This is a genomic window from Salinigranum sp., assembly GCF_041641895.1.
Classification (GTDB): Archaea; Halobacteriota; Halobacteria; order Halobacteriales; family Haloferacaceae; genus Salinigranum.
In genome coordinates this window covers 1-46,576 of record NZ_JBEPXO010000017.1, presented here as the reverse complement: position 1 = coordinate 46,576, position 46,576 = coordinate 1, and the positions used below count along the sequence as shown (strand labels likewise).

At 67.0% G+C, this 46,576-nt stretch carries 47 protein-coding genes and 1 pseudogene; 35 read left to right on the top strand and 13 right to left on the bottom strand.

What is annotated here, in order from left to right:
- From ACESK5_RS05635 to ACESK5_RS05625, 3 genes are all read right to left on the bottom strand, one after another.
- Positions 1-369: hypothetical protein (locus ACESK5_RS05635; protein WP_372910571.1), on the bottom strand; the 369-nt coding region annotated here is incomplete at its 3' end.
- A 4-nt stretch (positions 370-373) separates the two neighbouring features.
- Positions 374-808 carry an NAD(P)-binding oxidoreductase gene (locus tag ACESK5_RS05630; protein WP_372910572.1) on the bottom strand — a complete coding sequence of 145 codons (435 nt, stop codon included), beginning with the start codon at positions 806-808 and terminating at the stop codon, positions 374-376.
- Between the two features lie 5 nt (positions 809-813).
- Positions 814-1,113 carry an NAD(P)H-binding protein gene (locus ACESK5_RS05625; RefSeq protein ID WP_372910570.1) on the bottom strand — a complete coding sequence of 100 codons (300 nt, stop codon included), beginning with the start codon at positions 1,111-1,113 and terminating at the stop codon, positions 814-816.
- A gap of 232 nt (positions 1,114-1,345) precedes the next feature.
- Here ACESK5_RS05625 and ACESK5_RS05620 point away from each other — a divergent pair, with 232 nt between their 5' ends.
- Entirely contained in the window at positions 1,346-1,717 is a 372-nt protein-coding gene (locus tag ACESK5_RS05620) for a winged helix-turn-helix transcriptional regulator (RefSeq protein WP_372910569.1), read from the top strand.
- 206 nt (positions 1,718-1,923) lie between these two features.
- Positions 1,924-2,349: a low molecular weight phosphatase family protein gene (locus tag ACESK5_RS05615; RefSeq protein ID WP_372910568.1), complete on the top strand. Its 426-nt coding sequence runs from the start codon at positions 1,924-1,926 to the stop codon at positions 2,347-2,349.
- Between the two features lie 237 nt (positions 2,350-2,586).
- Here ACESK5_RS05615 and ACESK5_RS05610 read toward each other — a convergent pair whose 3' ends face one another.
- The gene (locus ACESK5_RS05610; protein ID WP_372910567.1) at positions 2,587-3,525 is read right to left on the bottom strand and encodes an NAD(P)H-binding protein; all 939 of its coding nucleotides are present in this window, start codon (positions 3,523-3,525) and stop codon (positions 2,587-2,589) included.
- A 238-nt stretch (positions 3,526-3,763) separates the two neighbouring features.
- Between ACESK5_RS05610 and ACESK5_RS05605 the strand changes: the two genes are divergently transcribed.
- The 4 genes from ACESK5_RS05605 (at position 3,764) to ACESK5_RS05590 (ending at position 7,690) form a co-directional block, all read left to right on the top strand.
- Positions 3,764-5,659 (top strand): PAS domain-containing protein, encoded by a 1,896-nt coding sequence (locus tag ACESK5_RS05605; RefSeq protein WP_372910566.1) that lies wholly within the window; start codon positions 3,764-3,766, stop codon positions 5,657-5,659.
- A 254-nt stretch (positions 5,660-5,913) separates the two neighbouring features.
- On the top strand, positions 5,914-6,360 hold the full coding sequence (locus tag ACESK5_RS05600) for a hypothetical protein (protein ID WP_372910565.1): 447 nt from the start codon (positions 5,914-5,916) through the stop codon (positions 6,358-6,360).
- 133 nt (positions 6,361-6,493) lie between these two features.
- Entirely contained in the window at positions 6,494-7,051 is a 558-nt protein-coding gene (locus tag ACESK5_RS05595; RefSeq protein WP_372910564.1) for a class I SAM-dependent methyltransferase, read from the top strand.
- A 462-nt stretch (positions 7,052-7,513) separates the two neighbouring features.
- Positions 7,514-7,690, top strand: a complete 177-nt coding sequence (locus ACESK5_RS05590) for a hypothetical protein (protein ID WP_372910563.1) — start codon at positions 7,514-7,516, stop codon at positions 7,688-7,690.
- Between the two features lie 241 nt (positions 7,691-7,931).
- On the opposite strand, the gene ACESK5_RS05585 is transcribed toward ACESK5_RS05590, so the two are convergent.
- From ACESK5_RS05585 to ACESK5_RS05575, 3 genes are all read right to left on the bottom strand, one after another.
- Positions 7,932-8,597: a helix-turn-helix domain-containing protein gene (locus tag ACESK5_RS05585; RefSeq protein ID WP_372910562.1), complete on the bottom strand. Its 666-nt coding sequence runs from the start codon at positions 8,595-8,597 to the stop codon at positions 7,932-7,934.
- 270 nt (positions 8,598-8,867) lie between these two features.
- A complete protein-coding gene (locus ACESK5_RS05580; RefSeq protein WP_372910561.1) occupies positions 8,868-9,005 on the bottom strand; it encodes a hypothetical protein in 138 nt (45 codons plus the stop codon).
- Positions 9,006-9,207: 202 nt separating this feature from the next.
- Positions 9,208-9,870, bottom strand: coding sequence for a hypothetical protein (locus tag ACESK5_RS05575; RefSeq protein WP_372910560.1), 663 nt, complete (start codon positions 9,868-9,870; stop codon positions 9,208-9,210).
- Between the two features lie 142 nt (positions 9,871-10,012).
- On the opposite strand from ACESK5_RS05575, the gene ACESK5_RS05570 reads away from it, so the two are divergent.
- Positions 10,013-10,822: an aldo/keto reductase gene (locus tag ACESK5_RS05570; RefSeq protein ID WP_372910559.1), complete on the top strand. Its 810-nt coding sequence runs from the start codon at positions 10,013-10,015 to the stop codon at positions 10,820-10,822.
- 74 nt (positions 10,823-10,896) lie between these two features.
- On the opposite strand, the gene ACESK5_RS05565 is transcribed toward ACESK5_RS05570, so the two are convergent.
- On the bottom strand, positions 10,897-11,211 hold the full coding sequence (locus ACESK5_RS05565; protein WP_372910558.1) for a hypothetical protein: 315 nt from the start codon (positions 11,209-11,211) through the stop codon (positions 10,897-10,899).
- A 121-nt stretch (positions 11,212-11,332) separates the two neighbouring features.
- Positions 11,333-11,908, bottom strand: coding sequence for a hypothetical protein (locus ACESK5_RS05560; protein ID WP_372910557.1), 576 nt, complete (start codon positions 11,906-11,908; stop codon positions 11,333-11,335).
- Positions 11,909-12,374: 466 nt separating this feature from the next.
- Between ACESK5_RS05560 and ACESK5_RS05555 the strand changes: the two genes are divergently transcribed.
- Positions 12,375-13,370: a HEAT repeat domain-containing protein gene (locus tag ACESK5_RS05555; RefSeq protein ID WP_372910556.1), complete on the top strand. Its 996-nt coding sequence runs from the start codon at positions 12,375-12,377 to the stop codon at positions 13,368-13,370.
- A gap of 87 nt (positions 13,371-13,457) precedes the next feature.
- On the opposite strand, the gene ACESK5_RS05550 is transcribed toward ACESK5_RS05555, so the two are convergent.
- Positions 13,458-13,784 carry a NifU family protein gene (locus ACESK5_RS05550; protein ID WP_372910555.1) on the bottom strand — a complete coding sequence of 109 codons (327 nt, stop codon included), beginning with the start codon at positions 13,782-13,784 and terminating at the stop codon, positions 13,458-13,460.
- A gap of 241 nt (positions 13,785-14,025) precedes the next feature.
- Between ACESK5_RS05550 and ACESK5_RS05545 the strand changes: the two genes are divergently transcribed.
- The 24 genes and pseudogenes from ACESK5_RS05545 (at position 14,026) to ACESK5_RS05430 (ending at position 39,758) form a co-directional block, all read left to right on the top strand.
- Entirely contained in the window at positions 14,026-14,250 is a 225-nt protein-coding gene (locus ACESK5_RS05545; RefSeq protein WP_372910554.1) for a hypothetical protein, read from the top strand.
- Position 14,251: 1 nt separating this feature from the next.
- Positions 14,252-15,472, top strand: a complete 1,221-nt coding sequence (locus ACESK5_RS05540) for an ABC transporter substrate-binding protein (RefSeq protein ID WP_372910553.1) — start codon at positions 14,252-14,254, stop codon at positions 15,470-15,472.
- Positions 15,473-15,474: 2 nt separating this feature from the next.
- Entirely contained in the window at positions 15,475-16,710 is a 1,236-nt protein-coding gene (locus tag ACESK5_RS05535) for an ABC transporter substrate-binding protein (RefSeq protein ID WP_372910552.1), read from the top strand.
- A 1-nt stretch (position 16,711) separates the two neighbouring features.
- Positions 16,712-17,698 carry an NAD(P)/FAD-dependent oxidoreductase gene (locus ACESK5_RS05530; RefSeq protein WP_372910551.1) on the top strand — a complete coding sequence of 329 codons (987 nt, stop codon included), beginning with the start codon at positions 16,712-16,714 and terminating at the stop codon, positions 17,696-17,698.
- A 2-nt stretch (positions 17,699-17,700) separates the two neighbouring features.
- Positions 17,701-18,816 carry a FecCD family ABC transporter permease gene (locus ACESK5_RS05525; protein WP_372910550.1) on the top strand — a complete coding sequence of 372 codons (1,116 nt, stop codon included), beginning with the start codon at positions 17,701-17,703 and terminating at the stop codon, positions 18,814-18,816.
- Complete coding sequence (locus tag ACESK5_RS05520) at positions 18,816-19,754, top strand: ABC transporter ATP-binding protein (RefSeq protein ID WP_372910549.1); 939 nt, start codon at positions 18,816-18,818, stop codon at positions 19,752-19,754. The genes ACESK5_RS05525 and ACESK5_RS05520 overlap by 1 nt, the downstream gene beginning before the upstream one ends.
- Positions 19,751-21,682 carry an ABC transporter ATP-binding protein gene (locus ACESK5_RS05515; RefSeq protein ID WP_372910548.1) on the top strand — a complete coding sequence of 644 codons (1,932 nt, stop codon included), beginning with the start codon at positions 19,751-19,753 and terminating at the stop codon, positions 21,680-21,682. Before ACESK5_RS05520 ends, ACESK5_RS05515 begins: the two co-directional genes overlap by 4 nt.
- A gap of 57 nt (positions 21,683-21,739) precedes the next feature.
- Positions 21,740-22,975, top strand: coding sequence for an ABC transporter substrate-binding protein (locus ACESK5_RS05510; protein WP_372910547.1), 1,236 nt, complete (start codon positions 21,740-21,742; stop codon positions 22,973-22,975).
- A 3-nt stretch (positions 22,976-22,978) separates the two neighbouring features.
- Positions 22,979-24,238, top strand: coding sequence for an ABC transporter substrate-binding protein (locus ACESK5_RS05505; protein WP_372910546.1), 1,260 nt, complete (start codon positions 22,979-22,981; stop codon positions 24,236-24,238).
- A 2-nt stretch (positions 24,239-24,240) separates the two neighbouring features.
- Positions 24,241-24,439 (top strand): annotated as a pseudogene (locus ACESK5_RS05500) (thioredoxin reductase); the annotation flags it as partial.
- 342 nt (positions 24,440-24,781) lie between these two features.
- Positions 24,782-26,026 carry an ABC transporter substrate-binding protein gene (locus ACESK5_RS05495; RefSeq protein ID WP_372910545.1) on the top strand — a complete coding sequence of 415 codons (1,245 nt, stop codon included), beginning with the start codon at positions 24,782-24,784 and terminating at the stop codon, positions 26,024-26,026.
- A gap of 3 nt (positions 26,027-26,029) precedes the next feature.
- Complete coding sequence (locus tag ACESK5_RS05490; RefSeq protein ID WP_372910544.1) at positions 26,030-26,773, top strand: FAD-dependent oxidoreductase; 744 nt, start codon at positions 26,030-26,032, stop codon at positions 26,771-26,773.
- A 189-nt stretch (positions 26,774-26,962) separates the two neighbouring features.
- On the top strand, positions 26,963-27,901 hold the full coding sequence (locus ACESK5_RS05485) for a winged helix-turn-helix domain-containing protein (protein WP_372910543.1): 939 nt from the start codon (positions 26,963-26,965) through the stop codon (positions 27,899-27,901).
- Positions 27,902-28,019: 118 nt separating this feature from the next.
- Complete coding sequence (locus tag ACESK5_RS05480; RefSeq protein WP_372910542.1) at positions 28,020-28,235, top strand: PLDc N-terminal domain-containing protein; 216 nt, start codon at positions 28,020-28,022, stop codon at positions 28,233-28,235.
- 728 nt (positions 28,236-28,963) lie between these two features.
- Positions 28,964-29,935: a type II CAAX prenyl endopeptidase Rce1 family protein gene (locus ACESK5_RS05475; RefSeq protein ID WP_372910541.1), complete on the top strand. Its 972-nt coding sequence runs from the start codon at positions 28,964-28,966 to the stop codon at positions 29,933-29,935.
- Positions 29,936-30,666: 731 nt separating this feature from the next.
- Complete coding sequence (locus tag ACESK5_RS05470) at positions 30,667-31,068, top strand: acyl-CoA thioesterase (protein ID WP_372910540.1); 402 nt, start codon at positions 30,667-30,669, stop codon at positions 31,066-31,068.
- An 86-nt stretch (positions 31,069-31,154) separates the two neighbouring features.
- A complete protein-coding gene (locus tag ACESK5_RS05465; protein WP_372910539.1) occupies positions 31,155-31,475 on the top strand; it encodes a hypothetical protein in 321 nt (106 codons plus the stop codon).
- Positions 31,476-31,593: 118 nt separating this feature from the next.
- Positions 31,594-32,820 carry an FAD-dependent monooxygenase gene (locus tag ACESK5_RS05460; protein WP_372910538.1) on the top strand — a complete coding sequence of 409 codons (1,227 nt, stop codon included), beginning with the start codon at positions 31,594-31,596 and terminating at the stop codon, positions 32,818-32,820.
- 733 nt (positions 32,821-33,553) lie between these two features.
- On the top strand, positions 33,554-34,324 hold the full coding sequence (locus ACESK5_RS05455; protein WP_372910537.1) for an IclR family transcriptional regulator: 771 nt from the start codon (positions 33,554-33,556) through the stop codon (positions 34,322-34,324).
- Positions 34,325-34,447: 123 nt separating this feature from the next.
- Entirely contained in the window at positions 34,448-36,022 is a 1,575-nt protein-coding gene (locus tag ACESK5_RS05450; protein ID WP_372910536.1) for a class I adenylate-forming enzyme family protein, read from the top strand.
- 238 nt (positions 36,023-36,260) lie between these two features.
- Positions 36,261-37,622 (top strand): CoA-binding protein, encoded by a 1,362-nt coding sequence (locus ACESK5_RS05445; RefSeq protein ID WP_372910535.1) that lies wholly within the window; start codon positions 36,261-36,263, stop codon positions 37,620-37,622.
- The gene (locus ACESK5_RS05440) at positions 37,615-38,337 is read left to right on the top strand and encodes an acetate--CoA ligase family protein (protein ID WP_372910534.1); all 723 of its coding nucleotides are present in this window, start codon (positions 37,615-37,617) and stop codon (positions 38,335-38,337) included. The genes ACESK5_RS05445 and ACESK5_RS05440 overlap by 8 nt, the downstream gene beginning before the upstream one ends.
- An 89-nt stretch (positions 38,338-38,426) precedes the next feature.
- Positions 38,427-38,597 carry a hypothetical protein gene (locus tag ACESK5_RS05435; protein WP_372910533.1) on the top strand — a complete coding sequence of 57 codons (171 nt, stop codon included), beginning with the start codon at positions 38,427-38,429 and terminating at the stop codon, positions 38,595-38,597.
- 75 nt (positions 38,598-38,672) lie between these two features.
- The gene (locus ACESK5_RS05430; RefSeq protein ID WP_372910532.1) at positions 38,673-39,758 is read left to right on the top strand and encodes a cupin domain-containing protein; all 1,086 of its coding nucleotides are present in this window, start codon (positions 38,673-38,675) and stop codon (positions 39,756-39,758) included.
- Between the two features lie 129 nt (positions 39,759-39,887).
- On the opposite strand, the gene ACESK5_RS05425 is transcribed toward ACESK5_RS05430, so the two are convergent.
- Together ACESK5_RS05425 and ACESK5_RS05420 are read right to left on the bottom strand one after the other, a co-directional pair.
- Positions 39,888-40,766 (bottom strand): fumarylacetoacetate hydrolase family protein, encoded by an 879-nt coding sequence (locus tag ACESK5_RS05425; protein WP_372910531.1) that lies wholly within the window; start codon positions 40,764-40,766, stop codon positions 39,888-39,890.
- A gap of 149 nt (positions 40,767-40,915) precedes the next feature.
- On the bottom strand, positions 40,916-42,418 hold the full coding sequence (locus ACESK5_RS05420) for an aldehyde dehydrogenase family protein (protein ID WP_372910530.1): 1,503 nt from the start codon (positions 42,416-42,418) through the stop codon (positions 40,916-40,918).
- Positions 42,419-42,816: 398 nt separating this feature from the next.
- On the opposite strand from ACESK5_RS05420, the gene ACESK5_RS05415 reads away from it, so the two are divergent.
- From ACESK5_RS05415 to ACESK5_RS05405, 3 genes are all read left to right on the top strand, one after another.
- Positions 42,817-43,851, top strand: coding sequence for a sodium:calcium antiporter (locus ACESK5_RS05415; protein WP_372910529.1), 1,035 nt, complete (start codon positions 42,817-42,819; stop codon positions 43,849-43,851).
- 76 nt (positions 43,852-43,927) lie between these two features.
- Positions 43,928-44,584 carry an HAD family hydrolase gene (locus ACESK5_RS05410; RefSeq protein ID WP_372910528.1) on the top strand — a complete coding sequence of 219 codons (657 nt, stop codon included), beginning with the start codon at positions 43,928-43,930 and terminating at the stop codon, positions 44,582-44,584.
- 82 nt (positions 44,585-44,666) lie between these two features.
- Positions 44,667-45,155: a hypothetical protein gene (locus tag ACESK5_RS05405; protein WP_372910527.1), complete on the top strand. Its 489-nt coding sequence runs from the start codon at positions 44,667-44,669 to the stop codon at positions 45,153-45,155.
- Positions 45,156-45,204: 49 nt separating this feature from the next.
- On the opposite strand, the gene ACESK5_RS05400 is transcribed toward ACESK5_RS05405, so the two are convergent.
- Entirely contained in the window at positions 45,205-46,377 is a 1,173-nt protein-coding gene (locus ACESK5_RS05400; protein ID WP_372910526.1) for an ABC transporter permease, read from the bottom strand.
- Between the last annotated feature and the right edge of the window lie 199 nt (positions 46,378-46,576).

Sequence of the window (46,576 nt, the reverse complement as noted above, 5' to 3'; positions counted from 1 at the left end):
GTTCGTTGGAATGTGGACCCCGGCCGTGACGAGGAACGTTCCGGTGAGGTAGACGACGATTCCTGCGAGATACAGCTGTCCGTACAGCGTCTGCCAGTGACCATGGAACAGGACGACAGCCGCGCCACCGAGGGAGACCACGGCAGCACCGAAGAACACGACACCGAACGACACGTTCAGCACCTTCTCGTTTATCTCTTGCATCACCTTCGTGTACTCCGGTGCCGAGAGGGTCTGCAGCGCCAGTACGACACTCACCGAGTAGGCGAAGAAGAACCCGGCCATGAGCCCACCGAGGACGGCTGAAACCGCGAGTAGGAAGACGAACGGCACTCCGAAGAGGGAGCTCGTCTGGAGCAGCGCGAACACCGACTTACGCCTCCAGAGACGTGTCCGCCGAACTGCTCGGTTGGGCCCAACTGTCGTCGACGAGGGACGGTGGGGTGACGCCCTTCGCGGCGTGCCGAGCGACGACTTCGAACGTGCGACCGAGAGCTTCCGGCGCGTTCAGAGAAGCGACCATGAGACGGGCGACGTCCGCTCTCGGAATCGAACCCGTCATCGTTCTCGACCCCTCACCGACGAGAAGGTCTCCCGTCGCCACCTCGTCGTTCATCCAGCCGGGGCGGACAATCACGTAACGGAGCCCCGAGTCGACGAGTGCGCGCTCAGCACGCGCTTTCTCTCTGACCGCCCAGCGAAGGACGAACAGTCTCGCCCAGAGCGGCATCCCCTTCCGGGAGGTACCGACGCCGATGGAACTCTGGAGGACGAAGGTCTCGACGCTTCCTTCGACGGCCGCCTCGATGAGATTCAGACGCCGTCTCCGTCGACGACACGGCTGGGTCGGGTGAGGCCGGTGGCGAGACTCGACCCCGCAGCGAACAGGACGGCGTCGCAGTCTTCGACGGCTCTCTGAGCGTCTGCGAGGTTCAACAGGTCGCCGACGACGACCTCGTCAGCTCCGTTCGCCACGAGTGATTCGTGGTTCTCGGCCGACCGAGTCATCGCACGGACCGCGACCGACCGGTCGGCCAGTTCGCGGAGGATCTCACGACCGGTTCTACCGCTCGCACCAGCGACGAGCACTTTCGAGGGGTGTTGTGAGTTCATACGTCTCGAACGGTGTACGCGGGACGCGACCAAATAGTGTCCAGTTTCTTATACGAAAGCAGCTATCCCTGCGGAAAGCGACCGTTCCGGGGTCGATTATCTCTCTCACCCCGCACGGCATCTATATCTCGTCATCGGCTGTACGACTGCCATGAGGTCACTCGACGAGGCGGGACGTCACTCTGCTCGGTCAGAACACACGGGCTCGTCTGTACGACCGGATTCGGAGACGGTGGTCAAGGAGTACCTGTATCTGCTCGACGGGGTACCACCTATCGACGAGACGCCCGAGAAGTTGAACGAGACGGTCAGCACGCTCCTCGGGTTGCTCACCAGCGCACACGCGATGTCGATACTCTACTCTCTCTTCTGCGAGCAGCGACCGCTCCGGTTCACAGAACTCGAGGAGGCGACCGGTGCATCACCGAAAGTCCTCTCACTGTGGCTGAAGCAGTTCGTCGAAGCGGGGCTCGTTTCCCGTCGGTCATACGACGAGAGTCCTCCGCACGTCGAGTACGAACCGACGACCATGGCGAAAGAACTCGACCCTGCGTTTCAGTTCCTCTACGCGTGGGCAGCGCGCTACAGTCGGTTCCCGAGGTAGTCGCACGGCGCCGGAGGCTGCAAGGTGTCAGCGAGAGAGCGACGAATCGGTCGGAATCGGTCCGAGACAGCGCCCGCCCGAGCGACGCGTACCGTCGAGGGGTTCTCCCCGACGGCGTTCACGACTGGCGTCCGGTACCGAGTGCACGGTATCGCTCAATAGTAGTCATAGGAACTCACTTTGAACACCTCGCTGTTCGACCGAACATGCGTACTGAACACGTGAGGTTCGGATTCGTCTGCGTCCAGAACGCCGGTCGGAGTCAGATGTCGACGGCCTTCGCGGAACGAGAGCGTGACGAACGTGGCCTGTCGGACAGCGTAGACGTGCTCACGGGGGGGACGCACCCGGCGGACGAGGTGCACCCGGAAGTCGTCGAGGCGATGCAGGAAGTCGGCATCGACCTCTCCGACCGGACCCCGCGGGACGTCTCGACCGAGGAGTTGAGCGAGTGCGACGTCGTCGTCACGATGGGCTGTTCGACGCTCGAACTCGACGCAGACGTCGACGTTCGTGACTGGGCGCTCGACGACCCACACGGCCAGTCCATCGAACGGGTCCGAGAGATCAGAGACGACATCGAGGAGCGGGTTTCGGCCCTGTTCGACGAGTTCACCGGCGAGCGCGAGTGAGCGCACGACAGGAGCGGACAGCGCCGACACCTCGGGCAGAGGCGGCCGAGAAGCGTCGGGTCAGTGGGTCCGGGGACGGCGTCCACGGTGGTGCGTGCCCGAAGCGCCGCCGAGCGAGGCGAGGGCGAAGCCGACGGCCGGCCGCCGACTCACGGCGACCGTCCGCGTGACACCGACGGACCTCACACGTAACGGGCACGACGGCCGGACAGGGCGGGAGACTCCAGCGACGGGTCGCTACTGGGGAGTCGTCCCGTCGAGTTTCGTAGACACACGCGTCCCCACCGTCTCGGTGCGGTCGCCGTCGAGCGCGCGGTCGATGGCGGCGTCGTACCCCGTCAGTTCGATAGGCAGGAGGCTCCGAATGGGACGGTCCTCCGCCGTGACTTCGTTCCTGAGGCCGTCGACGAGTGGTCGAATGATGTCGTTGGAGACGTCGGTCGTGAGTTGCACCCAGTACGTGGAGAGTCGTGGCGTCAACACCGGGACCGGGACGATCACCGACGGCCGGCCCGCCACACTCGCCGTCCGGTCGAGGAAGTCTTCGTAAGTGAGTACCTCCGGCCCGCCGACCTCGTAGGTGGCGCCGGCGGTCTCCGGTGTCTCGGCCACCCCGACGAGATAGGCGACGATGTCGTCGACTGCGATCGGTTGGCAGTCGTTGCGGACCCAGCGGGGGGTGACCATCAGGGGCAAGCGTCTCGCGAGTTGGCTGACGATTCGGAAGCTGTCGTTGCCGTCGCCGATGATGATCGCGGCTCGCAGCACCGTCAGGTCGAACGCTCCCTCGGAGAGAATCTCCTCGACCTCGCGACGGGACTGCAGATGCTTCGAGAGGTCGTCGTCCTCCTCGCCGAGACCACTGAGATAGACCACTCGCTCGACGTCGGCTTCGTCGGCGGCCTCCCGGAAGTTTCGAGCGCCGCGCCGGTCTCGTTCGGCGAAGTCGTCGCTGCTCCCCATCGAGTGGATCAGGTAGTACGCCGTGTCGACGTCGGTCAACGCCTGTTCGAAGCTCCCGCTGTCGAGGACGTCGCCCTCGTAGACGGTGTCGGCGACGCCGTCGTAGCTGTCGGCGTCGCGCGTCAACACCGCGACGTCGTGGTCTCGGGCGGCGAGTGCTGGGGTGAGCCGGCTTCCGATGAATCCCGTGGCACCGGTGACGAGAATCCGCATACGTCCGCTCGGCAGTGGAGTCGATTACGTCTCGTGGCTGCACTCGCAACCACGGCTCACGACGCACGACGCCCGGGCCGCGAAGTGGCATCGGGTGGCGCCCCTGGCGGCGTGCCACTGGCTTCGAGTGCCGGCGGGACGCGACGGTGCCGAACACGCGTCCGAGAGGAGCCCGAATACAGAAACAGATATTTGGAGTGCTGGATATTTGTACTGACTCGCCTCACAGACGAACTATATGCAGGACAGTTCGAACGGTGATACCGACACCGGGGAGACTCCGGGGGCCGGTGGCGAGTTGGTCGACGTGTACGAGACGGTCTTCCGTGAGATGGAGGACGCCGCCTTCCTCGTCGACGTCGTGCAGGCGGACGACGGCTCGACCTTCACGTTCCGACGGAGCAACGCCGCACACCAGCGTCGGACTGGCCTCTCGGCGGACGAACTGCGCGGACAGACCCCTCGTGAACTTCTCGGCGACGAGCAGGGCGCGACGGTCACCGCGAACTACCGCCGCTGTGTCGAACAGGTGGACACGGTCGAGTACGAGGAGAGCCTCACCTTCCCGGGCGGGACGAGTCACTGGCAGACGAAACTCACCCCGATCACCGAGAACGGACAGGTGACGCGAATCGTCGGGGTCGCGCGTGACATCACCGAGCACAGACGACGAGAACGGAAGCTACAGCGCACTCACCGACGGTTCGAGACGGTGATGGGGACCATGTCCGCGGCGGTGTTTCTGAAGGATACCGACGGCCGGTACCTCATGATGAACCAGGCGTGCCGTGAACTGTTCAACATAGAGAACGACGACGTCGTCGGGTTGACGAACGACGACCTCGTCCCCCCGGAAGTCGTCGAAGCGACCAGAGCTGACGACCGGCGGGTCGTCGAGAACGGCGAGACGATCGAGATAGAAGAGACGATTCCGACGGCGACGGGGAACACCGTCCGGCTAACACGAAAGTCGCCCGTCTACGACGACGACGGCGAGGTCTCCGCCCTCTGCGGTGTTTCGACCGACATCACCGAACAGAAACGACGCGAGCGGGACGTCCAGCGGCTCAAAGAACGGTTCGAACTCGCGGTCGAAGGTGCCGATCTCGGCGTCTGGGACTGGAACATGACCACCGACGAGGTAGAGTTCAACGAGCAGTGGGCCCGGATGCTCGGGTTCTCGCTCGACGAAATCGAGCCCCACCTCGAGGAGTGGGAACGTCGCGTTCACCCCGACGACCTGCCACGGGTCGAAGACGCCCTGGACGCCCACATCGCGTGCGAGACCGACCTTTACGATACGGAACACCGGATGCGGACCGCCGACGGGGCCTGGAAGTGGATCCGCGACATCGGTAAGATCGCCGAACGCGACGAGGACGGCGAACCGGTTCGGGCGGTCGGTATCCACCTCGACATCGACGACCGAAAACGGACCGAACAGACCATCGAGCGCCAGCGTGACAACTTGGAGGTGCTCAACCAGGTCGTCCGTCACGACGTCCGCAACGCTCTCCAGCTCGTGATCGCGTACGGCGACATTCTGCAGAACCACGTCGAGGACGACAGCGAGGCGTATCTCCGACAGATGTTGAAGGGGGGGCGCAAAGCCGTAGACATCACGCGAACCGCCGGCGACGTGACGAAAGTGTTGCTTCGCTCGGAAGCCGACCGGACGCCGATGCACGTCCGGTCCGTGCTCGAGGACCAGGTCGACGACGTGCGTACGAGTCACGAACGCGCCATCGTCTCGACCGAAGCGGTGATTCCGGACGTCACGGTGCTGGCCGACGATATGCTGGAGTCGGTGTTCCGGAACGTGTTGAACAACGCCGTCGTCCACAACGACGAGGAACTCCCCGAGGTCAGTGTCACGGCAACGGCTGACGACGAGGTCGTTCGGGTTCGGGTCGCGGACAACGGACCGGGGATTCCCGACGAGCAGAAGAGACGAATCTTCGAGGAGGGGGAGAAAGGCCTCGACAGCGACGGGACCGGACTGGGGCTGTACCTCGTCCAGACGCTCGTCGAGCGTTACGGTGGTGCGGTCTGGGTCGAGGACAACGACCCCAAAGGGAGTGTGCTCGTCGTGGAGTTGCGCCGATGTGAAGAGTCTACCACGGTCTACAGCTGATTCCCTGAAGGGGTGGCCGGTCGCGATGCTCACCCGTGGCTCGTCGTCGGAGACGGGGTATCGCCCCCGAGAGGCGGGGCGAGACTCGGTCGCTGGCGTCCGGTCGGCGTGACCGGGGCGCTCGACCCCCGCCAGTGACGGTGTACCACACGAGCCTCCGGTCGCACGGTGCTTCCGACGTCCGACCGGGTACTCTCTGGACGCGGCCGTCGTCCGCAGGAATCGTATGTGTACGGAGACCATGGAGAGGTCGTATGCAATCGCTCCAGCAGCGAGTCCGTCGGCTCGACGACCGGATCCTCCGGACGCTCGAACGGCACGGGCACCGCCTGCACAGGCGCTCGCTCGGGGTACTGTTCGTCTGGCTCGGACTGTTGAAACCACTAGGACACGAGACTGCGACGTCCCTCCTCGCCCACACGGTCTACTGGGGCTCTCCGGAGTCGATGGTACTCGTCCTGGGGTGGTGGGAAGTCGCCATCGGCGGTTCGATGCTGTACAAGCCGTTCGTCCGAGTCGCACTCGTCTTGCTTCTCGTCCGGATACCCGGGACGATTCTCGCGTTCGTCCTCCTGCCCGACGTGACGTTCATCCAGTTCCCGTTCGTGCCGACCCCGGAAGGGCAGTACCTGCTGAAAGACCTCGTGCTGTTCTTCGCGGCCATGGCCATCGGCGGGTCGCTCCGACACGAGGGCTCGTAGCTGGATGCGGTTTCGGCCTCGCGTCGGCCACGGCGTTCCTCCCAGAACACGGGCGGTTCGCGGCGGGTGCTGCTGAACTGACAGCGCGAGTCGGACAGGAGAGGTACTGGGTCCAGCAGAGCGACGGTGGTGGGTGGTACCACACCTCCGGGGCTTCTTTTTCGTATCACCCGTGCGAGGGTGTATGGGTCTCTCAACCGTAATCGACGACATCGACGAGGCTCCCCACCGTCCACGAAGTTTCTACGAGTATCCGGAGCTGTACGACTTCTTTCATTCACGAGTCCTCGACCGGGAGGGTCAGGTCAGCCTGTTGAACGAGTTCGCGCCAGACGGCTCGAGTCGGGTCCTCGAGTTCGGGTGCGGAACGGGCCCTCTGCTCGTCCGAATCGAAGACGAGTACGACGTGGTTCTGGGCGTCGATAGTAACGAAGCGATGCTCGAATCGGCACGCGAGAAAGTCACTGAGGCGGAGGTGCTCCAAGCGGATTTCACCACCTGGTCGGCTGTCGAGGAGGGAGTGACGTTCGACGTGGCCGTTCTGATGGGTGGCTTACTGCATCGCACCGACGACCACGACACTGCAGCGTTTGCCGAGAACGTCTACCGGAGTCTTCGAGCGGGAGGCGTCTTCGTCACCTTCTTCCAACCACTCGATAGCGATGTGGAGAACGGGAGTTACGACGTCTAATCCGCCGAATCAGACCGATTTTCTGTCGAGCGCCACTCCGTCAGCGCGCTCACCTCCGACGAGGGCCACTACACGACGACCTACCTGTTCGTCATCCGCGACGATGATCGGGAGACGGAAGCACGGATGGGGACGGTGTTCCGAGGTCGGTTCCACGACCCTGAGAGACTCAGAGCGACCTTCTCCGACGTGGGATTCACCAGCGTCGACCTGGGAGACAGGAGTGGACCGACCATCCTTCGCGCCGAGAAGTAAACGGTGCCTCCGTGCTGAACGCGGCCTCCCTGTGTAGCACGCCACTTCTGACAGAGGACGGGACGGCGCTCTCCCGGCGCGGGTCTCCGAGCGCGTACTTCTGAGTCCGGGAGTCGCTCTCGATACGACCTCGGTGTCCCGCGCAGCACCCGGCCTGCCTGCAGTGGCAACCCGACGCCCTATCCCCTCGAGACGGGTACCGACTGTGTGACGTATCAGACGACCGTCGGCTGGTCACTGCTCACGTCGGGAATCGTAACACTGATTCTGTACGTACTGCCCGGCGATTCGCTCTGGTGGGGCGTCGGCCTGCTGATCGCAGGGTTGATCATCCTCTACGTCCGGCGTGACGACGTGTCCGACGCGGTGGGAGCAGTGACCTGAGCGGACGCGAGAATCGAATCGTTCCGGAGCCAACAGACTCGTCCACTGGCGTTTCGAGGACGAACTCGACGTTCGCTCGACACGATGGCGTACGTCTGCGAGTCGCATCCGCCGGCTGGAGAGGCATCCGGGAGCCTTCGGAACGCTCACTCGCAGCTCTCCCGTTCCTCGCCTCTCGTCCCGTACTCGTACCGACGGGGGCTGTCGGGATGTCGTCGTCACGGAACGGAGTCGCCGTCGGTCAGCCCGACTGGTCCCGGTCGTCCATCAGGGACGACACGATGAGTCGCTTGATTCCACGTCGAAGGAGGCCGCTCGCTGCGGGTTGAGAGATGTCCAGTTCGGCGGCGACCTCGCCGAGCGTCGCGTCCCGCGGTTCTTCGAAGTAGCCTGCTTCGAACGCGAGGAGGAGTGCCTCTCGTTGGCTATCGGTCAACCCGGCGTCCGTACTACCGAGACTGGCGTACTCGTTCACCCGGAGTAGGTCGATGTCGATATCGTTCTGTCGAGCGTAGTCCCACAGGTCGACCAGGTCCGCTCGCTCGGACATCCAGACGGTGAGGATCCAGGCGCTGCCGTCGTTCTCCATGTCGAGGATGACACCGTTCGCGGCCGAAACGACGGGCGAGAGAATCTTCGCTTCGTCCGTGTACTCGAAGCTGTAGATGGCCTTCTGGTCTCTGGCTTCGATGACGCGTTCGAACGCGCCGATGGTACGGTCGTTCCGGAGTCCGTCCTCGAACCGCCGGAAGTCATCCGACTCGATGTGATAGAAGAACTTCCCCGACGACGGGTCGGTCCCCGCCTCTGACACCGACTTGACTTTCGAAGTTCGGTCGTACGCGACCGTCTCCGTGAGCACGATGTCGGGGTGCTCGACGCGGACGACCGCTTTGATGTCGGACATCGTGCTGTAGGTCAGGTTCGGGACGCTAAATAGTACAGCCGTTCGGTCTGCAGACACGTATCGAGAGGCTCCGCTGCGATACTCGTCGCTGGAGTCGTCTCAGTGTCGCGTGAGGGGTAACTGAGTCGGTCGGTCTCTCCGAACGCGGAGCGTCCAGCCCGCCGACACACGTCACCAGTGTCACTCGGGGCGACGTCCGGTGAGAGGACCGGCAGAATCTTCCTCGGAGTCGACTGGTTCAGAACCTTTGCTCGTCGCGACGACGGCGTTTCAGACGCGGTGGTCGAACAGCGCCGCCCAGACTCGCTTCAACCGACCGGGTTCGTACGACGTGTTGACACCGACCGGAAGGTAGAACTTCGATTCGGTCGTCCTGTCCCGACTCTCGGTGTGGTTTCGCGCTTGCATACAACTAGATGTAACGGTCCCAATCGCATCCGTCTGTAGCTTAACGGTATAATCCATTTATATCGGGGCCGGCGAACGTCGCTCGTTCCGACCCGTTCCGAGCCACGGTATCGTCTCGCCGGACGGGGGCTTTCGGTCGTCCGTGGAGGAGACGCTCGGCCGGAGAGAGCGGGGTCCGTTCGCCGGACCCGTCGCTCGTGGACTACCGCTTCGAGGGAACGAGTACCGCCTCCGACGGCCGAGCGTCCGCCAGCAGTCGTCGCAACCACGCGACGTACCCGAGAGACTGCTCGGTGGAGAGGGCGACCGGAGACCCCGCTCCGAACAGTGCCGACCCCGCCGCCCGGAACGCGTCAGCCAGCGCCCCCGGTGGGCCGGCGGCCTCGATGCCACAGGTCCACGCCCGCTCGGACGCGGCCGAAACCGCCGTCACTTCGGCGTGCACCGACACGTCAGCGGCCGGAATCCCGTCATCGAGCGCCCGCAGGTCGGCCTCGTCGAACGTGTAGAGCATCCGCGTCTTCGTCACGGGGAGCCACAGACCAGTCCGGTCCGCGGTCCAGGGGGCCGGTGTGTGGTCGAGCGAGAAGCTCCACTTGTACCACTGTTCGACGTTCCCCTCGACGTCGGGTCCGAACGTGTGGACGGTCGGGTCGGCGAGTCGCCGTTTGAGTTCGACGAACTCGCCGCCCTCGCTCCGTAGTTTGAGGTTGAACGCCGGACCCGGCGGCGGGAAGTACAGGTCCGTCCGCGTCGACGTGTCGACTGCGCCCAGCCCCGAAATCCACTCGTCGACCGCTCGCGGCGTCGACCCCGTCTCGAACCAGCGAACCTCCAGCGAGTTCGTCTCTGTCGTCTGTCCCATGAGAGACGACCACGTGGTCGGCGCATCAATCTTCGGCCGCCCGTCGCTCTCAGCCTCCTGCCTCGGGCCTGACGACACGCCAGTCGCGCCGTGGCGGCGCGCCGAGTCGTATCTTCTTGGCTCGGCACCGCCACTAGCCCGTATGGAGTACGTCACCGCCGCAGGTGTGGACGTGCCGGCACTCGGCTTCGGGACGTGGCCGATGACGGGAACGACCTGTCGGTCAGCCGTCCAGCACGCCCTACAGACCGGGTATCGACACGTCGACACGGCACAGATGTACGACAACGAGGCCGCCGTCGGAGCGGCGATCGCCGACTCGGAGGTGCCGCGAGCGGACGTGTTCCTCGTCACGAAGGTTCGTCGGCAGAACCTGGCTCGCGACGACGTCCTGCGTTCCGTCGAGGAGAGCGCACGGGAGCTGGGAACCGGCATCGACCTGCTCTTGATCCACGCCCCGAGTCGGAGCGTGCCCATCGAGGAGTCCGTCGGTGCGATGAACGAACTCCAAGAACGCGGCGTCGTCGAACACATCGGCGTCAGCAACTTCTCGGTCGACCAACTGCGCCGCGCCATCGCTGCGTCCGAGACGCCCGTGTTGACGAACCAGGTGGAGTACCACCCGTTCGAGTCGCGGCCGGACCTCCTCGAGTGCTGTATCGAGAACGGGGTCGTGCTGACCGCGTACAGCCCGCTGGCACAGGGGAAGGTCGTCGGCAACGAGGTCCTCGCGGAAATCGGAGCGACGTACGGGAAGACCGCCGCACAGGTCGCCCTCCGCTGGCTGATTCAGCAGGAGCTGGTCGCCGCGATTCCGAAGGCGTCGAGTCGGAGCCACATCGAGGAGAACGTCGACGTCTTCGACTTCGAACTCGACGACGAGGAGATGGAACGGGTCTTCGAGATGGGGGGCGGACTCCGCTCCCGCCTCCGTTCGCTGCTCGGCCTCTGAGCGGCGCTCGGGTCGCATCGGAGGCGCGCCCGTGAGACTGTACTGGCCCGCTGGCCCCTCGACACTCACGTGACTCAGGAGTCGTCACCCGCCGGGCCCTCGTACTTCGACTTCACCTTGTCACCCTCCCGCCACTGCCAGTAGTAGTAGCGGTTGTCGTTGATTTCCTTGACGGTGAGTGTCGCCTTGGCAGGCACGCTCTCCGGGCGGTCACCGCCGGCGGCGGGACTGTCGTCACGCTCTCTGGACTCGTCCGTCTGCTCTCTGTGGGTGGCGAGTGCCTCGGCGTAGGAGGCGACGGCGCGGAGCAGAGTGGGCGAGTAGTCGTCGAGGGCGTCGACGAGGGCCGGGGGGAGGTCGTCTGGGGGGGCCGGTCGTCGGTCGGACATGGGCGTGCGTTAACCAACAGCGCGGGGGCGGGATAGAACTGTTGGTTAACGCGCTCGACGAGAGCCGACCGACCCGAGTCGTCGACGGTGAACCGGTCAGAAAGAGTCCGCGACCGTTCGCTCAGCCGAGGAACCAGCGGAGCCAGCGGTTGTTCTCGACGACCGCCAGTTTCTCCAGGCGAGCGTCGACGCCGAGGATGCGGCCCGCCCCGATGGCCCCGAGGCCGAACAGGAGGAACGCGTAGACGAGGTGGTCGTCGACGACCCAGCCGTGAGCGAGCGGGAGGCCCGCCATGATGCCACCCTCCAGGGCCGCCGCCCAGAAGAACAGCATCATCACGGCGCCCCAGAACGCGTTCCAGCGCACCAGCGCCCCGAGTATCAACCCGAGGCCGGTGAGGGTGAGCCCCCACATGACGAGGGCGTCGATGAGGGGTGAGCCAGCCATCGCGCCCCACATCCCCACGAACGGGTTCCCCTCGGGGATGGCGTTCATGAGGTAGCCCGCCGCCGTCCAGTTGTTCTCGGGGTTCGCGTCGAGGTAGGTGACGAGTTTCGTGACCCCTCCTTGGAGGAGGACCCAGCCCATCGTCACCCGCATCGCGATGATGGCGTAGCCGAGCCAGTGTTCCGAGTACTCGAAGTGTGTCTCGTGGCCGAACAGTTCCGCGTCCAGGGTGCGTGTACGAGTTGACATCGTCGGTTTCCTCTGTCTCAGCAGAGCCACCGGATGTGTATATATCGGGAGCGCGCTTCTCAGATTCCAATAATCGTGAGGCTGAGTCGCTCACTCAGCGACCGCTCGTTCGATGTTCACCCGCGATAATCGACAACCGAGCGGCGAGCAGGTGGGCAGTCGAACGACCCGGCGAGGAGGTGCCGACGACGAGCGTCTCGAAGGACTGCTCGTGACCGCGACGACGACGGACGCTGAACACGGACCCGGCAGAGGACACAGAGCGGCGTGTTCGACCCTCTGGACGGCGGGACCGGCCGAGTCTGGACCGACGACGGCGGTTCACCGTCGCTCTCACCTCGACCACGGCCCTCGGGGAAGGACCAGTCGAACGCTCGTTCGGTTGGTGGGTCCCGTCCGGTCTGGTCCGGTCGCAGGGGCGCTTATCTGTGACGCGTGCGATACACTCACCCGAGTACCCAGGCACATGGACGACCCCCCCGCTCTGCCGTCGACCGACCGCATCGTCGCCCTCCTGGAACAGAACGCTCGGGACGACATCGTGGAGTTGCTCGGCCGGGTCGAAACCGCTCCTGCGAACGACCGGAAGGCGCTGCTCCGGTCGCTCCGGACCGTCGCCGACGACCGCACATCACAGTTTGCTCCGCTGCTGCCGGCTCTCGAACCGTTCCTCGAGGACGAGGAGCGGTCCGTTCGGCTGACGACAGCCAAGCTCGTCGCCCGCGTCGCGAAGGCACGTCCCGGGGCTGCCGTCCCGCTCGTCGCGTCACTGTCGGACCGACTCGGTGACGACGACGAGTTCTACTACGTTCGCGCCCGCACGGCCGAGGCCCTCGGCTACGTCGCTCTCGAACACCCAGAGACGGTCGCCACTCCCGAACTCCTCGCCGACCTCAGCGTCGGCCTCTCGTTCGACGAACCGGAAGTCAGAGAGAAACTGGCCAAAGCACTCGAGTGCGTCGCGCTCGGGAACCCACGGCGACTCCGACATCAGGTGCCGAAACTGGTCGACCACCTCGACGACGAGAACGACCTCGTCCGGTACCACCTCTACACGGTGTTAGTCGCGGTCGGCACCGGGGTCCCGGAGCGACTCGCCGACGCGAACGACGCGCTCGTGGCTGGGTTGACCGACGAGACGTCGCACGTGCGCGGGCGGGCCGCAGAGGCGCTCGGGCTACTGGCGCGGGCGGACCACGAGGAGGTCACCGTTCCCGAGGCCGCGCTCAGAGCGATGCAGGCGGACGACGACGAGGACGCGTTCGTCGTCGACCGGGTCAGGTTCGCCCTCGGCGCGGAAACGCCCGACGACGTCGGGACCACACGGGGCGTTCGCGAGACGACGGACGAAGCCACCGAAACGGTTCAGACACCCGACGCCGCCGGCGACTGTCCACACTGCGGGCTCGCGCTTCCGGCGGACGGTCCACCGATGTGTCCGCGGTGTGGAGCGCCGCGGTGACCGCACCTCGCTGTCTCTACGGACCGCCGGCGTCCGACACCGTCATGTCGGCCGGGAGCCCGGGGAGTCGTTCCCGGCGGTGACCGTTCAGAACACTGGGTCGTAGTTCTCGTACTCTTCCATCTCTTCCATCTCGTCGATCTTCGACGGCATCACCGCGGCCCGGGGGCCGTTCGCCCGGACGACCTCGACCTCGGTGACCTCCTCGACGTTCTCCGGGAGACGGTGTTCGATGGCTTGCATCGTCATCGGGGCGATGCCGCACCCGGAGCACGCACCGCCGATGGCGACCGTCACCCGTCCGGCCTCCTCGTCGACGTCGCGAATCTCGAAGTGGCCACCGTGCTGTTGAATCTGTGGAACGTTGTTGCTGAGGTAGTTCCGCGTTCGTCGTTCGAGGCCTTGAGCGCTCATCGCAGTCGACAGTTGGGACTAATATATCAAAAATCTGTCTTTTTAGGTAGGTCTAAATCTGTGTACTGTGGCTCCCAGAACGCCATATCTGCTCGTTCACTCTTAAATCGTACTTCTGTTCTGGTAGTTTTTCGCACGGCTAAAACCCACACACACTCGCGCGAAGTTCTGTCAACCGAGAACGTTTTAGGTGTACCTAAAATGCGAAAGTGTTTTCATCGATTAGGCGAGCCTAAATCGCGTGTCGCGAGAGACGACCCCCCGACAGCACACCGCCTTCGCGTCGACGCCCCCGATGCAGCGAGACCCCTCTCGTCGGCGGGCAGCTCGTCGTCGGGACTGCAGCGCTCCACGCGCCGTCGACCCGATGGGCGGGGAGGAGCAGGTCGCGCCGACGGGACGTTCCGAGAACGAACTGGAACCCGACGACCGGCGGACCACGTACGGACTCGACGAATCCACCTGATATGAGTGACGAGACCACGGAAGACGGACCGACGCGTAGGGCGTATCTCAAATACGGCGCCGCACTCGGCGGCGGACTGTTCGCCGGCTGTACCGCGGACCCGACGTCCGACAGTGCAGGGACGGAGGAACCGCCAGCTGGGACGTCGACCGAGACAGAGGCGACGGCCACGAAGACCACGACGGCCGGAAGCGAGCCGTACACGGTCTCGATGGCACCGATGGGTGAGGTCACGTTCGACGCGGTCCCCGAGCGGTGGGTGGCGTACTTCAGCACGTACGGCGACATGGCCATCGCGCTGGGGCAACTCGACGGGCTGGCGGGCCTCGTCTTCACCGAGAACTGGCCGCTCGCCTTCTACGAGCAGCTCCCTGGGGTCGACGTCGCCTTCGGCGACGTCACCCAGCTCATGGGTGAGAGCGGCATCGACAAGGAGGTCTTCTACGAGATGGACGCCGACGTCCACCTGCTGGACCCGAACTTCATCGGTCTGCTCGACGACGACTGGGAGCAGGCGGACTTCGAGGAAATCTCGACCGGTGTCGGACCTATTGTCGGTAACTCCATCCGGCGGCGGAACGAAGACTGGCACGGCTACCGCTACTACTCGCTGTACGAGGCGTTCGAGAAGGTCGCACAGGTCTTCCAGCAGCGCGAGCGGTACGAGGCCCTTCGCGCGGTTCACGACGACCTGCTCTCGGACGTCCGGTCGGACCTGCCCCCGGAGGAGGACCGACCGACCGTCGGTCTCCTCTCCATCAACTCGAACTTCGAGGACGGCGCGTTCTACGCGTACCCCGTCCACGGCGGGAACGGCCACAAGCAGTACCGCGACCTCCGGATGCGCGGGGCGTTCGACGACGTCATCCAGGGGAGTTACGCGGAGTGGGACTACGAGCAGATACTCGAGGTCGACCCCGACGCCCTGCTGTTCCAGTACGGCTTCTCGCACGTCGCCACGGAGGAGTTCGAGCGCCGGATGGACGCGATGCGCGAGGACCCGGTCGGACGACGGCTGAGCGCCGTCCGGAACGACCGACTCTACCGGGGAGGCACCTCGTACCAAGGGCCGCTGATCAACCTGTTCCAGACCGAAGCGGCCGCCAAGCAGTTCTACCCGGAGACGTTCGGCGAGTGGGACGGGCTCGAAACCCTCGCCGACGAGGCGGACCGCCTCTTCGACTACCAGCGGGTCGCAGACATCATCGACGGAGACTTCTGACCATGCACGACGACACCACGAGCGACGGACGGACGCGCAGAGACTACCTCAAGTACGGCAGTGCGCTTCTCACCGGTGGCCTGGTCGCCGGCTGTACGGGCGACGCCGACTCCGGTTCGGGGGCGACGGCGTCGACCAGTGCCACGGGGTCGGCCTCCACGAGCACACCCGGCGGGACGACACAGGCGGACGCGACGACGCAGACAGAGACGGCAGCCACCTCTGGGGACTCGTACACGGTCGAGATGGCTCCCGTCGGGACGGTCGAGTTCGAGGCCGTGCCCGAGACGTGGGAGTCGTACTTCCCGGGGTACGCCGACATGGGGGTGGCACTCGGTCAGGCCGACGGCCTCTCCGCAGTCGGGGTCACCTCACGGTACCACACGGACTACTACGAGGAACTCGACGGGGTGTCGGTCGACGAGAGCAGCGTCACACAGCTGTACGACGAGGGGATCGACAAGGAGCTCTACTACGAACTCGACAACGACGTCCACCTCACCGACCCGCGGTGGCTCACCGAGAACTCCTTCTTCGGCCTCGAAGAGGCCGACGTCGAGGAACTGCGGTCGAACGTCGCGCCGTTCGTCGGGAACACCATCTTCCGCCGGACGGACGCGTGGCACACCTACCCGTACTACACGATGTACGAGGCGTTCGAGAAGGTCGCACAGGTGTTCCAGCAGGAGGAGCGGTACGCGGCGTTCGAGTCGCTCCACGAGGCGTTCCTCGGGCGAATCGGAGAGTCACTCCCGCCAGCCGACGAGCGCCCGGCCGGCCTGCTCTGTTTCGCCGCCTCGGACGAACCCGAGAAGTTCTCCCCGTACCGACTCGCGGACGAGGGGACGAACAAGAAGCAGTTCCGTGACCTCGGCGTCTCAGACGCGCTCGCGGGCACGGGCGTCAAGGGCCTCTCGACCGACGACCGGGGACAGATCGACTACGAGACGATGCTGGAGGTCGACCCCGAGGCGCTGTTCGTCCGCGGCCACGAGTCGAAGAGTCGCGAGGAGTTCCGCGAGACGGTCGTCGCGTTCATGAGAGGACACAGCGTCGCGAGCGAGCTCACCGCTGTGAAGAACGACGCCGTCTATCGCGGCGGGCCGATCTATCAGGGACCGATCCAGAACCTCTTCGTCACGGAGCGGTTCGCGAAACTCCTCTACCCCGACGCGTACACCGACGAGGAGCTGTTCGACCGGGGGCGGGTCTCCGACATCGTCGGCGGTACTGCCTGAGATGACACACACGGACACGATGGAACGCCGCTACTCGACGCACGACCACGACGTCGTCATCGTCGGCGGCGGCCCTGCAGGCTGTTCGGCGGGGGTCTTCACCGCCCGCGCGGGGCTCGACACGGTCATCTTCGACCGGGGCCGGTCCTCGATCAGTCGGTGCGCCCATCTGGAGAACTACTTGGGGTTCCCCGGAGGAATCGACATCGAGACGATGTACGAGTTGATGCACGACCACGCGAGGACCGCCGGGTGTGCGTTCGTCCCCGACCTGGTCGAATCGGTCGGTCGTCGCGACGACGGTGTGGGGTTCGTCGTCCAGCCACAGGAGGGAGAGCCGGTGACCGCACGACGAGTCGTCGCGGCGACACGCTACGACGGGGAGTACCTCCGCGGGCTGGACGAGGACGCGGCGATGTTCGAGACGGACGAGCACGACGGCGAGGAGCGCGAACCGTTCGACGGAACGGACGCCGACCACGACGGTGTGACGCCCGTCGAGGGACTCTACGTGGCGTCGCCATCCGACGAGGCAGACCTGCAGGCCATCGTCGCGGCCGGTCGGGGTGGGCGTGTCGCGCGTCGGGTGGTCGCCGACGCCCGCATCGACGCTGGCTGGTGGGAGGCGGCCGCGACGCGGCCAGACTGGGTCCGACGCCGGGCGGAGCTGGACGACGAGTGGGCCGACCGCGAGACCTGGGTCGAGTGGTTCGACGAGTATCTCGGCGAGGACGCACCGGTGGACCCGTCGTCAGAGCGATACCGACGCGTCCGCGAGGCCGCAATCGACGACGCGCGCGACTCGTACGTCGCGCCGGCGGAAATCGAGAGGCGAAGTGGGGAGGGCCGCCGGACGCTCGCCGGCCACCTCGGCGCAGAGGCGGTCGTCGAGGCGTTCGACGACGAGACGCTCCTCGAGGCGATGGACGACGACGTGATCCGAGCGTACGTCGCAGCCGAACACCAGTCACCGGAGGCGTCCGACTGACCATGGCGGGAGAGACCACCCGGAGCACCGAGGCGACGACCCGTCGTCAGAGGTGGTTCGAGCGGTTCGACGGCTCACTGTTCACGCTCTGCCTCGGCAGTCTCGCGGTGGTCGTCGCGGGCGGACTCGTCCAGGTGAGTTTCGGCGCGTTCTCGATGACCATCGTCGAGGCGTGGCAGGCCGTGTTCGATCCCGAAGTGGTTCTCAATCGGCGAGCGTGGGAGGCGTTCCTGCTCGGCGGCGAAGTACCCGAGATGAGCAAGCAGAGCCTCATCGTCTGGAACATCCGCCTGCCGCGGGTGTTCGTCGGCGTGCTCGTCGGCATGAACCTCGCCGTCTCGGGCGCGATCTTCCAGGCCGTCACCCGGAACGAACTCGCCAGTCCGTTCATCCTCGGCGTCTCCTCGGGGGCGGGGCTGATGATCCTGCTGACGCTCGTGGTGTTCTCGGGGCTGTCGGCGTTCCTACCGCTGATCGCCTCCGTCGGCGGGGCCATCGCGTTCCTGATCGTCTACGCCATCGCCTGGAAGAACGGCACCTCGCCCGTGCGGCTCGTCCTCGCGGGTGTCATCGTCGGGACGGTGTTCGGCAGCCTCCAGACGGCGCTGTTCTTCTTCGCCGACGACATCGGCGTCGTCCAGAGCGCGATCGCGTGGACCACCGGCTCGCTGACCGGCACCGACTGGGAGCAGGTCCGGATGGCGCTGCCGTGGACGGCCGTCGCGATGCTGCTCGCGCTGGTCAGTTCGCGGCAGTTGAACGTCCTCCTGCTCGGCGAGAGCACGGCGAAGTCGCTCGGGATGAGCGTCGAGAAGGTCCGGTTCGCCCTCTCCGGCGTGGCGGTGCTGGCGGCCGCCGCGAGCATCGCCGTCGCGGGCATCGTCGGGTTCGTGGGGCTGATCGTCCCGCACATGGTCCGTAACGTCGTCGGCAGCGACTACAGGAAGCTCGTCGTCGGCTGTGTCTTCGCCGGGCCGGCGCTGATGGTCGCTGCCGACGTCGGCGCCCGGCTCGCGTTGAACCCCGTCCAGATCCCGGTCGGAATCGTCACCGGGCTCGTTGGGGGACCGTACTTCCTCTACCTGATGCGCAAGCAGGACGAGATGGGTGAGATCTGATGAGCGACGACCACGCACCCGAGGCGGACGGCGGCGTCGGGACGACTGTCGACCGGACGGACCCGCGCCAGAACGGGCACCGGTCGAACGACAGGTCCGAGACGGCTGCCAGCGAGTTCCGCGGCGAGGAACTAGTCATCAGCTACCCGTCGACCGACGAGCCGGTCATCGACGGCGAGTCGCTCCGCGTCCCCCCGGGCGAGGTGACCGCACTGGTCGGGCCGAACGGGAGCGGCAAGAGCACGCTCCTGAAGGGACTCGCCGACCAGCTCGGACTCGACGCCGGTATCGTCGAACTCGACGGCGCTGACATCCAGACGCTCGGGACGAAAGAGTTGGCCCGGAAGCTCGGGCTGCTCTCCCAGGAGAACACCTCCCCGGGGAGCATCTCCGTCGAGAAGCTGGTCGAGCACGGCCGCTACCCGCATCGCGGGTTCTTCGACGGACTCACCGAGGCCGACCGCGAGGCGGTCGACCGGGCCATCTCGCTGGCCGGCATCGAACACCTCCGCGACCGGGAGGTCGGAAGTCTCAGCGGTGGGCAGAAACAGCTGGTGTGGGTCGCGATGGTGCTCGCACAGGAGACCGACGTCCTCCTCCTGGACGAGCCGACGACGTTCCTCGACCTCCACCACCAGTTGGAGGTGATGGAGATCGTCGAGACGCTGCGGGACGACAGCGACATCACGGTCGTGCTCGTCCTCCACGACATCGACCAGGCGGCCCGATACGCCGATCACATGGTCGCACTCAAGGACGGCGTGATTCACGCTCGCGGCCCGCCCGAGGAGGTCGTCACCGAAGAGCTCCTCGCGGAGGTGTTCGCGATCGACGCCGAGGTCGAACACACCGACCGGGGGCCGCGGGTCGTCCCGCTCCGTCCCCGCCACGTCGACGAGACGGGGGCGGGAGGTGATGGTCCGGGAGCCGGACAGTGACCGACGAGCCGTTCGAGACGGAACTCGACGTCTACCGGGACCGGGTCTCGAAGCCGCTGTTCCGCCTCTTCGGTACGTACGGTCTCGGGGAGAAGTGGTGGCTCGTGCTCGGGCTGGTGACCAGCGTCCTCGCGTACGGGACGGTGCTCGTGACCCCCATCGTCCTGGGGACGACCATCGACGCCGTCTTCACCGGCGAGAGCGCGTACACGCTGCCGCTCGTTCCGACCGCGTGGCTGCCGACCGAGGCGACCGCACAGTTCTGGCTCTCGGCGGCTGTCGTCGGTGGCGCACTCCTCGGCGGGGCGCTCCTGCAGTGGGTCCGCGGGGTGTCGATGAACTTCTTCGCGCACGGCGTGATGTACGCCATCCGGGTCGACGCCTACGAGAAGATGCAGCGCCTGGACATGACCTTCTTCGACAACAAGGAGACGGGCGAGATCATCTCCATCCTCAACAACGACGCGGGCAACCTCGAAATCCTGTTCGACAACGCCCTCGGCGACAGCGTCCGCATCGGCGTCATCGTCCTCGGCGTCACCGTGGCACTGATGTACACGAACTGGCAGCTCGCGCTGGTGACACTCGGAGCGGTCCCACTCTTGATCGGGTTCACCTGGTGGTTCATGCGGGTGATCGAACCCCGGTACACCCGCCAGCGCGAGACCGTCGGCGACTTGAACACCCGCATCGAGAACGGGCTGAGCGGCATCGAACTGGTCAAGACCACGAGTACGGAAGAGTACGAGAACGAGCGCGTGCGAGGCGTCTCCCGGGACGTCTTCGACGCGCAGATGGACGTCCTGAAGCTGAGTTACTTCTACCGCCCGGGGATGGAACTCGTCACGGGGTCGGTGTTGCTCGCGACGTTCGTTCTCGGAGGACTCTGGGTGTTCTCGGGGCCGCCGCTGTTCTTCTCGGGGGAACTCACCACCGGGGACTTCGTCGTGTTCATGCTGTTGACCCAGCGACTGACCGATCCGCTGGCGCAGTCGGCGAGTATCGTCGACTGGTACCAGAACGCGAAGGCGTCGGGCAAACGCATCTGCGGGCTGATGGACGTCCCCGTCCGGATCCAGGACGCCCCCAACGCGATCGCCCTCGACGACGTCGACGGACGCGTCGAGTACGACGACGTGACCTTCGCCTACGAGACCGGCGAGGGAGGCGGAACCAGTACTGAACGACCGGTGCTCGATGGTGTCGACGTCAGGGTCGCCCCGGGTGAGACGGTCGCCATCGTCGGTCCGACGGGCGCGGGGAAGTCGACGGTCGCCAAACTGCTCCTGCGGTTGTACGACGTGAGCGAGGGCGCGGTGCGGGTCGACGGCCACGACGTCCGGGACGTCCGACTCGCGGACCTGCGCTCTGCGATTGGCTATGTGAGCCAGGAGACGTTCCTCTTCGACGGGACGGTCGCGGAGAACATCCGGTACGGACGCTTCGACGCCGACCGGGAAGCCGTGGTCGCGGCTGCGCAGGCGGCGGAAGCACACGGGTTCATCGAAGGGCTGTCGGAGGGCTACGACACTCGCGTCGGTGAGCGGGGCGTGAAGCTCTCGGGCGGGCAGCGCCAGCGCATCGCCATCGCTCGGACGGTGTTACAGGACCCCGAAATTCTCCTGTTGGACGAGGCGACCTCCGCCGTCGACACGGAGACGGAGTATCTGATCCAGCGGTCGCTGGACCGGTTGGCCGCCGACCGGACGACGCTGGTCATCGCCCACCGGCTGTCGACGGTCAAAGGTGCCGACCGGATCGTCGTCCTCGACGAGGGACAGGTGGTCGAGCGCGGGACGCACGAGGAGTTGCTCGCCGCGGACGGCCTGTACGCGAACCTCTGGGGGGTGCAGGCCGGCGAGGTCGAGTCGCTCCCCGAGGAGTTCCTGACACGTGCCACCGAGCGGCCAGCGAACCGCCGGGACTGAATTTTTGGCTGGCCTAAAAATCGGAACGGTTATGTATTTTTAGGTGAGCCTAAACCTATGTCGAGAGACGACACGGCGCACGACGCGCCGACGCGCAGAGGGTATCTGAAGTACGGTGGGGCCGCCGTCGGTGGTGGACTGTTAGCCGGCTGTACGAGCCAGTCGAATTCCGGGTCGACGCCGACCGAGACGACCACCGATACATCGACCGCAACAGAAACGGAGGTCAAGACGGCGACACCCGAAAACGAGCGCTACTCGGTGACGATGGCGCCGATGGGCGAGGTCGAGTTCGAGTCGGTTCCCGAACGAGTCGTTATCTACGATTCGCAGTGGGCGGACCACCTGGTCGCGCTCGGGCAGCAAGAACGAATCGTCTCGCTCGGCTGGCCCGACAGCTACTACACGGGGTATTACGACGAACTCCCGGGTGTCTCGTTCGACACCGGCGGCCTCCCAGGGATGTGGGACGGCGGACTCGACAAGGAACAGTTCTACGAACTCGACGCCGACGTCCACCACGTCGACCCGTGTCGGTTCACCTCGTTCGACTCCGGGCTGGACCGGGCGGATTTCGAAGAGCTGGAAGAGAACGTCGGTCCGTTCTTCGCCAACCGGTTCAGTCGGGCACACGGCGAACCGCCCGAGTGGTGTCGAGAGTCGTACCAGTACTACACGCTGTGGGAACTTCTCGACAAGTTCGCACAGGTGTATAAGGTCGAGAGCCGGAGTCAGGCGCTCACACGGGTGCGCGACGAGATGCTCGATTCGGTCTACGCCGAACTCCCTCCGGAGGAAGAGCGTCCAGCGGTCGGGCTGGTCGTCTACGACCACGAGGAGGAGTCGTTCTCGCCGTACAAACTGAACGCGCCTGGCTTCGGAAAGGCCCACACACGGCCGCTGCGGGCGCGGGACGCGTTCGCGGACAGCGACAAGACGTACGCCGAGAACTACGAGGCCGCGTACGACTTCGAGGGGATGCTGGCGGTCGACCCCGACGTGCTCCTTCACAACTTCGACTGGACGAACCCCAGAGAGCGAACGAAAGCGTTCCTCGCGCTCGACGAACACCCGGTCGGGAGCGAACTGACCGCAGTCGAGAACGGTCGTCTCTACGCGACCGGCTCGGCGCTGCAGGGGCCGATCATGAACCTCTTCCAGCTCGAACTCACGGCGAAGCAAATCTACCCCGAGCTGTTCGGTCAGCCGCCGGAGCCGGGAGCGTCGGTACCCGAGGGCGAACAGCTGTTCGACCGCCAGCGGGTCGCGGACATCGTCGACGGAGACGTCTGAACCATGAACAACGACGACGGTACGACGGAGGCACCGACACGGCGCGACTACATGAAGTACGGCGGCGCAGTCATCGGCGGCGGACTGCTCGCCGGCTGTTCGAGGCAGACTGATGCCGGAGCGACGGCGACGTCGACAGGCACCGAGACCACGACTGCCGCCGAGACGGAAACGTCGCCCGGCGAGGAGAGCTACACCGTCGAGATGTTTCCCGTCGGCGAGGTGGAGTTCGAGTCCGTCCCGGAGTCGGTGACGACGTACGCCATGGCGTGGGCGGACATGGTCGTCTCACTCGGGCAGGCGGACAAGCTCCAGACGAACCGCCTGAGCGGACCCACCCTCTTCTACGACCCGTTGGGCATCGACTACGACAACGACTGGCCACCACTGTGGCAGGACGGCGGAATGCCCAAGGAGGTGTTCTACGAGCACGACCCGGACGTGTTCTTCGTCGACCCGAACCTGATTCGGGCGTGGGACGACAACTGGGACGACTCGGACATCGAAGAGGTCGAGTCGAACGTCGCGCCGTTCTTCGGCTGTCTCAACCGTCGCTTCCGTGCCGAGTGGCAGCAGGAGATGGGGTACTCCGAGCAGGCCCCGTCGATGCTGGAGGCGTTCGAGAAGGTCGGAACAGTGTTGGACGAACGGGCCCGGGTGGAGGCGTGGCTCGACCTTCACAAGGACCTCCAGTCCGAACTGCAGTCCCGGACTCCGGACGACCCCGAGCCACCGTCCATCGGGCTGATAAACAGTGGCTCTGTCCCCGAGAACGGCGAGTTCTACGTGCTCTATCTCGAGGAGAGCGGGTACGAGATGAAGCCCTACCGCGACCTGGGGCTGGTCGAAGCGGACGCCTTCGCCGGCGTCGAGACCGGACAGTACGGATTGACCGACTACGAGACGCTGCTGGAGGTGGATCCGGACCTCGTTCTCGTCCACTGGGGCATCACCACGGGGTCGGTGACCTTCGGCGGCGACGGCGCGTTCGACGCCGAACAGTTCCACGAGAAGTTCGTCGCCCCGATGGAGAACGACGACGTCGGCAGCCAACTCACCGCGGTCCAGGAGGGTCGCGTCCTCCCCGGGCCGACGGCGGAGCAGGGACCGCTCGTCAACGCCTTCCAGACGGAACTCACCGCGCGGCTGTTCTATCCCGAGGAGTTCGGCGAACTCGACTTCGACGCACCGCTCGACGTGCCCGAAGAGAGTCGGCTGTTCGACCGTCAGCGCGTCCGTGACATCATCGACGGAGAGGTCTGACCGTGACCGATACAGGACCCGCGCCGACACACAGGGACGACCACGACGTGGTCGTCGTCGGTGGCGGGCCGGCTGCTCGGCAGGGTGTGCTGGGCCCGCGAGGGGCTCGACACGGTGGTCTTCGACCCCGGGTACTCGTCGGTCCAGCGGTGCGCCTGTCTGGAGAACGACCCCGGCTTCCCCGCGGGCATCGACATCGAAAGACCGACTCCGAGTGGTTCCAGCGCGTCCGCGAGGCGCCATCGACGGCGTACTGTCCTCGTACGTGTCATCCGAGGATGTCGGTACCCGGGCGAGCGCCGAGCAGGAAACACTGGCGGCACAGCTGGACGTGGAACGTATCCTCGCCGGCGTGGGGTGCCGAAACGCTGCTCGACCACCTCGACGACCAGCGGGTCGTCGCTCGCAGCCGGGAACTACGGGCGGAACGGCAACAGCCAGACGGCTGACCGGGGGTGGGTATCCGGTCGGCTCTCGGACCCGACCGACGTCGCGGATGCGAGAACCGGAATTACTATGTTGTTTTAGGTGGGCCTAAAGCGCGTGACCAACGAGTCCAGAGAGCGCGAGACACCGACACGGCGCGACTGTATCAAGTACGGCGGAGCCGTCGTCGGCGGCGGCCTGCTCGCGGGGTGTACGGCCGAGAGCGACGACGGGTCGACGTCGACGCCAACGACGACGGCGACGACCGCATCGACCACTCCGAGCGCCGCCACCAAGGAGTCCTCGACCGAGTCGGACAGTTCGTTCGAGGTGTGCATGGAGCCGAACGGCTGTCACACGTTCGACGCCGTCCCCGAGGAGTTCGTCGTCTACCACCAGGGGCCGGTGGACATGATGATCTCGCTGGGGCAGTTCGACGGGCTGGTCGCGTCGGCGTTCCCCTCGACGTTCCCGACGCAGTACTTCGACCAGCTCCCCGGCGTCTCGGTCGACATGGCGGACGTCACCGCGCTGAGCGAGGACGGAACTCCCGACAAGGAGCTGTTCTACGAACTCGACGTGGACGCTCACCTTATCGGACACCACCCCGCGATGGAGTACTTCGAGTTCGAGGAGTCGGACGTCGCGGAACTGGAGGCGAACGTCGCACCGTTCCACGGTAGCTGGATGCGGCGGCCGGACTACACCGACGGACACCCGTACTACGGACTGTACGAGGGACTCGACAAGTACGCGGAGGTGTTCCAGGTCCAGGCTCGGGGGGAGGCGTTCCGCTCGCTGCACGACGAACTGGTCGCGGACCTCACCAGCCAGTTCCCGTCCGTCGAGGAACGGCCCACGGTCGCGTATCTGAATACCAACTACTGGGACGACGGGAAGACCGTCTACGTCCGCGACCCGACCGTGTCGGGGTATCAGACGAAGCCGCTTCGTGACCTCGACATCCCGGACCACGACCCGTTCGCCGGCCAGTACCCCGCGGAGCGCAACTTCATCGAGGGCGACTACGAACTGCTGCTCGACGTCGACCCGGAGGTAATCGTCTACCACGCCGGGATGAACGTGATCCGAAACCCGGAGAAGAGCTTCGAGGAGGACATCCTCGGGCCGTTGCGCGACGACCCGGTCGCGAGCGAGGTGACGGCCATCGCGGAGGGACGGGTGTACCCGTACCACGAGTTCGAGCAGGGGCCGGTGCTGAACCTGTTCAACATCGAACTCCTCGCGAAGGCGCTCTACCCCGACCAGTTCGGCGAGCCGACCGGGATGGAGGCACCGCCCGAGGCGGAACGGCTGTTCGACCGCCAGCGGGTCGCGGACATCGTCAGGGGGGAGAGCTGAACGATGTCGACCACGACGCCAGCGGACGTGGTCGTCGTCGGAGGCGGCGTCGCGGGCCTCACGACAGCCGTCTTCACGGCTCGTCACGGCCTGGACACGCTCGTGCTGGATTCGGGCGAGTCGATCCTCCGTCGGAACGCACACCTCGAGAACTTCCCCGGCTTTCCCACGGGCGTGAACGCTCGCCACCTGCTCGACCTCCTGCGCGAACAGGCCGAAAACGCGGGGGCACAGCGCCACGAGACGGTCGTGACCCGGGTGAGCGAAGCAGCGGACGGCTTCGCCGTCGAGGTCGCCACCGGCGAACACTACCGCGCCCGGTACGTGGTCGCCGCGACGAAGAACACGACCGAGTACCTCGCAGACGTGGACGGGGTCGGCATCATCGACCGGGGGAAGCCGTTCGTCGACACCGACGAACGCGGGCGGACCGGTGTAGAAGGGCTGTACGCGGCCGGTCGTCTCGCCGAGAAACCGCACCAGGCAGTCGTCTGTGCTGGCCACGGCGCCGAAGTCGCGGTCACGATTCTGGAAGACGACGACCGCCCCTTCTACCACGACTGGGTCGCGCCGGAGGGCTACTTCACCGACCGCGGGCGCGACCTCCCGCCGGGGTGTGAAGAGATCAGCGAGGAGGAGCGTCGTCGACGCGAGGAGGAGTCTCGAGAGACGATGCGGTCGCGCTTCGCCGACCCCCACCCCGACGAGCAGGTCACACACCCCAGCCTGCGAGACGACGCCGAGTAGTCTCGCCGTCCGGGTGGCGAGGCGACGGTCTGCGCGTCGAACGTCGCGACGCGGGGCGAGTCGCGCTGTTCGCTCGCCGCCGGGCACAGCGTTTATCCGGTCACCCGCGAAGAGGCGAACGATGCCCCGCGCACCGCTCGAACGACCCCCCATCGGTCGGCCTCCCGTCCCGACCGACCGTCGTCGCCGATGACCACCCCTCCCGACCAGACCGGCGGGGTCTCCCCCGCAGCGGCGTTCTCCCGACTGGCGAACGAGACGCGAGTCGCCATCCTCCGTGCGCTGGGTGAGAGCGGCGAGCGGGACCCGCGTCGGTTCCCGTACAAACCGTTCGACACCGACGACCCGGAGGGGCTGTCGTACTCGGAACTGCGTGCGCGGGCCGACGTGAACGACAGCGGGCGGTTCAACTACCACCTCGGGAAACTCCTCGACGTCTTCGTCGAGCAGTCGGGCGACACCTACCGGCTGTCGTGGCTCGGCGTCCTCGCGTTCCGCTTCGTCGTCGCCGGCGTCCTCCACGACCAGGTCACGCTCGAGCCCTTCGAGACCGATTCGGCGTGCGGGGAGTGTGGGACCCCGCTCGAGGCGTCGTACCCACGCGGACGGCTGTTCGTCCTCGAGTGTCCCGATTGTAGTTGTCGCGTCGCCGGCGTCGACATCCCGACACACGCCGTCCGGAACCGGTCGCGCGCGGAGTTGCTCCGCGTCGTCGACAAGCGGCAACGCGCACAGCTTTCGCTCCTCCGCGACGGCATCTGCTACTGGTGCGCCGGTCGGGTCGACGGGGCGGTCCACCGGCTCCCGTCCGGAACGGTCGACGGCGTCCGACGGACCCAGCCGGTCGTCACGCTCCTGTGTCGCGACTGCGGCGGGGTCCGGTTCCCTTCGGTCGGGTCGGTGGTCGCCACGGACCCGCGCGTTGGGGCGTTCCTGGTCCAGCACACGACGGACGACGCCGACGACCGGTTCTGCTGGGAGTGGCCGTTCACCACCGCGTCCGACGCGGTGACGCTCCAGTCGACGGACCCGCTCGTGCTGACGGTTGACGTCGTCGCCGAGGACGATGCCCGACTCGCGGTGACTGTCGACGAGACGGGGACGGTCGCCGGCGTCGAGCGTCGGTGAAGGTGTCGAACGCGACGACCCCGAGCGTCGTCAAAGTCGGAGTGAGGCGTCGTGGGACCGGACAGCACCGACACGCCGAATCAGAAAACACTTCAGGAGAACGGCCATCGGTCCGGGTATGCCCTCCAGCGTACTCGTCCAGTCGGGCGGTGCCGGCGTTGTCGCACTGCTGTTCGCGGTGCTCGCCTTCGTCGTCACGGTGGCGATGATCGTGTGGACGTACAAGGACGCCAAGAAGAACAGTCCCCACCCGGCCTTCCTGTGGGCCATCGTCGTCTTCCTCGCACCGCTCCTGGGTCTCGTCCTATACTTCCTACTCGGGCGTGACGTCTGAAGCCGCTGTCGACCCGGCGTTCGCTCGGACCATCTGGTCCCTTCGTCTCCCGCTCCTCTCACCTCGAGTAGCGACGCCGTAACCGGTGCCCCCGAGCGCGAGGACGAACGGGCCGGTGCCTTCGAGTACCTCACATTGTCTGTCGGCTGTCGCTGTCACCCGTAGCGGGGGCGGTCCGATTGACCGGCGAGCGAGGTCCAGCAGCGGCAGTGTGCCGACGGTCGCACCGAGGGGTTGTACGCTCTCGACCGTGCACAGGTGACCGCCTCGCGGGAGTCACAGCGTCCCGGGGGGTGACTGGGACCGAGCGGTCGGCGACCGTTAGCTCACCGGTTCGACCACTGCCCGTCCGAGCCGAATCCGTGTCACGGGCGACCATCGGACGCTCGGTGGTATGAGTCCACGGGGAGGACCCCACGCGCCGAGAACGACCCGGGAGGGCTAACCCGGTCGCCGGTCGACAGATGTCATGGGAGGCCGAACCGGCCGACGCGACGTGGTGGTCGATGTGGTCGCCGCGACACTCGTGCTCACGAGGGACGCTGCACTGCCCCGAAGACGAGAGACCGACCGCAGAGGGGTCCCCGCGAAACGTCCCGCCCGAGTCCGGGTCGTCTCCCGACGAATCGCGCGACTCTCCATCGTCCACAGGCGAGGTCCCGAGGCCGTGTCAGACCACGGTTCGGAGGTCGAGCAGGACGTACTGACGCGGTGGCGGCGGGAGACGCATGAGGGCCACTGAGGACGGGGCGGAGCCTGGCGGCCTCGTGGCCACCCGTCGCGAGAGCGTCAGCCTGTGGGGCTACGTCGGCATCTACCTGGGGTGGGCGTGGCTCTTCTGGGGCGTGATACTCCTCTCGGGGCAGAGCGTCTGGACGTTCCCGAACGTCCTCCTGTTCTACCTCGGGTCGCTGAGCCCGCTGCTCGGGGGCATCGTGATGATTCGCCGGTCCGAGGGCACGGCCGGGCTCCGGCGACTGTGGGACCGAATCGGTAACCCTCGTCGAATCGGGCCTCGCTGGTACGTAGTGATCCTCCTGCTGTATCCCAGTCTCACGGTGGTCGCAGGCGGACTCGCCGTCCTGGCGGGCGCGACGACACAGCCGTTCGACCCCGCCTCGACGGTTCGACGGCTCACGAACCCACTGAGCCTCGTCGCGTTCTTCGGCTTCACCGTCGGAGCGGGACTGGTCGAGGAGACTGGCTCGACCGGATACTTCCTCGACCGGCTGATGTCCATCTGGAGTCCGGTGGCGGCGGGCGTCGTCAGCGGCGTCGTCTGGGCGAGCTGGCACGTCCCTCTGTTCCTGATGGAGGGGTACTACAGCCAGGCCTCGTTCCAGCCGGTCGTCTGGCGGTTCTTCGCCACGTTCGTGTTCCTCGAGACGCTCTACGCGTGGATATTACGACCACACCGACCGGAGCGTCCTCGCCGCCGTCCTGTTCCACCTGATGATCAATCTCTCGGGCGAACTGCTCGCACCGTCGCAGGTCGTCCGCTGGTACACGTTCGTCCTGCTCGTGGCCGTGACGGCCGGTGTCGCGTTCTGGCGACGGCGCGGACCGCTCGGCGCGGCCGGCTGACCGCACCAGACGTCCGCGGTTCCGTCCCCGGTGGCCGACCGAGAGCGAGTCCGGGGACTGGACTGGCACCCGTTCGTGCCCCGGACCGTGTCTTGTTCACCGGTTATGTTCAGTAGTTGTGTTCACTGCTGAACAGTGTGTCGCACGGCGAGAGCGGGGGAGTTCGAGCGACAGTGTGTCCAATCTGTTTTGTTAATTTACCCAGTGTAGCGCGAGAGTACACCACCGGACTCCGTCGGGCGTGTCACAGACGCTCGCGCCGGGCGGGTCGACGGCGGAGCACTGGAAGAGGAAAATCCACTCGTCGTACCGGTGGATGCCGTGGATAGACCCCCTCGGACCGAGTGACCGTCCGCGCTCCGACGAAGAGGAGGATGCGACCCTGCTCCGTTTTCCGTTGGGGCTACCAGTAGTTACAGAAGTCATTACATCCATCAGCGAGTGTGGTTCCCTCCGAAAGGGGCCACGGAACGGGAGACGGTCGCCGCTCGCGACGTCGGCCACACCGGAGGGTCGTCCGTCCGAACGCGGGTCGGGATGGAGAAGCAGGGAGAGTGACCCAGGACGGTCGGGTGATGCGAACAGGTCCCCCGTTCGTGTGGCCGTACGGACGTCGGTGCCGCCGGTGACGCGGCAACCGGTGCCGTGTCGGGCAGTGGACTGGGGAGGCGGTGGGGAGAGGCGCTGGCCCGCGAGGGCGGTATCGGCGTCGAGCGCCGGGTCGAGCGGTGAGACGACGTCGGCGACCGTCTCCCGACGAGCGGTGTCGGCCGGGTCCGGACGGTGAGACCCCTCGCGACGGGCGGCCCACACATACAGGTAGGGCCGTTCCGTACCCCGACGCGAGATGTACGAACGCGTCTGGACCGTCCGCTTCTCGGACACCGACATGCACGGCATCGCTCACTACCCCCGCATCGTGGATGCGGTCCACGAGACGTCGGACATGTTCATGCAGGAGATCGGCTGGCCGTACTGGCGGACACACGAGGAGGAGGGGTACGGTCTGCCACTCGTGGAGGCGAACTTCGAGTTCGAGCGGCCACTCCACGGCGGCGACGAGGTCACGGTCGGGTTGACGCCCGACCTCGGGAACCGGAGCGTCCGGTTCACCTACGAGGCGCGCGTCGAGGGCGACCTGTCGTTCAGCGCGTACGAACAGCGGGTCTGTCAGGCGACGGGGGCGGAGGGGGCGATGCCGATTCCCGACGCGCTCCGCGAGGCGATGGAACCGTACGCCGCCGACTGACCCGACGCCGTCTCTTCGGCGGCAACCGCGAGCTGTCTCCCCCTGTCATGGTAAACGTTATCCCGTCCGGGTCGTGACGTACTCGCATGGCGAGAGAGTCCGACCTCGCAGAGAGGGCCGCGTCGGCCGACGGACTGCCCGACCCACACGACATCGTCGCGAAGGACGAGGAGATTCCCGTCGGGGAGCTGTTCGACGACGCGTTCATGCGGGAGTACACGGCGTTCGCGACGTTCGACGAGATGGTCGCTGCGAGCCCTTCGGACGCCACTAGCGCGGACGACCTCGAGCTGGTCGCGGAGGGGACCTGGGACGCGTTCGTCGCCGAGACCACCGACTTCGGAGACGAGGAGGAACTGGTGTTCGCGGCCATCGACGAGTGGGTCGCCGACCGGCTCGGAGTGTGAACGTGACTCTCCCTCTCGGGGGCCTGCGTGACGCCCTGACCGACACCGACACGACCACGACTGCTGACCCCACCAACCATGACCACCACGTGCGTGCGACAGACGGAGGACAGCGACGATGAGTGACGCGAACACCGCTCCCGTGCTGATTGCGGGGGCCGGCCCCGTCGGCATGACGACGGCCCTCGCGCTCCACGCCCGGGGCGTCCCAGCGACGATTCTGGAAGCCGACTCGGCAGACAGAGACCGGTCGGGGAGTCGCGCCATCTACGTCCACGGGACGACGCTGCACACGCTCGAACGCGTCCACCCGGGACTGGGCGAGCGGATGGTCGAGGAGGGCCTCGTCTGGCCGACGCGACACACCAAGTGGCGCGGGAAGGACGTGTTCGAGCGGACGTACGACAATCCCGGCGGGAAGGGGACGTTCCCCCACTTCACCAGCCTCCCGCAGGAGCGGACCGAGGACTTCATGCACGAGGCACTGGCCGAAGCCGGCATCGAGATTCACTGGGACGCGGCCGTCGAAACCGTCGAGTCGGGGCCCGAAGGCGTCCGTGTCGTGACCAGCGACGGCCGCGAGTGGGAGACGCCGTACCTCGTGGGAGCCGACGGGGGCGGCTCCACGGTGCGAAAAGAGATCGGCGCACAGTTCGAGGGTGACCAGTCGAAGAACTCCTTCATCATCGCCGACGTCGACGAGGTGGAAGAGGACCCGCTCCCGCTGGAGCGACTGTTCCACTACGACGACCCGAAGGTGGGGGGCCGGAACGTGATGCTCGTCCCCTTTACCGGCGGGTGGCGCCTCGACATCCAGTGTCTCGAGGGCGACGACCCCGACGAACTCTGCAGCGACGAGAACATGCGGGAGTTCACGCGACGTATCATGGGCGAGCGGTACGCCGACAACGTCACGTGGGTGTCGAGCTACAAGTTCCTCCAGGTGATGGCGGACAGGTTCGTCGACGAACACCGCCGCGTCCTCCTCGCGGGGGAGGCCGCGCACCTCCTCGCGCCGTTCGGTGCCCGCGGGATGAACTCCGGTGTCGCCGACGCCGACGAGGCCGCCTCGGCCATCGCCGTCGCCTACCGCGCTCGCGAGGACGCCGTCGCCCGCGACGAGGTGGAACTGTACGCCGCCCGCCGCGAGAAGGCCGCCGAGTACAACCTCGACGCCGCCGGACAGGCGCTCGAGTACCTCCAGGGGGAGAACCCCGCGACGGTCCTGCGGAAGGAGGCGGCCGCCTCCCTGGCGGACTACTTCGAGGTGGCCGGTGAGTATCTCGACGACGCCCCGTACGGCCCGCACGACGCCCCGCCCATCGTCTCCACGGGGAACTACTGAAGTCGCCGGACGCGACGCCGACACACCCAGCCACTCCCGCCTTCTCGGTCGGGTCGGACTCGTCTCACGGCCGTACGGTGTCCCGTCGTTCCGTGATGCATCGCTGCGTTCGGCGTCGCGTCACCGTCGGTCGGAGAAGTCTAAGTTTCGACGACGACCGAGAGAGCGTCCCCGTCGCCTCGGTACCCCGCTCCTCGGCCTGTCCCGACGAAAGCACGCGTCGGACGCCGAACGTCCCGTTCGGTCAGACAGAACGAGGCGTGTGTGACAGTGCCACACGGCTCGAGGACGAAACGAACGTCTGTGGGACTGTCCGGCTTCACAGTTCGGGAACGCGGCCCTCCGCAGTGACTGCTCCAGTCGTCCTCGGCAGTTCTTCCGGGGTCGGAGACGAGCGACTGCACAGACGTGTGTTCGTTCACACCGAACGAAGCGTGAGGAATCGCCACCGCGCTGAGAGTGGCCTTCCCGGGCGTCGGGCGCCCGCAGTCGGGGACCCACGACCTCGGCCTTACACGCGTACCTCTGTAACGCTCGCCCGACTACGTGAGAGCGGCACGACGTGTGGTTCGGTCACAGCGAACACATTCGGGGAGAGCGGGTCCCGGCGTAGTAAATCAACGTTCGTTACAGACGCGGCTCGAACGGGATGCCGGGGTCCCTCCGCTCGCCGGACGAACTGTTCGGTGTCGCCGAACAACACTGTTTTGTATCCGACGCACGACCCGTCTCTATGACGAACGACCATTCGGGTTCCGCGCGCGGGGTGAAGTCGGACGAGACGCTGGTGGAGATTCTCGCACACCTCCGCGAGGTGGACGGCGCGGGGGTGACCGACATCGCGACCCACCTAGGACTCGCGAAGAGTACCGTCCACGACCACCTGTCGACGATGGTCGACCACGGCTTCGTCGTGAAACGCGGCAGTACCTACCGTCTCGGACTGGAGTTCTTCGGCTACGGCCAGTACGTGCGGGCGGGGTTCGACGTGTACGAGGCGGCCAAACCAGTCGTCGACGAACTCGCCGACACGACCGACGAGATGGTGTGGCTGACTGTCCACCAGCGCGGACAGATCATGTACCTCTACGGCCACGCCGGCGACACGAACGTCAACGAGAACGCGCTCCTCGGGTCGTGGACGTACATGCACTGTAACTCGAGCGGGAAGGCCATCCTCGCACACCTCCCGAGAGAGGACGTCGAGTACGCCATCGACCGGTACGGGCTGCCGGCGCGGACGGAGAACACCATCACCGACCGCGACGAACTGTTCGCCGAACTCGAACGGATTCGCGAGCGCGGATACGCGCTCAACCTGGGCGAGGACCTCGCCGGCATCCACGCCGTCTCGGTCCCCCTCCGGTACGAGGAGAGGGTCCGGGGCGCGCTGGCGTTCGCCGGGCCGGCCCACCGCGTCACCCGCGAGCGGTGTGAGTCGGAACTGGTCGAGCGACTGATGGCCTCGGCGAACGACGTTGAGTTGAACCTCGCGTATCGGTGACTCGGCGTGTCGGTGGCCCGGGCGTTCCGTCGCCCGTTTCGACAGCCCGTGGTGGACGAAATCCTCGTGACCAGTACTGTTATTACCAGCCGAGGTAACGGTCGAGGTACGTCACTCAGAATCATGAACTTCAGAGACGCGTTCGCCCGGACGGTCCGGGTTCACGGGTCGGACACCGCGATCGTCACGGACGACGGTCGGTCGTTCACCTACGCGGCGTTCGACGAGCGGAGCGTCCGACTGGCGAACGCACTCACCGAGCGGGTCGATGACGCCCCGGTGGCCGTCCTGGCGCTGAACGGCCCCGCGGCGGCGGAGTCGCTGGTCGCCGGGCACAAGCGCGGGGTGCCGAACGTCCAGCTCCCGTTCCGGGGGAAGCCGGGCGAACTCGTGCGGATGGCGGAGACGGCGGGGGCACGGGCGCTCGTCTTCGACGACGCGAACGCCGAGACGGCCGCCGAGATGCTCGATGCGGGCGAGTTCGACGTCGCCCTCCACGCCGCCGACCCGGACGCCCCGGACGACACCAGTGCGCTCGCCGTCGACGCCGACGTCGTCGAGTCTTACGAGGTGGCGCTCGCGGACGCGTCGACGGTAGAGCCGCCGGCTCCCGACCCGGAGGCCAAGACGAACGTCTTCTACACGAGTGGGACGACGAGCGTCCCGAAGGCCGTCGCGTTCGACAGCCACCAGATGTGGCTCGGCGCCTACCAGGGCGTGATGGAGCACGGCATCCAGCCGACGGACACGGCTATCGTGACCTCGCCGTGGTACCACATGGTCACGAGCGACGCCTGGCTCTACCCCCACTGGCTCGCCGGCGCGCGGACCGTCCTGCACTCGGCGTTCGACCCGGAGGAGGTGCTCCAGCTCGTCGAGGAGCACGCCGCGACCGGCCTCCTCGCCGTCCCGACGCAACTGGAGGCGCTCACTGCCGTCCAGGCCGAAGCGGAGTACGACACCGGGAGCCTCAGATACGTCCGAACCGGCGGCGCCGTCGTCACGGAGGAACTCGTCGAGAAGACCACGACACACCTCGCCGAGGGCCTCTACAACACGTACGGGATGACGGAGGGGGGCCCGAACCTGACGTTCGCCCACCCCTCGGTCCAGGAGGACCACCCCGGAACCGTCGGGAAGGAGTCGTTCGCCTGGGAACTCCGGGTGGTCGAGTCGGTCCCGCTCGAACAGGACCCCGACCCGGAAGCGACCGTCAACGCGGGTGAGCGTGGCGAAGTCATCGCCCGCGGGCCGGGCGTCCCCGACGGGTACATCGACAACCCCGAGGCGGAGGAGAAGAGCTTCTTCGACGAGTGGCTCCGGACCAGAGACGTCGCCCGGGTCGACGAGGACGGCTTCCTCTACGTCGTCGACCGCGTCGACAACATGTTCATCAGCGGCGGGGAGAACATCTTCCCCGGCGAGGTGGAGACCGTCCTCGAAGAACATACGGCCGTCGAGGAGGCGCTCGTCGTCGGCCTCGACGACGAGTACTGGGGGAAGAAGGTCGCCGCCGTCGTTGTCGTCGACGGCGACTCCGGTATCGACTCGGACGATTTCGACCGCCACTGCCGGGAGCACGACCGCCTGGCGAACTACAAGCGCCCCCGGGTCTACGCCGTCCGGACCGGCCCGCTTCCGAAGACCGACACGGGCACCGTCGAGCGCGAGCGGGTCGTCGCCGACCACTTCTCTTGACTGGCGAGTCGACCACTTCTCTTGACTGGCGAGTCGACCACTTCTCTTGACTGGCGAGTCGACCACGAACGGGGCTGTCAGGGGTGTTCCGGAAGGGGCACTCGACGTCGGGTCGTCGGGAGCGTCTCGCGGCCACCGGGTGGACGCTCGGGTCGGACCGGCCGACGCGCTCGTGTCGGCGGAGCCGGGGGGAGGAGCCGTCGAAAAGGCTTTGACGGTCTTCGGAGAACTCCGAGGCGTGAACGTCGCGCGCCTGTTCGAGCCCAGGAGTATCGCGGTGGTCGGTGCCTCGAAGACCGAGGGAAAGATCGGTCACGAGGCGATGGCGAACGCCAGTTCGTTCGACGGGCCGGTCTACCCGGTCAACCCCTCGGCGGACGGGTCGCTGTTCGGCGAACCGTTCGTCGCGTCGGTCGGGGACGTCGACGACACGGTCGACCTGGCGCTCTGCTGTGTGCCCGCGGGGGTCGTCCCGGACGTCGTCGCGGAGTGTGGCGCCGCCGGGGTCGGCGGGGTGGTCGTCTACTCCGGCGGGTTCGCCGAGGCCGGCGACGAGGGGGCGGCGCTGCAGCGTCGACTCGTCGAGCGCGCGGCCGCCCACGACGTCGCCGTGCTGGGCCCGAACACGAGCGGCTTCGTCGACCCGCGCCGTGAGCTGTACGCGTCGTTCGCCGGTGGCGTCGAGCAGTTCCGCCCCGGTGACGTCGCCATCGTCGCACAGAGCGGGGGTATCGCCCACCAGCTCGCGTTCGGCGCGCTCCGCGAGGGGCGCGGCGTCTCCGCGATGGTCGGCCTCGGGAACCGCGCGAACGTCGGCTTCGAGGAAGTCGTCGCGCACTTCGACGCGGACGCCGGGACGGACGCCATCGTCCTCCACGTCGAGGGCACCGACGACGGCCGGGCGCTGTTGGAGACGTGTCGGGCCGCCGAGACGCCGGTCGTCGCCTACAAGGTCGGTCGGGAGGACGTCGGCGCGTTCGCCGAGTCCCACACGGGCGCGCTCACGGGCGACCACGCGCTCTACACGGCCGGCTTCCACCAGTACGGCGTCCCGACTGTCGAGTCGACCACGGCGCTCTTCGACGCCGGGACCGCCCTCGCGGCGTGTCCGCCCCCGTCGGGACCGAACGTCGGCGTCGTGACCGCACAGGCCGGTCCCGGCATCGTCGTCGCCGACCTGCTCCAGCAGCGTGGGGCGACGCTCCCTCCGCTGACCGACGAGACGAGAGCGCGCGTCGAGGCGGTCCTCCCCGGCATCACGTACGCGGGCAACCCGGTCGACACGGGCCGACCAATGCCCGCGTTCGGTGACGTGGTGACGGCCGTCGCCGAGGACGACCACGTCGACGTCGTCCTCGTGTACGAACTGTTCGAGGGCGCGCTCGGCTTCCCGACCGAGTCGCTCGACGGCCTCGCCGACCGGGTCGGGAAGCCGGTGCTGTTCGCGACCGAGGGCCCGCCCGACGAGATGGCCGACGACGTCGCGGCGCTTCGCGAGGCAGGAGTGCCCGTGTTCACTACCCCCGAGCGGGGGGCGGAGACGGCGGCCCTCCTCGCGCGGTACGGGGAGATGACCACGGAGGTGAGCGCCGATGTCTGAGGCGGCCCCCATCGCCGCCGCGCGCCGGGCGGGCCGGACGGTGCTGACGGAGGCGGAGTCGAAGACGCTCCTGTCCGAGGTGGGCATCGAGACGCCCACGTTCGCTGTCGCGTCGGATTCGGCGGCCGCCGTCGAGGCGGCCGCGGACCTCGGTTATCCCGTGGTAGTGAAGGTTTCCGCGCCCGCAGTCACGCACAAGAGCGAGTGGGCCGACGGTGCGGGCGTCGCCATCGGTCTCGACTCGCCGGAGGCCGTCGAGGCGGCGGCGGATCGAATCTTCGCGGCTGCGAGCGCGGCCGGCGTCGACGTCGACGTCCTCGTCGAGGAGGCGCGGGACGTCGACCGGGGGACAGAGGTCATCGTCGGCGGCCTGCGCGACCCCTCGTTCGGTCCCGTCGTGCTGGCGGGCCTCGGCGGCGTCTTCACCGAGGTGTACGAGGACACGACCCACCGCATCGCGCCGGTCGACCGGCGGGAGGCCCGCAGCGCGCTCGAAGAACTCAGGGCCACTCGCCTGCTCACGGGCTACCGGGGTCGGGAGGCGGCGGACCTGGACGCGCTGGCGGCCGTCGTCGAGCGGGTCGGTGACCTCGTCGTCGAGTACGACGCCGTGCGCGAAGTCGACATCAACCCCGTCCTGGCAACGGGTGGCGGAGCGGTCGCCCTCGACGCCCTGGTCGTCCTCACAGACGACGAGGACGAGGACGGCGCGTGAGCGTCGCTGTCGCTGCAAGTGACGGCGACGATCCCCTCTCGGGACCTTCCGACGACACGCTTTTGAGACTGCCACCGCCACGTACAGGCATGGCCGAGTTCGAGAACCCGTACGCGTCGGCGGACCCGTTCGTGAAGGCCCACTTCGACTGTCTCGACTGTGGCGGGAAGCTCTGGGAGTACGCCATCCAGAAGCAGATGGTGTGTGAGGACTGCCGCGCCGTGTTCCCTTCGAGCCAGATATTCGACGCACAGGTGTGAGAGTGCCGTCGCCCCGACCGCGCCCCCGTCCGGCCCCCCAGTACACTTAACATCGTTCTGTGCGAACGATTGTGTATGGCTACCGAAGAGCCCGAGGACCTCTTGGAGTTGAGCACAGACACGCGGAGCATCCTCGAGGAGCACGGGCTCCGCCCCCTCTGGGAGGTCGAGGACGACTTCGGGAACGTCATCGACGACCTGCAGGCGGACGTCTGGAAGTGGGCGGACATCAAGACGGCCATCGACGCCATCGAGGACGACGTCCCCATCGCCGACCTCCCGCCGGGCTTCCAGCGGCGGGTGACGGTCCCCATCAACACCGCGCTCGGGAACGCCATCTCGAACACCATCTACGTGGGCGTCCAGACCGTCTCGCCCGGCGAGACCGCCCCCGCTCACCGGCACGGGGCGAACGCCCTCCGCTTCACCATCGACGGCCACGAGGACATGAAGACCGTCGTCGCGGGCGAGGAGTTCCCGATGCGGGACAACGACCTCGTCACGACCCCGCAGTGGGAGTGGCACGACCACGTCAACGACTCCGACGAGACGGCCGCGTGGCTCGACGTCCTCGACCTCCCGCTCATCCTCGACTCGCTCAACGCGCGCAACGTCTTCGAGAACCACGAACTCGAACGACAGCCGGTGACCAAGACGCAGGGGTACTGGGACTCCCAGTACGGCCGCGCTCGGCCCGAAGACGAGGCGAAGGACGGGTCCATCCCGGGCCCGTTCCAGGGCATCCGCGACCCGACGCCGCCGTACCGGTTCGGGTGGGAGGAAACGGTCGAAACGCTCCGCCAGCGGGCCGACAACGACGACCCGGACCCCCACGACGGCTACAGCCTCGCGTACGTCAACCCCAACGCGGGCAAGCCGCCGCTGTTCCCCACCATGTCGTTCCGCGCGCAGCTCCTGCAGGAGGCGACCGACCCCCACTTCCACAACGCCACCGAGGTGTACTTCGTCATCGAGGGCGAGGGGGCGACCCACGTCGACGGCGAGGCCCTCGAGTGGGGCAAGTGGGACATCTTCTGCGTCCCGCCGGACGCGGCCCACCACCACGAACCCGACGGCGACGAGGCCATCCTGCTGGGGATGAGCGACCGCCCGGTGTTCGAGGCGTTCAACTTCTACGCCGAGGCCGAACCGTCGTCGTAATCCCTGCGCTCTACCGGGACGCGGCGGTTCCGCTCGTGGCCGCCCGAGGTCCCCGGGACGGGAGCGGTCGTCCAGTGCGCAGTACAGCGACTGCACGTGTCGGTGCGTGTGGTCCGCGCAGTGAGACGACTACTCCTGCCCGCCCTTCCGCACGTCGACGTCGGCGAACCGGACGTCCCGTCCGGTGACGTCGACGGTCATCTCGCCCACGTTCTCGATGCGCGCGTCGATAGTGTCCCCATCGGAAAGGGCGCTGACGCCCTCGGGCGTCCCCGTCGTGACGACGTCGCCCGCCTCGAGAGTGGTGCCGATAGAGGCGTACTGGACGACGTCGGCGCAGGTGTACACCATGTCGTTCGTGTTCTCGTCCTGGCGGCGCTCGCCGTTCAGGTCGAGTTCCATCTGGAGGGTCTGGGGGTCGCCCACCTCGTCGGGGGTGGCGACGCACGGGCCGACCACGGTGAAGGTGTCGTACGACTTCCGGTTCGAGCGGTCCTGGTCGCCCCGGACCGAGATGTCGAGCAGGACGGTGTAGCCGAAGATGTGGTCCCACGCCTCCTCGGCGGAGACGTCCTTGACGTCCGAGCCCATCACGAACGCGAGTTCGACCTCGTGGTCGACCCGGCGGTCCGAGAAGGGGAGTTCGACGCCGTGGTCCGGGCCTACGACCGAGGAGGGCGCCTTCAGGAAGTAGCCCTTGTCCTCGATGGAGAACCACTCGTCGGTGGTGATGTCCCTGTCCGCGATGGCCTCTGCGATGTGGTTCTCGTAGTTCAGCGGGGCCGCGACGACCTTCCCCGGGCGGCGGACGGGCGCGCGGAGTTCCACCTCGTCACGGGTGTAGTCGGGGTCGGCGTCGGCGTACTCGCTCGCGTCGTCGTCGCTACGGAGGTACGCGAGGAGGGGGTCCCGGGCGTCGATTTCGAGGCGGTCGGTCAGGTCGACGATGCCGTCACCGTCGTCGGTGAGCAGTCCCAGGCGTCCCTCGTCGAAGTGGACGAATCGCATGCGAGTCACTGCGGAGAGCACCATGATAAATCACCGGTGTTCGAGAGCGTCACCGCGTCGTCGGCGGCCGGTGCGCGAGCGCGGAGCCGACCGTCCCCGGCCCGAAGCACCCGCCGTCCCGTGCGGGAGACGCTGGGGGGGAACTCAGCTCAGAACGGGAACTCTCTGGGCTCGTGCTGGAGCGAGATCCACTTCTTCTCCGTCACCTCGTCGAGGAAGTCGTCGGTGTTGTAGCCGCCGACGCCCGAGGCGCCCGTCCCGCTGAACGGGACGTGTGCCTCGTCGTTGATCGGCTGGTCGTTGACGTGGACCATCCCCGTCTCCAGACGCCGAGCGATACGCTTGCCGGCGCCGACGTCGCCGGCGTGGACCGACCCCGAGAGGCCGTACGCGGTGTCGTTGGCGAGTTCGACCGCCCGGTCCATGTCCGAGAAGGGAACGACGGGCGCGATGGGACCGAAGTGTTCGTTGCACGCCGCGGCCATGTCGTTCCTCACGCCCGAGAGCACGGTCGGTTCGACCACGAGCGAGTCGGCGACGCCGTCGAGTTCGACCGTGCCGCCGCCGGTTTCGAGGGTCGCGCCGGCCTCGACGGTCCGCTCGACGTAGTCGAGCATCTCGTCGCGCTGGGCCTCGTCGACGATGGGGCCGACGACGACGTGGTCGTGGGCGCTGCCGGCCGGGAGGTTCGCCGCGCGCTCGGTCAGCTTCTCGACGTACTCGTCGTAGACGCTCTCCTGGACGAGGTGGCGGTTGATGGAGATGCAGACCTGCCCCTGGTGGGCGAACGACCCGAACACGCCGGCGTCGACCGCTGCGTCGAGGTCCGCCTCGGCGGTGACGATGTGGGCGTTGTTGCCGCCGAGTTCCATCGCGGCCTCCGCGAGGTTCTCGCCCGCGGCGGCCGCCACTCGCCGACCGACTTCGGTCGACCCGGTGAACGCGACCACGTCGCTGTGGTCGTGGCTCGCGACGGCGTCACCGATTTCGGAGCCGTGGCCCGTGACGACGTTGAGGACGCCGTCGGGGAAGCCGGCCGCCTCGAACAGGCGTGCGAAGAGCAGGCCGCCGGTGATGGGCGTGTTCGTCGCCGGCTTCAACACGACGGTGTTGCCCGCGGCGACGGCGGGGACCACCGCTCTGGCCGAGAGGTTCAGCGGGAAGTTCCACGGCGAGATGACCGTGACGACCCCCTGGGGCACCCGCTCCACGACGTTCTCCTTCCCCGGAACGTTCGAGGGGGCGTGTTCGCCCTTCATCCGGCGGGGCATCGTCGCGGCCTCGGCGATCTGGTCCTCGGTGAGGTGGACGGACGTCTCACCCAGCCCCTCGACCTGACCCGCCTCGGTGGCCATGAGGTCGACGACCGCGTCGTGGTGGTCGTCGAAGAGGTCGAGCAGGTTCCGGACGAGTTCCTCCCGGCGGGCCGGCGGGGTCTCGGCCCACTCGGTCTGTGCTGCGGCGGCCGCCTCGTAGGCCGCGTCGACGTCCGCCTCCGTCCCGCGCGGGACGTGTGCGACCGCCTCACGCGTCGATGGGTCCTCGACGGCGATGGTGTCCCCACCACTCGCCTCGACCCACTCCCCGTCGACGTAGAGTCGTCCCCAGTCGGCGTCGATACTGAACCCTCCAGCGTCGGCTGTCTGCGCCATGTGTCAGCTAGTGACAAGAGTCTCTTCAAGCCTTCGGGTGCGGCAAGCCACCGAGGCACCCGTGCCTCTCGGTCGGCCCGACCCACCACTCACCCGATTCGACCGACAGATGCGGTCGGTTCTGTCGTCCCTCTGTATAGAAGTGTTTGGATTACTGTTCTTCGAACTGAAATCAGAAATGATTTTGTTTCCATAGGGCGCTAATTTTCGTTCTCAGTCGTGAAATTTGTCCAATTCTGCTCCGATACTCGGGTGAGTTGTACGAGTAGAACTATCGAAAGACGATGGCGAGTCGGGCGGCCGTCGACGCCCACTCCGAGTAGCGGGTGACCGGCGAATCGTCGCGTCGGTTCGCTTCCAGAACCGTTAAGGGGCGCATGGCGGAGCAGACACGTACGATGGTCCTCGACGGAGTGGTCCCCGACACGCCTCTCGCCGCCGTGCTCGTCATCGTCGTCGCGACGGGGTTCATCTGGGTCGGCAGCGGGTGGCTCGAGTCCTCGGCCGAGCGGCTCTCGGCGTACTACGGTCTCCCTGCAGTCGTGCAGGGGTCTGTGGTGGTGGCCGTCGGGTCGAGCTTTCCGGAACTCGCGAGCGTGGTCTTCACCGCCCTCGCGGGGACGTTCAACATGGGCGTTGGCGCCATCGTCGGCTCGGCCATCTTCAACATCCTCGTGATTCCGGCGCTGTCGGGCATGGCCACCGACGGTGAACTCGAGACCAACCGGACCCTCGTGTACAAGGAGGCGCAGTTCTACATGATCGCCGTCTCGGCCGTCGTCGTCACGTTCTCGCTCGCGGTCATCTACCTCCCCGTGCCCGACGGGCCGGCACTCAGAGGGGAACTCACGCGTCCCCTCGCGTTGCTGCCGCTCGGCCTCTACGGCCTCTACCTGTTCATCCAGTGGCAGGACGTCGCGGACCACGTCGCCGAGGTGGACGACGGGGTTGCGGTGGGCCGCGAGTGGGGCAAACTCGCCGCGAGCCTGGTCGTCATCCTCCTCGCCGTCGAACAGTTGGTGGGCGGAGTCGAAGTGCTCAACGCGGCGTTCGGCATCCCCGAGTTCCTCGCCGGCGTGACCATCATCGCGGCGGCGACCAGCCTACCCGACACGCTGGTGAGCGTCCGGTCGGCGCAGGCGAACAAGGGGGTCACCAGCCTCGGCAACGTCCTCGGGTCGAACACGTTCGACCTGCTCGTGGCGATTCCGGTGGGCGTGCTCATCGTCGGGAGCGTCCCCATCGACTTCGCCGTCGCCGTCCCGATGCTGGGCGTTTTGACGTTCGCCACCGTCCTGCTGTTCGCGTTCCTGCGGACCGACCTCTCGATAACCACCCTGGAGGCGTACACCCTGCTCTTCGCGTACCTCGTGTTCGTCGCCTGGGTCGTCGCCGAGACGGTCGGGGTGACGAACGTCATCCGGGGTGCTTGACCTGCCCGAACGGGCGATAACTCGTCCGTGCGTCACCCGAAAGAGCCAACTCTCCCGCCGACGACCCGACAGACGAATGCGAGATTTGCTCGAGTACGACGGCGTCTGCTTCGACATGGACGGCGTGCTCGTCCAGTCCGAGGCGTTCTGGGTCGACGAACAGCGCACCCACATCCTGCCCACGACCGCCCCGGACGACGACATCCCGGTGTCGGCCATCACCGGTCGGAACTACCGCGAGGTGTACGACGACCTGGTCGCCGAGTACGACGTCGCCGTCTCCCGGGCGGCGTTCGAGCGGCTGTTCGAGGAGGCCGGCGAACGTATCTACGGCGAGCAGGCCCGACTGCTCACGGGTGCGCACGACCTGTTGGCCGCGCTCCGGGAGAGAGACGTCCCGCTCGCGCTGACCACGTCGTCGCCGCACGACTGGATCGCCCTCGTGGACGACCGGTTCGACCTGCTGGCGCACTTCGATGCGGTCGTCAGTGCGGACGACGTCGACCGGGGGAAGCCGGCGCCGGACATCTACGAACGGGGCGCCGCGGAGATAGACGTCGAACCCGACCGCTGCGTCGCCGTCGAGGACTCGGCGTCCGGCGTGCAGGCCGCAGCGGCCGCCGGCCTCTACACGGTCGGGTTCCGTGGCGACGGCGACGACGCCGACCTGACAGGGGCCGACGACGTCGTCACCGGCGTCGACGAGTTGCGGCGGACGCTCGTCGACGAGTAGCGCCGCATCACGGCGGCCGACCCCGGACGGCGAACGTGGGTCGGCCCCAACGTATTCGACTCTCGGCCGGGAACGGGAGAGTATGCAGCCCTCCAGACGAGCCCTCCTGCGAGCGTCGGGCACTGCCGGCGTCGCCGTCATCGCCGGCTGTTCGACCGGCCTCGGCGGTGGGGTGGAACAGACGTCGACGCCAGTCTCGACACGCTCGACCCAGACCGAGTCCGACGCCGACTTCGAGATGCGGTTGTCGGGACCCGAGACAGAGCGGACCCTCTTCGACGCGGACGGCGTCGCGTCGGTCGGAGCGGTCCGCGACGCCTACGATGTTCCGCTGACGCTGACAGACGACGAGACGGCGGCCGTGAGCGAGACGTTCCGCGCGACCGGCGTAAGCGACGACCCCGACGCGTTCGAGGTGGTCGCGGTCCACGACGGCGAGCAGGTCAGTCGGTTCGGCGTCGCGCCCGGACTCGCCGAGGCCATCGCGGCCGGCGAGTGGGACGGTCGGCTTCGGGTGACGTTCGCCGAACGCGAGACGGCCGAGGACGTGCGGGAGACGCTCGCGGCGTGAGGCGACCGGGTCCGTCGACCGCTCCCCCTCGCGGTCCGCCGGACACGGGTTAGCCGCGCAGCGCCTCCACGGGTCGTTCGTTCGCCGCCCGCCACGCGGGGTAGGCGCCGGCGACGAGGCTCGTCCCCACGCCGAACGCCACCGCTCCGACGAGGTAACCGACCGCGGCGGGGCTGAACGCCAGCGGGTCGCCGAGGAACACCGCGTTCGCCACCATCGTGGCCGCGAGCGCGACGACGAGGCCGCCGCCCGCACCGATGGCACCGAGGAGAGCGGCCTCGGCCAGGAGAATCTCGACGATGTCGCGTCTCCGGTAGCCTACGGACCGCAGGACACCGATCTCTTCGCGGCGTTTGATGACGGCCATGAGCATCGTGTTCGTGATGGAGACGCCGGCCACCAGCAGCGAGATGCCGCCTAGCCCGACGAGGAAGACGTTGATGCCGTTGACGATGGATTTGAACAGCCGGACGAGCGACGTGAGTTCGAACACCAGGAGGCGGTCCTTCCGCCCGTTGAACCGCTCGCGGAGCGCGACGGCGACGCTCTCGGCCCGCTCGACCGACTCGGTCGTGACGCGGACCTGCTCGTAGCGGCGGTTCTCCGCCTCCTCGATGGGGAGGAACACCTCGCTGACCCCGAACGACTCCGTCGGTTCGAGGACGGCCACCACGCGGTACGCGCGTTCGGTCTCGGTCGCGTTCGCGCCGTCGCCCGACGACGCCACCAGCTTCAGCCGGTCGCCCGGCCGAATCCCGTGTTCCGCCGCGAACTCGTCGGAGACGACCGCCCGCTCGCGCCAGTTCGTCGGGAACTCGCCGGCCCCGATTTCGTACTGGACGCGCGGGTCGTCGAGATACGTGACGGACACGCTCTCGCGGCGGCCCGCGCGCTCGACGAACTCCATCGACTGTTCCTTCGTCGCGACGACGCCCGCGGGGCCGACGGTTTCCTCGATGGCGAGGAGGTCCTCGCGGTCGAAGGAGTCCTCAGCTTTGTCGGGGCCGGGCGAGACGAAGACGTTCGTCGCGCCCTGGCTCTGGACGCGGTCGAGTTGGCTCTGCTTGAACGCCGCGCCCCCCGCTCCGATGGTCCCGATGGCAACCACGCCGATGAGTATCGCCGCCGCAGCGAGCGCCGACCGGACCTTCGCACGCGAGACGTTCCGGCGGGCGATGACGAGTCGTGGGAACCGGCCGGCCAGACGGGACAGCCAGTTCATCCCGCGTCACCCCCGCTCGTGCCGTCGACGGTCATCAGTCCAGCGCCTCCACCGGCCGCTTGTTGGCCGCCTTCCACGCGGGGTACAGCCCCGCGACGAGCGCCGTGACGATACCGAAGGCGGCGCCGAGGCCGACGTACCGGAGTCCGTCGGTGGTGAACGCGAGCGGGTCGCCGATGAGCAGCTCGTTCGCCACCAT

Coding starts and splice junctions, on each gene's coding strand:
- ACESK5_RS05625 (WP_372910570.1), bottom strand. CDS start 1,113: ATGAACTCACAACACCCCTCGAAAGTGCTCGTCGCTGGTGCGAGCGGT.
- ACESK5_RS05615 (WP_372910568.1), top strand. CDS start 1,924: ATGCGTACTGAACACGTGAGGTTCGGATTCGTCTGCGTCCAGAACGCC.
- ACESK5_RS05610 (WP_372910567.1), bottom strand. CDS start 3,525: ATGCGGATTCTCGTCACCGGTGCCACGGGATTCATCGGAAGCCGGCTC.
- ACESK5_RS05605 (WP_372910566.1), top strand. CDS start 3,764: ATGCAGGACAGTTCGAACGGTGATACCGACACCGGGGAGACTCCGGGG.
- ACESK5_RS05600 (WP_372910565.1), top strand. CDS start 5,914: ATGCAATCGCTCCAGCAGCGAGTCCGTCGGCTCGACGACCGGATCCTC.
- ACESK5_RS05585 (WP_372910562.1), bottom strand. CDS start 8,597: ATGTCCGACATCAAAGCGGTCGTCCGCGTCGAGCACCCCGACATCGTG.
- ACESK5_RS05580 (WP_372910561.1), bottom strand. CDS start 9,005: ATGCAAGCGCGAAACCACACCGAGAGTCGGGACAGGACGACCGAATCG.
- ACESK5_RS05575 (WP_372910560.1), bottom strand. CDS start 9,870: ATGGGACAGACGACAGAGACGAACTCGCTGGAGGTTCGCTGGTTCGAG.
- ACESK5_RS05570 (WP_372910559.1), top strand. CDS start 10,013: ATGGAGTACGTCACCGCCGCAGGTGTGGACGTGCCGGCACTCGGCTTC.
- ACESK5_RS05565 (WP_372910558.1), bottom strand. CDS start 11,211: ATGTCCGACCGACGACCGGCCCCCCCAGACGACCTCCCCCCGGCCCTC.
- ACESK5_RS05560 (WP_372910557.1), bottom strand. CDS start 11,908: ATGTCAACTCGTACACGCACCCTGGACGCGGAACTGTTCGGCCACGAG.
- ACESK5_RS05555 (WP_372910556.1), top strand. CDS start 12,375: ATGGACGACCCCCCCGCTCTGCCGTCGACCGACCGCATCGTCGCCCTC.
- ACESK5_RS05550 (WP_372910555.1), bottom strand. CDS start 13,784: ATGAGCGCTCAAGGCCTCGAACGACGAACGCGGAACTACCTCAGCAAC.
- ACESK5_RS05540 (WP_372910553.1), top strand. CDS start 14,252: ATGAGTGACGAGACCACGGAAGACGGACCGACGCGTAGGGCGTATCTC.
- ACESK5_RS05535 (WP_372910552.1), top strand. CDS start 15,475: ATGCACGACGACACCACGAGCGACGGACGGACGCGCAGAGACTACCTC.
- ACESK5_RS05530 (WP_372910551.1), top strand. CDS start 16,712: ATGACACACACGGACACGATGGAACGCCGCTACTCGACGCACGACCAC.
- ACESK5_RS05525 (WP_372910550.1), top strand. CDS start 17,701: ATGGCGGGAGAGACCACCCGGAGCACCGAGGCGACGACCCGTCGTCAG.
- ACESK5_RS05520 (WP_372910549.1), top strand. CDS start 18,816: ATGAGCGACGACCACGCACCCGAGGCGGACGGCGGCGTCGGGACGACT.
- ACESK5_RS05510 (WP_372910547.1), top strand. CDS start 21,740: ATGTCGAGAGACGACACGGCGCACGACGCGCCGACGCGCAGAGGGTAT.
- ACESK5_RS05505 (WP_372910546.1), top strand. CDS start 22,979: ATGAACAACGACGACGGTACGACGGAGGCACCGACACGGCGCGACTAC.
- ACESK5_RS05490 (WP_372910544.1), top strand. CDS start 26,030: ATGTCGACCACGACGCCAGCGGACGTGGTCGTCGTCGGAGGCGGCGTC.
- ACESK5_RS05485 (WP_372910543.1), top strand. CDS start 26,963: ATGACCACCCCTCCCGACCAGACCGGCGGGGTCTCCCCCGCAGCGGCG.
- ACESK5_RS05480 (WP_372910542.1), top strand. CDS start 28,020: ATGCCCTCCAGCGTACTCGTCCAGTCGGGCGGTGCCGGCGTTGTCGCA.
- ACESK5_RS05475 (WP_372910541.1), top strand. CDS start 28,964: ATGAGGGCCACTGAGGACGGGGCGGAGCCTGGCGGCCTCGTGGCCACC.
- ACESK5_RS05470 (WP_372910540.1), top strand. CDS start 30,667: ATGTACGAACGCGTCTGGACCGTCCGCTTCTCGGACACCGACATGCAC.
- ACESK5_RS05465 (WP_372910539.1), top strand. CDS start 31,155: ATGGCGAGAGAGTCCGACCTCGCAGAGAGGGCCGCGTCGGCCGACGGA.
- ACESK5_RS05460 (WP_372910538.1), top strand. CDS start 31,594: ATGAGTGACGCGAACACCGCTCCCGTGCTGATTGCGGGGGCCGGCCCC.
- ACESK5_RS05455 (WP_372910537.1), top strand. CDS start 33,554: ATGACGAACGACCATTCGGGTTCCGCGCGCGGGGTGAAGTCGGACGAG.
- ACESK5_RS05450 (WP_372910536.1), top strand. CDS start 34,448: ATGAACTTCAGAGACGCGTTCGCCCGGACGGTCCGGGTTCACGGGTCG.
- ACESK5_RS05440 (WP_372910534.1), top strand. CDS start 37,615: ATGTCTGAGGCGGCCCCCATCGCCGCCGCGCGCCGGGCGGGCCGGACG.
- ACESK5_RS05435 (WP_372910533.1), top strand. CDS start 38,427: ATGGCCGAGTTCGAGAACCCGTACGCGTCGGCGGACCCGTTCGTGAAG.
- ACESK5_RS05430 (WP_372910532.1), top strand. CDS start 38,673: ATGGCTACCGAAGAGCCCGAGGACCTCTTGGAGTTGAGCACAGACACG.
- ACESK5_RS05425 (WP_372910531.1), bottom strand. CDS start 40,766: ATGCGATTCGTCCACTTCGACGAGGGACGCCTGGGACTGCTCACCGAC.
- ACESK5_RS05420 (WP_372910530.1), bottom strand. CDS start 42,418: ATGGCGCAGACAGCCGACGCTGGAGGGTTCAGTATCGACGCCGACTGG.
- ACESK5_RS05415 (WP_372910529.1), top strand. CDS start 42,817: ATGGTCCTCGACGGAGTGGTCCCCGACACGCCTCTCGCCGCCGTGCTC.
- ACESK5_RS05410 (WP_372910528.1), top strand. CDS start 43,928: ATGCGAGATTTGCTCGAGTACGACGGCGTCTGCTTCGACATGGACGGC.
- ACESK5_RS05405 (WP_372910527.1), top strand. CDS start 44,667: ATGCAGCCCTCCAGACGAGCCCTCCTGCGAGCGTCGGGCACTGCCGGC.
- ACESK5_RS05400 (WP_372910526.1), bottom strand. CDS start 46,377: ATGAACTGGCTGTCCCGTCTGGCCGGCCGGTTCCCACGACTCGTCATC.